Annotated in this window: 36 protein-coding genes, 2 tRNA genes and 1 pseudogene (1 of these 39 only partly in view); 17 read left to right on the top strand and 22 right to left on the bottom strand. The window is 70.9% G+C overall.

Annotated features, from left to right (window positions below; all coding sequences use genetic code 11):
• Window positions 1-348: 348 nt before the first annotated feature.
• Complete coding sequence (locus tag ACFW6B_RS27860; RefSeq protein ID WP_386600000.1) at window positions 349-1,017, bottom strand: HAD family hydrolase; 669 nt, start codon at window positions 1,015-1,017, stop codon at window positions 349-351.
• A gap of 636 nt (window positions 1,018-1,653) precedes the next feature.
• The gene (locus tag ACFW6B_RS27855; protein WP_386599998.1) at window positions 1,654-2,235 is read right to left on the bottom strand and encodes a TMEM165/GDT1 family protein; all 582 of its coding nucleotides are present in this window, start codon (window positions 2,233-2,235) and stop codon (window positions 1,654-1,656) included.
• A gap of 476 nt (window positions 2,236-2,711) precedes the next feature.
• Between ACFW6B_RS27855 and ACFW6B_RS27850 the strand changes: the two genes are divergently transcribed.
• From ACFW6B_RS27850 to ACFW6B_RS27840, 3 genes are all read left to right on the top strand, one after another.
• Complete coding sequence (locus tag ACFW6B_RS27850; protein ID WP_386599996.1) at window positions 2,712-3,356, top strand: HNH endonuclease family protein; 645 nt, start codon at window positions 2,712-2,714, stop codon at window positions 3,354-3,356.
• Window positions 3,357-3,501: 145 nt separating this feature from the next.
• On the top strand, window positions 3,502-5,163 hold the full coding sequence (locus ACFW6B_RS27845; protein ID WP_386599994.1) for an alkaline phosphatase D family protein: 1,662 nt from the start codon (window positions 3,502-3,504) through the stop codon (window positions 5,161-5,163).
• A gap of 201 nt (window positions 5,164-5,364) precedes the next feature.
• On the top strand, window positions 5,365-6,006 hold the full coding sequence (locus ACFW6B_RS27840) for a DedA family protein (protein WP_386599992.1): 642 nt from the start codon (window positions 5,365-5,367) through the stop codon (window positions 6,004-6,006).
• A gap of 143 nt (window positions 6,007-6,149) precedes the next feature.
• Here the strand turns inward: ACFW6B_RS27840 and ACFW6B_RS27835 are convergent, their stop codons facing one another.
• A complete protein-coding gene (locus ACFW6B_RS27835; protein WP_386599990.1) occupies window positions 6,150-6,380 on the bottom strand; it encodes a DUF2277 domain-containing protein in 231 nt (76 codons plus the stop codon).
• Between the two features lie 102 nt (window positions 6,381-6,482).
• On the opposite strand from ACFW6B_RS27835, the gene ACFW6B_RS27830 reads away from it, so the two are divergent.
• Both ACFW6B_RS27830 and ACFW6B_RS27825 read left to right on the top strand, forming a co-directional pair.
• Window positions 6,483-7,256 carry an MBL fold metallo-hydrolase gene (locus ACFW6B_RS27830; RefSeq protein WP_386599986.1) on the top strand — a complete coding sequence of 258 codons (774 nt, stop codon included), beginning with the start codon at window positions 6,483-6,485 and terminating at the stop codon, window positions 7,254-7,256.
• 173 nt (window positions 7,257-7,429) lie between these two features.
• Window positions 7,430-8,344 (top strand): ketopantoate reductase family protein, encoded by a 915-nt coding sequence (locus tag ACFW6B_RS27825; protein ID WP_386599985.1) that lies wholly within the window; start codon window positions 7,430-7,432, stop codon window positions 8,342-8,344.
• A gap of 117 nt (window positions 8,345-8,461) precedes the next feature.
• Here the strand turns inward: ACFW6B_RS27825 and ACFW6B_RS27820 are convergent, their stop codons facing one another.
• Window positions 8,462-9,400 (bottom strand): LysR family transcriptional regulator, encoded by a 939-nt coding sequence (locus ACFW6B_RS27820; protein WP_386599983.1) that lies wholly within the window; start codon window positions 9,398-9,400, stop codon window positions 8,462-8,464.
• Between the two features lie 148 nt (window positions 9,401-9,548).
• Here ACFW6B_RS27820 and ACFW6B_RS27815 point away from each other — a divergent pair, with 148 nt between their 5' ends.
• The gene (locus ACFW6B_RS27815; protein WP_386599981.1) at window positions 9,549-9,881 is read left to right on the top strand and encodes a hypothetical protein; all 333 of its coding nucleotides are present in this window, start codon (window positions 9,549-9,551) and stop codon (window positions 9,879-9,881) included.
• 172 nt (window positions 9,882-10,053) lie between these two features.
• Here the strand turns inward: ACFW6B_RS27815 and ACFW6B_RS27810 are convergent, their stop codons facing one another.
• Both ACFW6B_RS27810 and ACFW6B_RS27805 read right to left on the bottom strand, forming a co-directional pair.
• Complete coding sequence (locus ACFW6B_RS27810) at window positions 10,054-10,944, bottom strand: prohibitin family protein (protein WP_386599979.1); 891 nt, start codon at window positions 10,942-10,944, stop codon at window positions 10,054-10,056.
• A gap of 334 nt (window positions 10,945-11,278) precedes the next feature.
• On the bottom strand, window positions 11,279-11,932 hold the full coding sequence (locus tag ACFW6B_RS27805) for a DUF1326 domain-containing protein (RefSeq protein ID WP_386599977.1): 654 nt from the start codon (window positions 11,930-11,932) through the stop codon (window positions 11,279-11,281).
• 197 nt (window positions 11,933-12,129) lie between these two features.
• Here ACFW6B_RS27805 and ACFW6B_RS27800 point away from each other — a divergent pair, with 197 nt between their 5' ends.
• The 3 genes from ACFW6B_RS27800 to ACFW6B_RS27790 all read left to right on the top strand — a co-directional run bounded on the left by ACFW6B_RS27800 (window position 12,130) and on the right by ACFW6B_RS27790 (window position 13,993).
• Window positions 12,130-12,972, top strand: a complete 843-nt coding sequence (locus ACFW6B_RS27800) for a DUF2182 domain-containing protein (protein WP_386599975.1) — start codon at window positions 12,130-12,132, stop codon at window positions 12,970-12,972.
• Window positions 12,973-13,241: 269 nt separating this feature from the next.
• A complete protein-coding gene (locus tag ACFW6B_RS27795) occupies window positions 13,242-13,790 on the top strand; it encodes a DUF6985 domain-containing protein (protein ID WP_386599973.1) in 549 nt (182 codons plus the stop codon).
• 120 nt (window positions 13,791-13,910) lie between these two features.
• Window positions 13,911-13,993: transfer RNA gene (locus ACFW6B_RS27790), tRNA-OTHER, on the top strand.
• 141 nt (window positions 13,994-14,134) lie between these two features.
• Here ACFW6B_RS27790 and ACFW6B_RS27785 read toward each other — a convergent pair.
• From ACFW6B_RS27785 to ACFW6B_RS27775, 3 genes and pseudogenes are all read right to left on the bottom strand, one after another.
• Entirely contained in the window at window positions 14,135-15,436 is a 1,302-nt protein-coding gene (locus ACFW6B_RS27785) for an RNA-guided endonuclease InsQ/TnpB family protein (RefSeq protein ID WP_386599971.1), read from the bottom strand.
• 269 nt (window positions 15,437-15,705) lie between these two features.
• A pseudogene (locus tag ACFW6B_RS27780) lies at window positions 15,706-15,816 on the bottom strand (NUDIX hydrolase); the annotation flags it as partial.
• 374 nt (window positions 15,817-16,190) lie between these two features.
• A tRNA-Val gene (locus ACFW6B_RS27775) sits at window positions 16,191-16,265 on the bottom strand.
• A 353-nt stretch (window positions 16,266-16,618) separates the two neighbouring features.
• Here ACFW6B_RS27775 and ACFW6B_RS27770 point away from each other — a divergent pair.
• Window positions 16,619-17,431 carry a DUF4097 family beta strand repeat-containing protein gene (locus ACFW6B_RS27770; RefSeq protein WP_386599969.1) on the top strand — a complete coding sequence of 271 codons (813 nt, stop codon included), beginning with the start codon at window positions 16,619-16,621 and terminating at the stop codon, window positions 17,429-17,431.
• Window positions 17,432-17,506: 75 nt separating this feature from the next.
• A complete protein-coding gene (locus ACFW6B_RS27765) occupies window positions 17,507-18,889 on the top strand; it encodes a hypothetical protein (protein WP_386599967.1) in 1,383 nt (460 codons plus the stop codon).
• Window positions 18,890-19,011: 122 nt separating this feature from the next.
• Here the strand turns inward: ACFW6B_RS27765 and ACFW6B_RS27760 are convergent, their stop codons facing one another.
• From ACFW6B_RS27760 to ACFW6B_RS27750, 3 genes are all read right to left on the bottom strand, one after another.
• On the bottom strand, window positions 19,012-20,112 hold the full coding sequence (locus ACFW6B_RS27760) for an amidase domain-containing protein (protein WP_386599965.1): 1,101 nt from the start codon (window positions 20,110-20,112) through the stop codon (window positions 19,012-19,014).
• 205 nt (window positions 20,113-20,317) lie between these two features.
• The gene (locus ACFW6B_RS27755) at window positions 20,318-21,613 is read right to left on the bottom strand and encodes a hypothetical protein (RefSeq protein ID WP_386599963.1); all 1,296 of its coding nucleotides are present in this window, start codon (window positions 21,611-21,613) and stop codon (window positions 20,318-20,320) included.
• Between the two features lie 94 nt (window positions 21,614-21,707).
• Window positions 21,708-23,789 carry a transglycosylase domain-containing protein gene (locus ACFW6B_RS27750; RefSeq protein ID WP_386599961.1) on the bottom strand — a complete coding sequence of 694 codons (2,082 nt, stop codon included), beginning with the start codon at window positions 23,787-23,789 and terminating at the stop codon, window positions 21,708-21,710.
• Window positions 23,790-24,109: 320 nt separating this feature from the next.
• Here ACFW6B_RS27750 and ACFW6B_RS27745 point away from each other — a divergent pair, with 320 nt between their 5' ends.
• Window positions 24,110-24,337 carry a zinc ribbon domain-containing protein gene (locus tag ACFW6B_RS27745; protein WP_386599960.1) on the top strand — a complete coding sequence of 76 codons (228 nt, stop codon included), beginning with the start codon at window positions 24,110-24,112 and terminating at the stop codon, window positions 24,335-24,337.
• 223 nt (window positions 24,338-24,560) lie between these two features.
• On the opposite strand, the gene ACFW6B_RS27740 is transcribed toward ACFW6B_RS27745, so the two are convergent.
• The 3 genes from ACFW6B_RS27740 to ACFW6B_RS27730 are packed head-to-tail and all read right to left on the bottom strand — an operon-like array spanning window position 24,561 to window position 29,145.
• A complete protein-coding gene (locus ACFW6B_RS27740) occupies window positions 24,561-25,388 on the bottom strand; it encodes an HAD family hydrolase (protein WP_386599958.1) in 828 nt (275 codons plus the stop codon).
• Window positions 25,388-27,931 (bottom strand): phosphoribosyltransferase, encoded by a 2,544-nt coding sequence (locus tag ACFW6B_RS27735; RefSeq protein WP_386599956.1) that lies wholly within the window; start codon window positions 27,929-27,931, stop codon window positions 25,388-25,390. The genes ACFW6B_RS27740 and ACFW6B_RS27735 overlap by 1 nt, the downstream gene beginning before the upstream one ends.
• Window positions 27,932-27,975: 44 nt before the next feature.
• The gene (locus ACFW6B_RS27730; protein ID WP_386599954.1) at window positions 27,976-29,145 is read right to left on the bottom strand and encodes an HpcH/HpaI aldolase/citrate lyase family protein; all 1,170 of its coding nucleotides are present in this window, start codon (window positions 29,143-29,145) and stop codon (window positions 27,976-27,978) included.
• A gap of 180 nt (window positions 29,146-29,325) precedes the next feature.
• Between ACFW6B_RS27730 and ACFW6B_RS27725 the strand changes: the two genes are divergently transcribed.
• Window positions 29,326-30,231, top strand: coding sequence for a TerD family protein (locus ACFW6B_RS27725; RefSeq protein WP_386599952.1), 906 nt, complete (start codon window positions 29,326-29,328; stop codon window positions 30,229-30,231).
• Between the two features lie 64 nt (window positions 30,232-30,295).
• Here the strand turns inward: ACFW6B_RS27725 and ACFW6B_RS27720 are convergent, their stop codons facing one another.
• The 6 genes from ACFW6B_RS27720 to ACFW6B_RS27695 form a co-directional block, all read right to left on the bottom strand.
• Window positions 30,296-31,033: a Tellurium resistance gene (locus tag ACFW6B_RS27720; protein ID WP_386599950.1), complete on the bottom strand. Its 738-nt coding sequence runs from the start codon at window positions 31,031-31,033 to the stop codon at window positions 30,296-30,298.
• Window positions 31,034-31,129: 96 nt separating this feature from the next.
• Window positions 31,130-32,278: a DUF475 domain-containing protein gene (locus tag ACFW6B_RS27715; protein ID WP_386599948.1), complete on the bottom strand. Its 1,149-nt coding sequence runs from the start codon at window positions 32,276-32,278 to the stop codon at window positions 31,130-31,132.
• Between the two features lie 136 nt (window positions 32,279-32,414).
• Window positions 32,415-32,990 (bottom strand): TerD family protein, encoded by a 576-nt coding sequence (locus ACFW6B_RS27710; protein ID WP_386599946.1) that lies wholly within the window; start codon window positions 32,988-32,990, stop codon window positions 32,415-32,417.
• A 101-nt stretch (window positions 32,991-33,091) separates the two neighbouring features.
• The gene (locus ACFW6B_RS27705; protein WP_386599944.1) at window positions 33,092-33,667 is read right to left on the bottom strand and encodes a TerD family protein; all 576 of its coding nucleotides are present in this window, start codon (window positions 33,665-33,667) and stop codon (window positions 33,092-33,094) included.
• Window positions 33,668-33,781: 114 nt separating this feature from the next.
• Window positions 33,782-34,240, bottom strand: a complete 459-nt coding sequence (locus ACFW6B_RS27700) for a peroxiredoxin (protein ID WP_386599942.1) — start codon at window positions 34,238-34,240, stop codon at window positions 33,782-33,784.
• Window positions 34,241-34,424: 184 nt separating this feature from the next.
• Window positions 34,425-34,853, bottom strand: coding sequence for a DUF3052 domain-containing protein (locus tag ACFW6B_RS27695; RefSeq protein ID WP_386599940.1), 429 nt, complete (start codon window positions 34,851-34,853; stop codon window positions 34,425-34,427).
• A gap of 464 nt (window positions 34,854-35,317) precedes the next feature.
• On the opposite strand from ACFW6B_RS27695, the gene aceE reads away from it, so the two are divergent.
• Both aceE and ACFW6B_RS27685 read left to right on the top strand, forming a co-directional pair.
• On the top strand, window positions 35,318-38,065 hold the full coding sequence (aceE, locus tag ACFW6B_RS27690) for a pyruvate dehydrogenase (acetyl-transferring), homodimeric type (protein ID WP_386599938.1): 2,748 nt from the start codon (window positions 35,318-35,320) through the stop codon (window positions 38,063-38,065).
• A gap of 89 nt (window positions 38,066-38,154) precedes the next feature.
• The gene (locus ACFW6B_RS27685; RefSeq protein ID WP_386600032.1) at window positions 38,155-38,934 is read left to right on the top strand and encodes a potassium channel family protein; all 780 of its coding nucleotides are present in this window, start codon (window positions 38,155-38,157) and stop codon (window positions 38,932-38,934) included.
• A 232-nt stretch (window positions 38,935-39,166) separates the two neighbouring features.
• On the opposite strand, the gene ACFW6B_RS27680 is transcribed toward ACFW6B_RS27685, so the two are convergent.
• Window positions 39,167-40,786, bottom strand: coding sequence for an MFS transporter (locus tag ACFW6B_RS27680; RefSeq protein ID WP_386599936.1), 1,620 nt, complete (start codon window positions 40,784-40,786; stop codon window positions 39,167-39,169).
• Window positions 40,787-40,907: 121 nt separating this feature from the next.
• On the opposite strand from ACFW6B_RS27680, the gene ACFW6B_RS27675 reads away from it, so the two are divergent.
• Window positions 40,908-41,621: a TetR family transcriptional regulator gene (locus ACFW6B_RS27675; protein WP_386599934.1), complete on the top strand. Its 714-nt coding sequence runs from the start codon at window positions 40,908-40,910 to the stop codon at window positions 41,619-41,621.
• 338 nt (window positions 41,622-41,959) lie between these two features.
• On the top strand, window positions 41,960-42,715 hold the 5' portion of the coding sequence (locus tag ACFW6B_RS27670; RefSeq protein ID WP_386599932.1) for an alpha/beta hydrolase. The gene runs 453 nt beyond the window's last position; 756 of the gene's 1,209 nt are visible here — the first part of the coding sequence; the start codon lies at window positions 41,960-41,962; its stop codon lies beyond the right edge, outside the window.

Below are 42,715 nucleotides of genomic sequence, written 5' to 3'. Positions count from 1 at the left end.
GCCGCGGGGCGCGCCCGCCCCCGCCGCCGGGGGGGGCGCGCGGCCGCCGCCCCCCCCCCCCCCGGCCCCTCCCGCCGGATCCCGGCCGCGGGTGTGCGGTGGCTCGGGCCCAGTCCCTCACCGGCGTGATCTTCAGCCCCGGCCGGGGAACGGTTCAGCCCCTCCGGCGTTTGAGGAGCGGGGTCCGGGGCGGAGCCCCGGGGACGGGAAGGGCAGGGGCGGAGGGGGCGAAAACCCTGCCCCAGCCCCCACTCGCCTCTCCCCTCCAGCCCGGAGGGGTCAGTCCTCCAGCCCGGAGGGGTCAGTCCTCCCGCCCGGGGGGGGGCAGTCCTCCCGCCCGAAGGGGGGTCAGCCGATGTGAAGGCGAACGGTCCCGTCTCCGACGATCTCGACCCGCACCTCGGTCAGATCACGCACGAGCACATCCGGCCCGTACGAGCCGGCCCGAGGCCCGACCCCCACGACCCGCATCCCAGCGGAGCGCCCAGCGGCGATCCCCGCCTGGGAGTCCTCGAAGACGACACAGTCCTCGGGCGCGATCCCCAGCTCGGCCGCACCCTTCAGGAAGCCCTCGGGATCGGGCTTGCTGGCACCGACGGACTCGGCGGTGACCCTGACCTCGGGGAGTCCGAGCCCCGCGGCGGCCATCCGCCCGCTGGAGAGGGCCACATCCGCCGAGGTGACGAGCGCGTGCGGCACCCCGGCGAGGGAGGCGAGGAACTCCGGCGCACCCGGGACCGCGACGACGCCCTCCATGTCGGCGGTCTCCTCGGCCAGCATCCGCGCGTTGTCCGCGTAGTTCTGCTCCATGGGGCGGTCCGGCAGGAGCACCGCCATCGAGGCGTACCCCTGCCGACCGTGGACGACCTTCATGACCTCGTCGCCGTCCAGCCCGTGCCGGTCGGCCCAGCCGCGCCAGCAGCGCTCGACGACGACGTCCGAGTTGACGAGGGTGCCGTCCATGTCGAGCAGGAGGGCACGGGCGGTCAGAACAGTGGTGGCCGTCGTCATCGGCATGCTCCCAAACGCAGACAGGGGGCCAACAGGCCCCCGGGAAACAAGGCGGCCCCGCCCGCCGGTCAGGGAGGTGCGGACGGGAACCACTTTGTTCCCACAGCATACAAAACAATCGCACTCCGCGCCACCACCCCCTCCGACCCCGCCCCCCAGGCACAACCCCCAGAAACACATCGAGACAGAAAAGAGACACCCAAGGGATCCCAGGGGACCCCGGGGGACGCCGGGGGACGCCGGGGGGGACCAGAGGGCCCCAGGGGAACCGGAGGGACCAGAGGGCCCCAGGGGAACCGGAGGGACCAGAGGAACCACTTCACACCCACAGAAGACCGCCACACACCCGCAGCCGAGATCCGGGCCGACCCGAAAGGCCGCCCCTCCCCCACCGACACCACGACGCACCCGCACCCGGCGACGCACGGGAGGGGCCGTGCCGGTACATCACATGCCCGTCGCCACCGACGCTCACATCTCCGTCCAACGGCGACGGGCGGATGTACCGGCACGGCCCCGACCCACCCACCGGGGCGACACCGCGACGGTCAGCGCACCAGCGCAGCCCCACCCACCGACCAAGACCCGCGACAGCCAGCGCAGCGCCCCGCACGGCCCCACAAACGCCAGAGGCGAGCAACCTCAGCCCGCCACAGCCTCGTAAAGGCTCCAGACCCCCAGCCCCAGCATCAGCACGGCCGCCACCTTGGTGATCAACGACAACGGCACCCGCTTCATCAGCGCCTTGCCGCCCACGATCCCCAGCCCCGCCACGGCCCACAGCCCCAGCACCGCGCCGAGCCCCACCGACAGCGGGTCGTCGTACCGAGCGGCGAGGTTCGCCGTCATGATCTGTGTGAGGTCGCCGAACTCGGCGACGAGGATGAGCATGAAGCCCGCCCCGGACACCTTCCAGAAGCCCTGGTTCGCCGGCTTGCGGACCTCGTCCTCGTCCTCGTCCTTCTTCATCAGCAGCATCGCGGCACCGCCGAGGAACAGCACCCCGGTGACGGCGTGCACGATCTGCTGCGGCAGCAGCGTCAGCACGCTGCCCGCCGCGACGGCGAGCGCCACGTGGACGGCGAACGCGGCGGCGACACCGGCGAAGACGTACGAGGCGCGGTAGCGCGTGCCGAGGACGAGGCCGGCGAGCGCGGTCTTGTCGGGGAGCTCGGCAAGGAAGACGACACCGAAGACGAGCGCCATCACGCTGAAGCTGATCAAAATTCCTCAATCGGTCGGGCCGCCCCGCCGAGAGTTGCGACTACGCGTGCTGTGACTGCGCGAACCTCGGCACGGCAGCACACGGCATCACCCGCACCGGTGGGTACGGGCACGAGCACCCGTACCGGAAAGGCCCGGCAGGGCGAGTGCACTGCTTGCCGAAGGTCTCGCTGGCCGGTCCCGTGATCGAGACCCGCCTCCGGGCGCCGGCTCAGACGAGCTGAGCAGTATGTCGACGGTCCGGCGAAGAGCTACTCCCCTTCTGCGCCGTCCATGGTACGCGACCGACGGGAACCTCCCGGTGGACCGGGGTTCCCCGACCCGGCCACACGCACGCCGGGAAAGTTCTGTCATAAACCTTGTCATGTCATGTACGCGTCATTATTTTCTAACCGCGCACTTACCTCACGGCAACACCACGCCGCGAGCATTCGTTCGCCCGCACCTCAACACCCCCACACCACAAGGGAGTTCGCATGCCCAAGGTCTACGCGCGTCGACGGCTGAGCATACTCGCAGGCATCACGGGTCTGATAGCCATGGCCGGCGTTTTCACCGGCCCGACCGCCTCCGCCGCCCTCCCCACCCCGGTCAGCGCGGCCACCGCCCGCACCTACCTGGCCTCGCTCACCGTCGCCACCGAGAACCGCACCGGCTACGACCGCGACCTCTTCCCCCACTGGATCACCATCTCCGGCGCCTGCAACACCCGCGAGACGGTGCTGAAGCGCGACGGCAGCGGCGTCGTCACCGACTCCGCCTGCGCCTCCACCAGCGGCAGCTGGTACTCCGTCTACGACGGCGCCACCTGGACCGCCGCCTCCGACCTCGACATCGACCACCTGGTGCCGCTCGCCGAGGCGTGGGACTCCGGCGCCTCCGCCTGGACCACCGCCCAGCGCCAGGCGTTCGCCAACGACCTCACCCGCCCCCAGCTCATCGCGGTCACCGACAACGTGAACCAGTCCAAGGGCGACCAGGACCCGGCCGAGTGGATGCCCTCGCGCACCGCGTACGCCTGCACCTACGTCCGCGCCTGGGTGCAGGTGAAGTACTACTACAACCTCAAGGTCGACTCCGCCGAGAAGACCAAGCTGAGCTCGGTCCTCGCCGGCTGCTGACCAGGACCCCGGCACCGACCGGCGGCCTCGCGGGCCGTCAGGGTTCCGGACACCGTCCCCCCACGGTGTTCCCACGGTCTCCGGAACCTCCCCCCGGGCCTCCGTCGTTCCGTACCGTACGGGGCGACGGAGGAGGGGGATCACCATGGCCGAGCTGCGCCTGGGACCGCTGCTGAGGTATGTGGACGGCCCGTCGGCGACCTTCTGGGTCGAGGCGAGCCGCCCGTGCACCGCCGAGGTGCGCTGCGCGGACGGCGCCCGCGGGCGGGCCCGCACCTTCCAGGTGGCGGGCCATCACTACGCGCTGGTGCCGGTGGAGGGCCTGACACCGGGCACCGTCACCCCGTACGAGATCCTGCTGGACGGCACGGCCGTGTGGCCGCTGCCCGACTCGCCCTTTCCCCCCTCGGCCGTCCGCACCCCCACGGGCGAGGACGGCGCCGTCCTGCGCGTGACCTTCGGCTCCTGCCGCTGGGCGTCACCGCCCGCCGACGAGAAGGACCCGGTGGGACCCGACGCGCTGGACACCCTCGCCGCCCGGATCGCCTCGGATCCGGACGCCGAACGCCCGGACGTGCTCCTGCTGCTGGGCGACCAGGTGTACGCGGACGAGGTCTCCAGGGCGACCCGCGCGTGGATCGCGGCGCGCAGGGGCCTCACGGACCCCCCTGGCCACCAGGTCGCGGACTACGAGGAGTACACCCGCCTCTACTACGAGTCCTGGCTCGACCCCGAGATCCGCTGGCTGCTGTCGACCGTACCGAGCTGCATGATCTTCGACGACCACGACATCGTGGATGACTGGAACACCAGCGCGGCCTGGCTCGCGGAGATCCGGGCGACCCCGTGGTGGCGCGAGCGGGTGCTCAGCGGTCTGATGTCGTACTGGGTCCACCAGCACCTCGGCAACCTCTCCCCCGCCGAGCTCTCCGCGGACCCGCTGTACGCGGCCGTGCGCGAGACCCCCGACGGCACGGACGTGCTGCGCGCCTTCGCCGCCCGGGCCGACGCCGACCCGGCCTCGGTCCGCTGGAGCTACCGCCGCGACTTCGGCCGGACCCGTGTCCTGATGCTCGACACCCGCGCGGCCCGCGTCCTGGAGGAGGAGAACCGCGCGATGCTCGATCCCGGGGAGGCGGCCTGGCTGCGCGAGCAGGCGATGGAGTCGCCGGGCTCCCGGGACCACCTGCTCATAGGCACGTCACTGCCCTGGCTGCTGCCCCCGCTGATCCACCAGGTGGAGACGTGGGACGCCGCCCTGTGCCGGGGCGAGCGGGGCGGGCGCTGGGCGCGGTTCGGCGAGCGGCTGCGCCGCGCGGCCGACCTGGAGCACTGGGCGGCGTTCCCGGAGTCGTTCGGGGAGCTGACGGATCTCGTCGCCGAGGCCGGCTCGGGCGAGCGGGCCCCGGCGACCGTGTGCGTGCTCTCGGGAGACGTGCATCACGCCTACGTCGCCGATCCGGTCTGGGCCGACCCGGCCCGGCAGCCCTCCGCCCGGGTCCTCCAGCTGACCTGCTCGCCCGTCCACAACTCCATCCCGCTCTCGGTGCGGCTCGGCTTCCGCTTCGGCTGGAGCCGCCCGGCCCGGCTGCTGGGCACCCTCCTTGCCCGGCACGGCCGTTGCGGACGAGCGCCGGTCGACTGGCGGAAAACCGGCGGACCTTGGTTCGGCAACCAGCTCATGTCCCTTACACTGCACGGCCGTTCGGCCTCCCTTCGCCTCGAACAGGCGCGGCCGGTGCGCGGCAGCGGTGCCGGACGCGCCCGGCTGACGACGGTGACGGACTCCCGGATCACCCCGGATTAGACCCATTCCTCGCGGCCGCCGGCGCCGTCCCGCGTACCGGAGCGTACGGACGTGTGAACGTGATGTGACCGACACATGCGTCCCCGGAGGATCTTTCGCCCCGTCCTCGGCGTACGCTGTATGGCTGTCACAGGCCTCCATGCCACCCTCCCGCGAGGGGCGGCGCGGCCGGGCCCACGGGGTGGTCGGGGGAGAGTTTCGATGCTGGAGAGTCTGGGGTCGCTGACGGGCAGCCCATGGATCTACGCGGTGATCGCCGTGTCCATCGTTCTCGACGTCTTCCTGCCCGTGCTGCCGAGCGGTGTCCTGCTCATCACGGCGGCGACGGCCGCCGCGGGCTCCGCCACGGCGGCCGGGAACGTCCCCCACGCCGTGCCCGACATCCTGGTGCTCACCCTCTGCGCGGCCACGGCCTCGGTCCTCGGCGACATGGTGGCATACCGCCTCGCCTGGCGCGGCGGCGACTGGCTGGATCGCGCCATCGCCCGGTCCCGCCGTCTGACCCGGGCGCAGGAACGTCTCGGCGAGGCCCTGGCGCGCGCCGGCGGTGCCCACGGCGTGCTCGTGATCGTCGCCCGGTTCGCGCCGGCCGGCCGCTCGGTCGTCTCGCTCGGCGCGGGCGCCGCGCGCCGCCGGATCGGCGAGTTCCTGCCCTGGTCGGTCCTCGCCGGCCTGGCGTGGGCAGGCTACAGCGTGGCCCTCGGCTACTTCGGCGGCCAGTGGCTGGGCGCCACCTGGCTCACGACGGGCATCTCGGTCGGGGCGCTGTTCATCGCGGGCGCGGGCGCGGCCTACGTCGTACGCCGTCCCGTGGCGGCACGGGAGCGGGAAGCGGGCACCTGAGCCCCGGCCCGGGCACACCAGGGCGTACGGGCACACGGGCCGTACGGGCGCACTCGCGTACGGACGCACCGGCACGCCCGCCCACCCGCGTACGGGCACCCGGACCGTGCGCCGGTCATGCCCTCCGGCGTCCGTCCGACGGGTCATCCGGCGCTCCGGGCCGCCGCCCCGCGCACCTCCAGGTGGTCCAGCAACTCGGCCGTGGCCGCCGCGACCGCCTCGACGGCGCGGTCGAAGACCTCACGGTTGTGGGCGGCCGGGGCGCGGAACCCGGAGACCTTGCGGACGTACTGCAGGGCGGCGGCGCGGATCTCCTCCTCGGTCGCCTCCTCGGGGATCACGGGCGGGCGAAGTGTCTTGATGCTGCGGCACATGGGTCCAGTCTCGCGCGTCCGGCGCCGTCGCGGTCCCCGCTCGCGAAAGGCGGCCCGCCCCCGCGGGGAATACCGCCGCCGGTACCAGGGATTGAGCGGAGCATGACCTTAACGGAGATCACTTACGTCGGCGGCCCCACCGCCCTCGTCGCGATCGGCGGCCTGCGGCTCCTGACCGATCCGACCTTCGACGCTCCCGGTGAGTACCCCGTCGGCGCCCGGAAGCTGGTGAAGACCACCGGTCCCGCGCTCCCGGCCGAGGAACTCGGCCCGGTCGACGCCGTCCTGCTCTCGCACGACCAGCACCCCGACAACCTGGACGCGTCCGGGCGCGGGTACCTCCAGGGCGCTCCGGTGACCCTGTCGACGGCGTCGGCGTACGAGCGGATCGGCGCGCCCGTACGCGCCCTCGCCCCCTGGGAGTCCGTCGACCTGGCGCGTCCGGACGGCGGGGCCCTACGGGTGACGGCCGTTCCGGCGCAGCACGGGCCCGACGGCTCGCTGCCCCTCGTGGGAGAGGTGACGGGTTTCGTGCTGTCCGGGGAGGGGCTGCCCAAGGTGTACGTGAGCGGCGACAACGCCTCCCTGGACGTCGTACGGGAGATCGCGGACCAGGAGGGCCCCTTCGACGTGGCGGTGCTGTTCGCGGGCGCGGCGCGCACCCCGCTGGTGCCCGACGCGCCGCTCACCCTGACCAGCGAGGACGCGGCACGGGCGGCGGAGATCCTCGGCGCCGTCCGGGTGGTCCCGCTGCACTTCGAGCACTGGGGCCACTTCACCCAGGACGGTTCGACCCTGACGAAGGCGTTCGCGCGGGCGGGTCTCACGGACCGGCTGCGGCTGCTGGAGCCCGGTGCTTCGGTGCGGGTGCCGTAGCGGCGCCTGGGGCTTCGGTGCGGGTGCCGTAGCGGCGCCTGCGACCCTGCTCCGAGCAACACCCCAGCGTCTGCTTGGAGTTCGGCAAGGTTATCCGAGGATTGACTCGGATCGCCGGGACTTGTGACGATCTCCGGGGCCCGTCCGGGGGCCGCGGAGAGGAGCGAGGAGCTATGGCGAACGACGCGCTGACGGTGGCTGTGCTGGGTCCGGGAGGGGTCGGCGGGCTGCTCGCGGCACTCCTGTCCCGCGCCGGTCACCGGGTCATCTGCCTCGCCGGGGACGAGACCGCGCGGAAGCTGTCCGCCGACGGCATCGAGGTGCGCAGCGGTCACTTCGGCGACTTCACGGCGCGGGTGGAGGCGGACACCGAACTGCGCGGGCCGGCCGACGTGTGCCTGGTCGCGGTCAAGGCGACGGCCCTGGACGCCGCGCTGGAGCGCGTCCCGGCGAAGGCCCTGGGCGACGAGGGTCTGGTCGTCCCGCTCCTGAACGGTGTCGAGCACCCGGCGCTGCTGCGCGAGCGCTACCGCTCCGAGCAGGTGGCTCCCGCGGTGATCCGCGTGGAGTCGACGCGGATCGCCCCGGGCGTGATCGAGCACGGCAGTCCGTTCGCCGAGCTCGACCTGACCGCCGACACGGCACCCCGGGCACGGGTCGAGGCTTTCGCCGGGGCCCTGGAGTGGGCGGGACTGGGCGCCCGGGTCCAGGACGGCGAGTCGGCGACGCTCTGGGCGAAGATGGCGTTCCTCGCCCCGTTCGCGCTGCTGACGACGCGGTACGGGGTGCCGGTGGGCGACGTACGCACGCTGCACCGCGAGGAGTTGACCGCGCTCGTGGAGGAGACGGCCGCGGTGGGCCGGGCGTGCGGAGCCCCCACCGATCCGGCGACCGCCCTCACCCGCTACGACGCCTTCCCGGCGGCCACCAAGTCCTCCATGCAGCGGGACGCCGAGGCGGGCCGGACGCTCGAACTCGACGCGATCGGCGGCGCGTTGCTGCGCGCGGCGGAGCGGACCGGGGTACCGGTGCCGGTGGCGGGCGAACTGGTCCGCCGTCTGACGCGGCTCGCTACCCCGGGCAACTGACGGCCGACGGGCCCGGCCCCCTCACCTCTAGAGCCCTCGGCCCTTCGCTCCTTCTCCCCTTCGCGACAGGACCGAACCGCCTCACGGCGTAAGGGCGTTACGGCACCGGTTCCGCCGTCAGCCCCCCGCCCCCTCCGAGTCGCCCGCGTTCCCCGCCGCCCTCCCGGCGCCCGGACAGTGGCGGGCCACCGTGTCGGCGAAGGCGTGCGCCGCGGGCGACAGGTCGTCCCAGCGGCGGACGGCCCAGCCGACCGACAGGGGCGGCAGGGCCGGTACGGGCAGGAAGCGGAGGCCGGGGTGGCCCGGTCCGGGCAGGCCGGGCAGGGCGGGGACGACGGCGTGACCGAGGCCGAGTTCGGCCAGCAGGATCGCGGTGTCCCAGTCGGCGACGCTGGTGTCGGAGGTGCTCGCCGGTATCCCCAACTTCCGGTACACGGAGTCGAGATGGGCCCGGGAGGTGGAGTGTTCGGGAAGTCCCACGATCCGCAGTCCGGCCAGTTCCTCCGCCTCGATCCTTTCGCGCGCGGCGAGTTCGTCGTCGGCGTGCACGGCGAGCACCCAGGGGAGTTCGGCGACGGCCCGCTGCTCGACCCCGCGCACGGGAGGTCCGAGGGTGACCCAGGCGAGGTCGAGTCCGTGGTCGGCGAGCGCGTCGAAGCAGCCCCGGCTGGAGTTCTCGGTCTGGAACTCCAGGCTCACCCCGGGGTGCCGCGCCCGGAACTCGACCACGGCCTCGGCCATGAAGTGCCGCACGGTGGTGCCGCCGGTGGCGATCCGCACCGTACCGCCGTCCCCGCGCGCCAGCTCGTCGAGCCGGCGCAGCGCGAGGTCGAGCCCGGCGATGCCGTCGGCGGCGGCCCGTTCGAGGAGCCGCCCGGCACGGGTGGGCACCACACCCCGGGCCTGCCGCTCGACGAGCCCGAGCCCGACCTCGCGTTCCAGCCGGCGCACGTGCTGGCTCACCGCCGACTGCGTGCAGCCGAGCTCCCGGGCCACGGCACTCAGGCTCCCGGCCCGGCAGACGGCGACGAACACACGAAGATCATCCAGGGTCACCGCCCCAAGATACCTGCGAACCAAGGGAGTTGACCGCCCAGCCGATCGACCCGCCCCACCACCTCCGAACGCCCATTCGGAACGCTCGTTCGAGTGAAGTCCCGGAAGGAACTCGCACCACAAAATCGAACAGGCGTAGCATTGCCGTGTGGCTGCGACCTATGACTTCCCAAGCGACCTCCTCGCCGGTCAGGAGGAGCTGCGCCAGGTCCGGGCCGAGCTGCTGGCCCTGCTGAAACGACTCCCCTGGTCCGTGGAGCCGCTGGACGGCTTCAGCGACACCGGCGGCTGGCGCAAGGTGGAGCGCCCCGCGTCCCCCGGCTGGACCGAGGACGAACAGGCCGAGGTCGAAAAGCTCCGCCAACGCGAGCGCGAACTCACCGTGTTCGTCTCCGGCCACCGCTTCTGGTCGGAGATCCCCCCTCCGGACAAGGTCGACGCCCGAATGCACCTGAAGCACACGCACGACACGATGCCCTGAGGCGGTCCGGGCCGGACCGCCTCAGGGCATCGCGAGCAGGGCCCGTGCCGACGCGCTTCGCACCGCACGCCTCCGGGCGGGCGACCTCCCCGGCCCGGTCGTCCGGCACGAAGCCGAGATGCCGTCCGCTCCGACTCGACGGCGACGGGAGCGGGCGCCGCCCGCGGCGGCGTCAGTTCTTGCCGTTGTCCACGATGACCGGCGTGCCGTTCGAGTCCGTGCCGCACGGCACCGCGTACACCGGGTGGGCCTTCGCGGCTTCCTTGTAGGCCTCGAGGCACTGGTTGTACAGCACCTTGTCGCTCAGCGACCGCTCGATGATCTTGTTGGCGCGGGCGATGCCCTCCGCCTCGATCCGCTTGCGCTCCGCCTCCGCCTTGGCCGTGCGCGCCGCCTCGGTGGCCCGCTCGGTGGCCTGCTCCTGCTGGATCTTCTTGTCGATCTGGTCCTGCAGCTTCTCCGACGGCCTCACGTTGCGCAGGTTGACGGAGGTGACGTCGATGCCGCGCGGGGCCAGCCGCTCCTTGACGAGGCCGGCGATCTCCGAGCCGATCTGCTCGCGGGCGGACGCGTAGCCCTCCTCGCTGGTGTGCTTCGCGAAGACGTTGCGGATGATCTCGCGGCTGTCCGGCAGCACCAGCCGCTCCTCGACGGCGTCCTCGCTGCCCGCCAGCCGGTACAGCGCGACCGTCTTGGCCGGCACCACGGCCCACTTGACGGTGACGTCCGCGTAGAGCACACCGCCCTGCGAGGAACGGACCTCGACCACGTCCTTGCCGTTGAGGTCGAGGTCCACCGGCCGGGTGGAGAAGGAAGTGACATCGGTGAACGGCGACTTGAAGTGGACGCCCGAGGTCAGCGGCGTGCCGATCCTGCCGAAGGTCACCGGCACACCGACCTCGGAGGCACTCACGACATGGACGCAGGCGAAGGTGCCCGCCAGCAGGCCCGCCACGGCGCTGAGCACCGCCCCAAGCTTCCAGCCGCCCTCGGTGGTGCGGCTGCGGCCGACGAGAAAGAGCACCACCGCGGCTATGAGCAGCAGTACGGACAGCACGAACACAGGAATCCCCCTCCGGAAACGTTCCCGCGCCACCAGGGGCGCGACCCCGGGCGCATCGTAGCGACCTCCGGTTTCACCGCCGCGAGCCGTCCCCTTCCGCCGTCCCCTTCCGCCGCCCCCTTCCGCCGTCGCCGTACCGCTGTCGACTCCGGCGGCCCGAAGCCGTCCACCTCGTGGCCGCCGGGGCGCCGCGCCCCGGCGCCGCCTGGTCCGAACGGCAGGACCGGACGACAGGACCTGGCCCTGTGGATCGACCAGTCGGCGAAACGGCGGGCCGGCCCGCCGTTCCAGCGGGCCGGCGCGTTCGCGACCGAGGCCGAGGCCGAGGGTCTGGTCAGTCGGGCCCGGTCCAGTCGAAGGTGATGTGCTTGCTGGACCGGCCTTCGCGGCTCCAGAGGAAGCCGTGGGCGTCGGCGCGGTCCACCGTAGAGCGGCCCCAGGTCGCGACCTGGCCCGGTCCGGTCTCCGCACCCGGCAGGTTGGTGGACTGCACGCGCGCACCCTCCGGGGTCGTGGGCCCCGTGAGCGCCTCCGCGCCCGCCTCCACCCGGCCCGGCACCACGGCCCGCCAGCTCGCGAGGTCGTCGGCGACCTCGATCTCGACGGGGGCGAACTCCATGCCGCGCATCTCGGCGCCCATCATGCTCACCATCTCGGCGGGCCAGCTGCCGGCCTGCCCACCGAAGATCATCTGAATCGCCTCGCGCTGGGGGCCGTCGGCACGCTCGTCGACGAAGACGGCGGCGTACGTGTCCGTGTGCTCGGCCCAGATGTTGCCGACGAACGAGGCCACCATCACCACGTTCAGGCCGTCCAGCCGTACGTCACCGTAACGGCCCTCGCGGATGTGCCAGGCCAGGATGCCGTCGCAGTCACCGTGGGTGGGCAGCTGCGCGAACGAGCAGGGGCAGGGCACGTTGCACTTGCAGGTGTCGAACCAGTCGCCCGCCGCGTGCCACCGGGGAACGGTCGCCGTCGTCTCGGACATCTCCCTGCCTCCTCCTGGTCGTACCGGGACGTCGGTCTCAGGAGGACGGCAGAACCCCCGGGAGCCATCGTCGACCCACGCCCGGGTTGCAGGCATACACCCCGATTGTCCCACCACGGGGGTCGCCCGGAGGAGGTGCTTTCCGCATACACGCGTTCCCGCGCGCACGCGCGGGCCCGCCGTGATGTGCTGGAGGTGTGCGCCTCGACCGGAAGGCCCTGTCACCCCCTCTGCGTCCGGCGAACCTGCTGTCGGCCCGGCAGCTGGCGTTCGCCTGGTCCTTGATGGCCTCGATCGCCCTCCTCGCCTGGGTGCTGGTGGTCGACCAGGCCCGTGACATGGGGGTCGAACCGGGGACCATGGGGATGGGCGTCCCGCTGTTCCTGCTGCTGTGGCTGGTCATGATGATCGCCATGATGTTCCCGTCGGTGGCCCCGGTGGCCCTCACCTGGTCGCGGGCCATCGGACGCCAGTCGCCCACCGGAGTCGTACGGATGGCTCGTACCGCCCAGTTCGCCGGCGGGTACCTGCTGACCTGGACGGCCTTCGGCCTGATCGCCTACGGGCTCCTCGCCGGGACCGGGGCCCTGGTGGACGAGCACCCGGGTACCGGGCGCTGGATCGGCGCCGGGGCCTTCCTGGTCGCCGGGCTGTACCAGTTCGGCCCATGGAAGGAGCTCTGCCTGCGGCACTGCCGGAGCCCGATGGGCCAGCTCGTGCGCTACGCGGGTTTCCGGCCCCGGGCCCGTGATCTGCGGGTCGGGGCGCACCACGGGGCGTACTGCGTGGGCTGCTGCTGGGGGCTGATGGTCGTGCTCGTCCCGCTGGGCGTCATGAACGTCCTGGCGATGGCCGCGGTGGCCGTGGTGATCTTCGTGGAGAAGCTCTGGCGGCTGGGCCCCGTCTTCTCGCAGGTCGTCGGGGCCGTCTTCCTCGTGCTCGCGGTGCTGAGCCTCTTCCAGCCCTGGCTGCTGCCGGGTCTGATCCCGCCGGAGTCACCCATGACGGAGATGCTCCGCCCCGGGGGCGCGTTCTCGTGAACCCCGGCGAGCCGATCCACCTCGACGTGGACGGCCAGGTCAGGAAGGTGAAGCGACCTCCGCGCGGCCCGTCCGGCACGTGAGCGGCCCGTGCCGGCCGAGTGGAACGGGATCCCGCTTCGGACGCTCCTGGAGCTCTGCCGCGCACCCGTGTCCGGGCATTCGGCTCGGCTGTCGCGGACCGATGACGGTCTGGCCGATCCGCTGGGCCGGCCAGCACGCGTGGGGTCCCTCGTATCCGTCGCCGCTCGGTCGTGTAGAACTGCGCCATGGACGGGTCTGCCTTTGTCTGGGACAAGTACTTCTGGCGAACGACGGTCCGCCTGCCCACTGGGGGGTGGACATCGGCCGAGGCACGTACCGATGGATCACCCGCGCCTGAGCCGGTCTCCCTTTACTACGCTCCGGAGGGCAGAGGCGACCACCCGCTGGACGAGTCGGAGATCGCCTCGGTGGCGTGGACGGTGGCCAACCTCCCGCGCCTGATGGACTCCCTCCTGCCCGGACTGTTCGCCTATTACCAGAAGATCCGTGCCGCCCCCGACGGACTGGATCCGGACTACCTGCCCGCTCTCGATCAGGCCGAAGAGCTGAAGTCGTTGATCGGAATCGAGGCCGTCCACGTCCACCAGATCTCCAAGGACGGCAAGCCGTACGTCGGCTTCGAGGCCACCTGCCTGTGGGATGAGGAGCACGGCCTGGGCGCCCTCATGCACGACACGCGCATCGTCAAGGTCGGAGGCGGCGACACGGCCGTCCTCCTCTGGATAGCCAAGGAAGACAGCGAACGGATCGATGGAGTCGACCTGGTTCCATGACGAAACGTCTGTGGCCTTCCTCTGTGGAGGAAGGCCACACCGTTCCGAGCGTGGTCGACGTCTTACCACCCCTCGAAAAGAACTGGGCTCGCCAGTACCCGAGCCGGTATGGTCCGCCTGGCCATGAGTCGTCCAGCGGCCCAGGACGTCGCGCTCGGGTTCGCCCCGACGTGGAAGCCCCGGTTCGGATCCGGGCCGTGGCACCCTCTGCCTTCCAGGGCCCTGACAGGACGCTGTCGAGCGGACGCGTGCCCGCACGGCCGGTCAGCCGACGTGGGGCTCCGCGCGATCCGACAGGCCGTGCTCGATCCGCATGCGCATGGACGGTTGACATCCTCCCCCTCTTAAAAGAGGGGGATTCCAGCCCGTACGGGTTGGGGTTCACGGGTGTTCGAGCGGCCGGTGGCCGTTGTCACCCCTCCGGCACCGGCTGTTCGCCGGGGGCGGGGGATCCCGCCCTGTCCTGCCGCGACGTTGACTGCTGCGTTGGTGTCGGCGTTGCAGGTGAAGCCGCAGGAGGAGCAGACGAACCCGGCTTGGCTCTTGCGCGAGTTCTTGTCGATCCAGCCACAGGCACTGCAGCGCAGACTGGTGTAGGGGGCGGGGACGTCCTCGACCCGTCCGGGGGCCTTGTGTCCGGTGCGTCGCCGGAGCAGGCCCCAGCCCTGGGCGAGGACCGCCCGGTTCAGCCCGGCCTTCTGCGCGACCTTCCGGCCGGGTTCCGCCACGGTGCCCCTGGCCGAGCGGGTCATGTTCTTGATGTTCAGTTTCTCGAACCGCACCAGGTCACAGGTGCGGGCGAGCATCGTGCTGGTCTTCTCGCACCAGTCCCTGCGCCGGTCCGCCTCACGCGCCTTGATACGGGCCGCCTTCGCGTACTCGGCGCTCTTGCGCTCACTTCCCTTCGGGGCGCGGGCGGCCCGGCGCTGGTGCTTGCGGATCCGGGCGCGTTCCCTGGCGGTGAGCTGTGGACAGTTCAGTTTCCGCCCGTCGGAGAGGGCGGCGGTGATTTTCACGCCCCGGTCGACGCCGATGACCTCACCCGTACCGGGCCCATCGATCGACGCAGGGATGACCGCGAAGGCGATGTGCCACCGGCCGCCACGGAAGGTGACACGGAACGTCTTCGCCTCCGGCAGCTCAGAGCCCTTGCCGTTGCGGCTGAGCCGGAAGCGGACCCAGCCGCAGCCGGGCACCTTCACCCGCGCCCACCTGCGGTTGAGCTTCTGCACCACCACGGACCGGCCCATGACCTGCTTTCCGGTCTTCGCGTTCAGCTTCGGCGAGCCGTCCGCCTCGAACTCCGGGACGCGGTCGGTGCCGATGACACGAAAGCCCTCGTGCACGTGCTTCCGGCGCCAGGTCGGCTCACCGAACCCGGAGGCGAAACGGGCGTTCTTCGCCGTGGCGAAATCCCTCAGCGCCTGCTGCTGCACATCCGCGTTGCCCGCGGCCAGCCACTCGTTGTCACGCCGGGCCTCGGTGAGCTGACGGCACTGCTCGGCAAAACCGGGCGCCGCCCTGCGGCCCCTGTACCAGTGCGCGTGCTGCTCGACGGCCAGGTTCCAGACGTACCGGGCGTGCGCGCAATGCTCGAGCATGACGCCCGCCTGCTCACCCGTCGGATACATCCGAAACCGTGCCATGACCGTGAACCTAGCCAACACGTTCCCCGACCGTGCACACCATCGACCGACATCACCCGCGCGAGTGACCGATCCCGGCCACCGACCCACCCGACCGCCAGTCAGCCCCGTCGACTCCGAACTTCCGCACCCGCTCGAGGCCGACCTCGCCACCGTCTCTCCCGAGACGCCGAACCGCCCCGGCGGCGATTCGGCTTCCCCTGCCCCGCTCCGCGGTAGCGGGCATTCACCCCGGCCCTGAAGGACCGGGCACCCCACCCGAAAACAAGGTGGATCAGCAAGACCTCTCCGGCCTCGTTGCGGGTCACCGCGGTCACGGAGGGGACGAGGCTGTTCGCCTTCGGGGCGTTCGGATCGTTGAAGTGGTCGATGCGCGCCATGCGTTCCAGCCTCGCACGTCCGCCGAAGCGGTCAGGTCCGGGTCGCCGTCGCCGAGCAAGCGCAGGATGTCGGCAGCCGGCTCGGGGAAGACTTCCGCGAACAGCGGCGGTCCGTCGGCGGTCACAGCGCGACGGGAGTCCCGCGCTCCCAGGCGTGACCGAAACGATCGCCCGGGAGGACCCGCACCCGAGTGCCGGCCCTTGCCCTCTCGACGAGTTGGCCCTCGTTCAGGGGATGTCCAGGGGACGCTCTCCCACGGCAGGGATGCTCCGAGGACGTGGTCAGCACGTGACCAGACCGCGCGACGCGGGCACGAAAAAGACCCCGGATGCTCCCTGACCTGGGAGTTCCGGGGTCTTTCCGCTGGTGATCCTGGTGGGCGCGGACGGTTTCGAACCGCCGACATCCGCCTTGTAAGGGCGGCGCTCTACCGCTGAGCTACGCGCCCAGGACGAGTCGACAGCCTACATCGCCCGGGGGTGTGCCCCGCAAACCCGTATCGGGCGAGTGGGTGGCAGGGGGGCTATCCCCCCTCCCGTTCGGGGAGTGGCCCGGATCGTCCGGGGCTCCGTGCGCGCCTACCGTCGAAGAGGCTTCGGCGGCCGGCTCCGGGCCAGGTGCCCGGGCACGTGCCGGACGGCACCTGTCGGACGGCCCATGCCCGCACGGCGCATGCCCGGACGACACGCGTCGGGCAGCACGCACGTACCCGGCCCGCCAGGCCGAAGCACAGGAGCACCGAAGCACCGAAGCACCGGAGCACCGGCGTATCCGCAGACCGTCACCAGGGGGAGATCCGTCATGACCCGCACGCGCACCCGCGGCACCGGCAGGAACCGGAACCGCACCGGCAACGCCACCCGCACCGTCGCCCTCACCGCCCTCGTGCTCGGGCTCGTCGCCGGCGTCTCCGCGTGCGGGACGTCCGCCGCGGACGACGACGAGCCCGAGCAGCGGTCCTTCGGGCTGCACGGGCGGACCCTGACCGTCGACTCGGACGACTCCGCGCTCGATCTGGTGGTGTCGGACTCCGCGAAGGGCGAGGTCCGGGTCACCCGGTGGTTCCAGGGGCACGTCGCCCTCGGCGGGCACCCCGAGGTCACCTGGGCCATGAAGGACGGCGACCGGCTGGTGCTGCGGATGAAGTGCTCGGGTGTCGTCGCCGACTGCTCGGCCCGGCACCGGATCGTGGTGCCGCGCGGGGTGGCCGTCAGGGTCGAGGACGGGGACGGAGGGGTGAGCGCCAAGGGCTTCGCGGAGGCGCTGAGCATCCGTACGGCGGACGGCTCGGTACGGGTCAGCGACTCCTCGGGGGCACTGGACCTGCGCAGCGGCGACGGCTCCGTCCGGGCCGTCGGCGTGACCGCGCGCAGTGTGCGGGCCCGTACCGACGACGGCTCGGTGCGGCTCGAACTCGGCGCCGTGCCGGACCTGGTGGACTCCCGCAGCGGCGACGGCTCCGTCTCGATCGTGCTGCCCCGGGCCGCCTACCGGGTGACGGCCGGGAGCGGTGACGGCGCGGTCAGCGTGGACGTGCCCCGCGACGGTTCCAGCCCCCACCGGGTCTCCGCGCACACCGACGACGGAAAGATCACGGTCCGAACCGCGAACTGACCGCCCCGTGTGTTCGTCTTCAACCGGTGGGAGAATGACAGCCGGGCAAGGCGGATGACAGCACGGGAGAGGGATGTGACGGCGACACCTTCGCGGCCGTACTCGCCGTTCGCGGGACCCGCGCGGCCTGCGCGCACCCTCGCTGTCCGTGATGTGCTCACACTCGTCGCGCTGCCCCTGCTGGCCGCCCTCGCGCTGCCCGCGGCCTTCGCGGGCGGCGGCACCCGGCGCTGGTTCGGCGGGCGGTCCGAGAGCCAGCGGGCCGAGGCGCAGGCCGCCAAGGACGCCGCCGCGGCCGCGTTCTACGAACTCGACACCGCCCAGCGCGATCTGCGGATCTCGATCGAGACCATCACGGCCGTGGACGACTCCCCGGCCGCCCGGCGCGTGGTCTCGGACTTCGCGGCGCTGGGGCGGCGGATCGACGAGGCCAGCCAGAAGTACATCACCGCCGTCGACGCCCACGATCTCGACCGGGACGAGCTGGAGGCGTCCGTCGCGGCGCGGGCCCGCGCCGAGCTCGTCGCCGCGACGGACGAACTGGTCCGTGCGAAGGCGGATCTGGACCGGTTCGAGCAGAGTCTCGGGCCGCTGCTCGGCAAGGCCGAGACCCAGCTCGCCCGGCTGGCGCCGGCGGTCGAGCGCGCCCGGCAGGCGCTGCTCGCCGCCTCCGACGCCCTCGACTCCGTACGGGGGTCCGGACTGAGGGCCGACGACCTCGCCGCCCGGCTCGCCGCCCTGGCCCCCGAGCTGACCAGGCTCAACCAGGGCGCGGGGCAGCACGGCGTGCCGGAGACGCTGGAGCGGGCCGAACGGGTCTCGCGCGAGGCCGCGGCGGTGCGCTCGGAGGCGGAGCGGCTGCCGGAGCGGGCCGCGGAGATCGACCACCGGCTCGTCTCGCTGCGGACCCGGGCGCAGGCGCTGACGACCCGCTCGGGGCAGGTGGAGCCGGTGCTGAGCGAGCTGCGGCGGCGGTTCTCGGCGGCGTGCTGGCAGGACCTCCAGCACGTGCCCGAGCAGGCCGCGAAGAGCGTGCGGCAGGCCGAGGCGAAGCTGGAGGAGGCGCGGGCCGCGCGCGAGGCGCAGCGCTGGCCGGACGCGACCTCGCTGCTGGCGACGGTGCGCGCGCTGCTGAACGGCACCGACGAGGCGGTGTCCGCGGCCGGTGACCGGCTGCGGCGGCTGAACGCCGTGCAGAAGGATCCCCAGCAGGAGATCGACCGCACCCGGTTCGCGATCCGGGACGCGCAGCGGCTGGCCATGGCGGGCCGTACGAGGCCCGACCCCCGGCAGGCCCGTCCGCTCGACGAGTCCGTCGGCCGGCTCGACCGGGCCGTGGCCACGCTGGAGGGCCGGCACCCCGACTACTGGCACTTCCTCACCGAGACGGAGGCGGTGCGGCGGACGGTGGCCCGTGTGGTCGCGCAGATCCGCGAGGAGCGCGGCGGCGGCGTCTGAGAACGCCGACGAGGGTTCCGGGGACGCCCGGTGCGCCCCCGGAACCCTCGCGCGAAGCCCTCGCCCCCGGCTCACCCCCTACGGGCCGCCGAAGGACCGGCCGGGCGCCGGTAGGGCTGTGATCAGGTGCGGTACCCGTAGTACGCCGCGTTCGGGTACGCCGCGAGGAGGCTCGACAGCGAGCGGCGGTAGGTGTCGGCGTCGTGGTACGTCAGGTACGGCACCCCGCTGCTGCTGCGGTACGACGTGATCATGGAGTGGTCCTTGGACCCGTCCTTGTCGAAGTCCATCTGCATCACGTCGCCGACGTCCATCTGGTAGACGTTCGCCAGGGGCTTGGAGCGCTTGGCGGTCTGGGTGAACCAGGACCACTCGTTGACGCCGACCCAGGTGTCGGTCTGGGAGGACGAGGTGTAGTTCCAGGTGCCGTATTCCTCGCCGGAACTCGCGACCGTCGTCCAGCCGCCCGCCTTCAGGGACTGGCTGAGGTAGTTGGTGCAGTCGCCGCCGACGGAGTTGAAGCTGCGGTAGGCGGGGTTGTAGTTCTTCCAGTACGTCTCGGCGTACGTCGCCATGGCCGCGTAGTCGTACGGGCCACCGGTGAGCGTCTTGGGGTTGGCGGGGGCGGGGTAGGTGGTCGCCGCCCGGGGGGCGTCGATGACGGCCATCGGGGTCATGCGGGACGCCGCCGTGACGGGCTGGTTGACCTGCCGGGGGCCCTTGTCCGTGGAGCGCTCGCCGGTCAGCTTCCAGGTGCCGTCCGCCCGGGCGGCGAAGGTCAGGACGTGGTGCGCGCGGAAGCCCGTGGTGGCGGGCTCGTCCCCGCGGATCTTCCGGTACGTGAGGGTGGTGCTCTCGGTGACCCAGGCGGTGGCCAGCCGGCCCGTCACCCGGGTCCGGTTCACGGTGACCTCGGTGTCGGCGGCGCTGTAGGACTCACCGAGGGCGGCGAGGCGGGACCGGGTGGCGCCCAGCGCGGAGACCGCGCTGGTCTCGGTGCGCGCGAGGGCGCCGGGGACCTCGATGCCGGCCGTGGTCGCCTTCAGGGCCGTACGGGCCTTGGGGGCCGTGTCCAGCAGGGCGGCCGTGCGGTCGGTGAACACGGCGTCGGCCACGCGGCCGAAGGCGTCGGCCGTCGACGCGGTCACCCGGGGGGCGGTGGGGGCCGCCGCGTGGGCGGTGGACAGGGGCAGCAGGAGGGCGGAGAGGGTGATCGCTCCCACGACGGAACAGCTGCGGCTTAAGTTCTTCGATGTCACTGGATTCTCCTTGATCCCCGGTCGGACTCCAGGGAAGAGAATCTTTACATGTCCCCCTCAACTGTGGTGAATCCGGGGGGAGTTCGCGCCCCCTGCAACCAAGTCCCATATGTCGGAGGTAAATTGATCTCAATGCGTCACCGAAGGGTCACCGGCCCGACGGCGGGCCCTACTTGACCACGGTCGACCAGTCCGGGGACTGGGCGGGGTCCAGGCCGCGCAGGCGTTCCAGGGTCTCGGGCTTCTGCACGTCGAGCCAGTCGGCCAGCTCCCGGAAGGACACACATTTCACGCCCTTCTTCGTGCACATGGTCTTGATGGCCTGGTCGACGGCCCTCATGTAGATACCGCCGTTCCAGTCCTCGAAGTGGTTGCCGATGAACAGCGGTGCCCGGCTGCCGTAGTAGACGCGGTTGAAACCGGCCATGTAGGAGTTGACCGTCTCCTGCTCCCACTGCGGGTACTGGGCCGGGTTCCCCTCGGTCGCGCCCTCGGACTGGTTGTAGAGGAAGTTGAAGTCCATGGACAGGCCTTGGTACTTCCCGTTCTCGTAGGGGAGCATCTGGAGCGGGAAGTCCCAGATGCCCTCCTTCTTCGTGGGCCATATCTGGAAGTCGCCCGAGGAACTGGCGTCGTAGCGCCAGTTGTACTCCTTGGACGTGGCCTTCATGGCCTTGAGCAGGTTCTTCTGTCCTTCGAGGCAGGGCGCGCGGCCGCCGCTGACGGCCTTCGCCGGGTCGAAGGGGAGCGACGGGAGGTCGGTGTGGCCGGTGTTGGTCCGCCACCTCTCCACGAAGGAGAAGAACTGGTCGATCTCGCTCTTCCACTCCTCGACGCTCCAGTCCTTGCCGCCCTTGTCGCCGCAGAAGTGGCCGTTGAAGTGGGTGCCGATCTCGTTGCCGGCCTTCCACGCCTTGCCGAGTTCCTCCAGCGTGCCGCGTATGTGCTCGTCGGTGGCGTAGCTGATGGCCGCCGAGCCGGGCGAGTGCATCGGCGGTTCGTAGAGCGCCTTCTTGTCCTTGGGCAGCAGGTAGATGCCGGTCAGGAAGAAGGTCATGTGGGCGTTGTACTGGGCGGACATCTCGCGGTAGTGCGTGAAGAGCCCGTCGTCGCCCTGGAGGGCGCCGTCCCAGGAGAAGACGACGAACTGCGGAGGCTTCTCACCGGGCTTGAGCGGAACGGGCTTCAACTCGCCCTTCTGCGGGCCCGTGTAGGACGTGGAGCCGTCGCCCAGCACACGGACCTTGCCGTCCCACACCGGTTCCTTCTTCACCTTGGTGGCCGGACCGTGCGCGCGGGCGGACGCGGCCGGGGCGGTGTGGTCGGCGTTCAGGGCCAGGTAGACGGCGGCGGTGGACGTGACGACGAGGAAGGCCGTCATGGCCGCGAAGCCCTGGCGTGCGGAGGCCGCGGCGGTGACGGGATCGGACTCGCGGCGTCGGCGCCGGCTGTGCTTCGAGTTCATACGGGGCACATTCTGCGAGGGGGGGCGGAAGGAGCGTGGCGCGGCCACCGGGTGGCCGTCGGCGGGGGCCGAGCCGGGCGGTCGGCCGACGGGATCAGCGAAGCGGGCTCATGGCACCGGACCAGATGCCGTACGGCACGTCGGCGACGGGTGCGCCGGCGATCCCCTCCAGCGGCAGGGGTTCGAGGCTCTTGGTCAGGTCGATGCGGTAGAGGACCACCGCCGTCGAGACGGAGGCGTTCGAGCCCACGTACCAGGCGGACTTGTCCTCCAGCGAGGCGCCCCGCTTGCCGGCCACCCTCACCGAGAGGGGGGCCGCGCCGGGGTGGCCGATGCGGAAGGAGTCCGAGAGCGCGTCGGTGACCTGGCGGGCCACCTCGGCACGCATCGCGCGGTGGGGCGCGGGCATGTCCAGCCGGACGCGGGAGCCGTTGCGGGTGATGCGCTTGACCGAGTAGGGCTCGTAGTGCTTCCCCTCGGCGTCGAAGGTGGCGTAGGCGCTGGCCATGCGGATCGCGCTGGGGGTGGCGGCGCCGAGGGACATGCCCGGAACCTGCGGTCCGATGCTGGAGGGGAGCAGGCCCGAGTCCTCGGCGGTCTCGCGCACCTTGTCCAGGCCGGCGTCCATGCCGAGCTGCATGAACGGGGTGTTCACGTTCTGGGCGAGCGCCGAACGCAGCGAGATCTGGCCGTAGTTCCGGTTGCCCTCGTTGTGGGCGGCGACCTTCTTGCCGCCGCGGTCCCAGTAGGGGCCCTCGGGGGTGGTGACCGGGACGCCGTCGTTGCCGTCGTAGACGGTCTCGGGGGTGACCGGGGTGGCCTCTCCCTCACGGGTCTTGCGGACGCCGTTCTCCAGGGCGGCCGCGTAGACGAAGGGCAGGAACGCCGAACCGGCCGGGACGGTGGTCGCGTTGGACTCGTTGTAGCCCTGCACACGGTGGTCGGGGCCGCCGTAGACGGCGAGGATCCGGCCGTCGTCGGCGATCGAGGCGGCACCGTAGTGGGCGGCCTTCGCGTTGTCCGGGTCGTCCTTCTTCGCCTGCTTGCGGGCCTTGGTCACGGCGTCGGTGAGCGCGGTCTCGCGCTTGCGGTCGAAGGTCGTGTAGATCTGGTAGCCGCCGAGGTCGAACTGCCGGTCGGAGATGTGCCCGGCCTTCTTGGCGTACTGGGTCGCCAGCTCGACCAGGTAGTCGCTCTGCTTTCCGGTGTCGTAGCTCCCGGTCTGCTTGATCGGCTCGGGGAACTTCGTGTACTTGGCCCGCTGGGCGGCCGAGATCTTGCCGTAGTCGACCATGCGGTCGAGGATCCAGGACCAGCGCTCCTCGGCGCGCTCGTGGTTGGCCTTGCTCAGGGTGGGGTCGTAGAGGCCCGCGCCCTTGAGGAGCGAGGCGAGGAGCGCGCCCTCGCTGGCGTTGAGCTTGCTGACGTCCTTGCCGTAGTAGGCCTGCGAGGCGCGCTGGAGGCCGTAGGTACCGCGCCCGAACCAGCTCGTGTTGAGGTAGCCCTCGAGGATCTTGTCCTTGCTCATCTTGTTGTCGAGCTTGAGGGCGATCATCGCCTCGGTGAACTTGCGGGTCAGCGAACGGTCCTGGTTCAGATAGACGTTCTTGACGTACTGCTGGGTGATGGTGGAGCCGCCCTGGGTGTCCCCCTGGCCGACCGTCTTCACCAGGGCGCGGACCAGGCCCTTGCCGGAGATTCCCGGGTCGCTGTAGAAGCTCTCGTTCTCCGCCGCGAGGACCGCCTCGCGCACGTCCTCGGGTATGTCCTTCAGCGGCATGTCCTGGCGCCGCACCCAGCCGGTACGCGCCATCGGGGTGCCGTCCGACCAGAAGTAGACATTGTCCTGCTGAGTGGCATATGTGTTCAGGTTCCGGGGTATGTCGGTCGCCGCGTACGCTATGACGAGCAGCGAGCCGCTCAGGCCCATGGACAGCGCGAAGGCACCGAGCCACTGCCGCCAGGAGGGCAGCCAGCGCCCCAGGCCGGTCCGCCCGGGGCGCGGATAGGCGGGTTTGAGGCGCCGGGTGTAGGGCGCGAGGCGGCCGGCCAGCCGGGCGGGCGCGGAGGGCTTCGAGGGTTTGCGGCGGCTGCCGCGACCGCGCTGCGGTCCGGATGTGTCAGTCACGGCGCACTCCCGCGTCTGGACGGCCCACAGACAGGGGGTTCGAGGCATCGTTGTGATGCGATGTCCTGGTCACGACTGCGTCTCCCTCCGCACTCCGGATCTGCGCGCGCGGGTAGTTGCAGCGGCCGCTTTCGCGGCTGCGAGCCCCCCTCCCCGACCTTGCGGCTCGTCGCGGCCCTATTAAATTATCAGCGACCAATGCAATCCCTTCGATCAGTGACGCGACAAAAAAGCTCAGAGGTCAACGGGCTCCCCTCGGCAGCTCCTTCCGACCACCCGTCACCCGTGTCCCAGGACCCCGTCCCGCCACACCCGGCGAAGGCCCCGGAGCCCTCCGGACGGCGGCCGGTTCCGGCTAACCTGTCGGCATGCCCCGCTACGAGTACCGCTGCCGGACCTGCGACGACACCTTCGAACTGAGCCGTCCCATGGCCGATTCGGCCGCCCCCGCGGCCTGCCCCGCCGGACACGACGACACCGTCAAACTGCTGTCGGCGGTCGCCGTCGCCCGAGGAGGAGCGGCGTCCGCGCCGGCGCCCGCGCCGCGTTCGAACGGCGGCGGAGGCGGATGCTGCGGTGGCGGTTGCTGCGGCTGACTGCGGGATTTCTCACCGACTCTTCAGCGTTGCCCGGACCGGCTCCGGCGTGTCGTGACGTAACGGTCCCCTTCACCCTCGACGAGGCCACAACGGGACCAAGTTCCACACTTCCCCCGCCACGCCCCGAACCGGTCCCGGTCCGGCCCCGACGCCGGTCACGCCCCGGCCCCGGTCCGCTTCACGACCGGGACCGGGACCGCAACGGGGCCGCGCGGACCGCTCAGGCCGGGAGCCGTCCGGCGCCCGCGCCCAGGAACTCGCGCAGGATCCGCTCCCCCGCCGCGACTCCCCGCTCCGGCAGCGCCGTGATCGCCGCCGCCGTCCAGTCGGCCTCGGCGAGTTCACCGTGGCCCGGACGCCAGCCGCGGTCCGCGGCCAGCAGCAGGTCGGCGTCGAGCAGCGAGTCCCCGGCGGCGAGGGTGAGCGGGGCGCCGGTGCGGCGGGCGACCTCGCGCACGGCCGCGCTCTTGGTGAGCGGCCCGGGCACGGCGTAGATCTTGCGGCCCTGCAGCGAGACCGTCCAGCCGCGGCTCTCCGCCCAGCCGGCCAGGTCCTTGACCCACCGCTCGGGCAGCAGTTCCCGCTCGACCACCAGATAGACGAACAGGTCCTCGGCGACCCGGTGCTTGCGCAGCCAGTGCGGGTCGGCGGCCTTCTCCAGGTGCTCCTGCACCTCGTCGAGCGGCGCGCACTCGGAGGCGAGCCGCTCCTGCACGCTCCTGTGCCAGTCGAGGTCGGAGACGCCGTCGACGAGCAGGTGGCCGCCGTTGGCGCAGATCGCGTACTCGGGCGCCGGACCGGGCAGGTTGATGCGCTGGTACTGCTTGCGGGTGCGGGTCGTGGTGGGCACGAAGTGCGCGACGCCGCCGAGTTCGGTGAGCAGCGCGGCGGCCGTCTCCGTCATGTAGGAGAGGGGTTTGTTCTCGTGCACCTCGACGCAGAGCAGCCGGGGAGCGTGGGCGTCCGGCATGGTGAGCGCGAGCGCGGCGGAGGAGTAGATGAGCGTGCGGTCGAGGTCGCTGGCGACGAGCACCTTGGGCGTGGGCATCAGAGCGTCACCGCCTTGCCGTCGGCACCGGTCGCGCCACGCGTGTACTTCGGGTGGATCAACCCGACACAGGTGTACGGGAGGTCCTCGACCTCCTCGACGGGCACCCCGCGCTGCCCGGCGAGCAGTCTGACGTGGTCGAGGTCGGCGCCCGCTCCGGCGCGCGCGAGGATCTTCCAGGGGACCCGGCGCAGCAGCACCCGGGTGGTCTCGCCGACGCCCGGCTTGACGAGGTTCACGTCGTGGATGCCGTACTCCTCGCTGATGCGCTCGACCGCCGCCCAGCCCTCCCAGGTGGGTTCGCGGTCGGCGGCGAGGAGTTCCTTCGCCCGGTCGCGGGCCGCTTCGGCGACGTCGGTGAAGTGCGCGGCGACGGCGTCCAGGAACTCGACGGAGACGTCGGAGCCGGCGAGTTCGCGGTAGAACTTCGCGCCGTGGAAGTCGTGTTCGCCGACCAGGTCGGAGCGCAGGACGGTGCGCGAGATCAGGCCGGAGACGGTCGAGTTGAGGCAGGCGGAGGGGATGAGGTAGTCCTCGCGGGTGCCGTACGTGCGCACGCACGAGCCGGGATCGGCGAGCACCGCTATCTCCGGGTCGAAGCCGGTGATGCCTTCGGCGGCCTCGAACTCCTTTATCGCGTCGGCGAGTTCGCGGGTGATGGCGCCCTTGCCGGTCCAGCCGTCGACGAAGACGACGTCGGCCGGGTCGTGGTGGGCGGCGAGCCAGCGCAGCGCGTTGGCGTCGATGCCGCGGCCGCGGACGATGGAGACGGCGTAGTGCGGCAGGTCGAGGCCGTGCTGGTGCCGGGCCCAGCGGCGCATCAGGATGCCGACGGGGGTGCCGGCGCGGGCCAGGGACACCAGGACGGGGCGCGGGGACCGGTCGGCGAGCACGAGTTCGGTCACGGCGCCGACGGCCTCGGCTATCCGGGCGGCGGAGGCGGTGAGGGCGGAGTGGAAGAGCTCCTGGTACTCGGCGCTCGGCTGGTACTCGACCGGCAGCGACTCGGCGTAGTGGGCTCCGCCGCTCTGGATGGCCTCCTCGCGTTCCTCGGTCGGCGCCTCCAGCGTGACGTCCGACAGGTCCTGCAGCAGCCAGCCGACCTCGTCGGGGGCGTACGAGGAGAAGGCGGGGCCACGGAGGGGCTCGGGCAGCATGGAGGGCCTTTCGGTGGACGGCCGTACGGGCACGTACGAGGGCACGACGGCGAGCAGGACGTGCGGGGTGTGCGCCGCCAACTGTGCCAACAGACCGTCGGGTGCGTGCAGTCCGGGGGTGTCGGCGGTGGAGTCGACGACCGCCACGACGGCGTCGAAGCCGGCGCCCGCGACGTTGTAGGCGTAGCGCTCGCCGGGGCCGTCGTCCGGGTCGTCGTGGGCCGGGAAGGCGACGCGGCTGCGGATGGCGTAGCCGGGGTCGTCGAGGGCGAGCACCGGGGAGCGGGTGGTGGTGGAGAAGCGCACCTCGGCGGGGAGGGACCGCTCCAGTTCGTGGGCCAGTCGCAGCGGCGCGTACATCAGTTCCTCGAAGCCGAGGACCAGGACGCGGCCCGCGCCGTCCGGCAGGGCGTCGGCGAGCCGGGCCGCCATGGCGGGCAGGGCGGCCTCCAGGCGTATTCGGTGTCCGGGGGTGAATCCGTGCCGTCCGCCGTCGGGGAGGCCGTGCGGCCAGCCGAGGTCGACGCGGACGGCCTCTCCCGCGTTCGGGACGGCCGGGGTGCCGGGCGCCGCCACCGGTTCGTGCCGGGCGACCAGGGCGGTCCCCTTCTCCAGGACGTTCTCGGGCAGGCGCACGGTGCCGGACGCGGCCGCGACCAGGTCGACGCGGGCGCCGATGTCCCCGGCGAACTTCTCGAAGCGGGCGTGGTCGGCCGGTGAGCGCATGTCGACCAGGGCCACGACGACGTACCGCTCGCGCGGGTAGCGGCGGTGCAGGTCGCGGATGGTGTTGAGGACGGTGTTGCCGGTGGAGAACTCGTCGTCGACGAGGACCAGCGGGCCGGAGCCGGCGAGCAGGCCGGGGTCCTCGGGCAGGAGGAGGTGCGAGGTGGCGTGCGAGTGGGACTCCTCGAAGCCGCCCGCCTGCCGGACCCCGGTGACCGGGCGGCGGGTGGAGTGGAGGTAGGGGGCGACGCCGATCCCGTCCGCGACCGAGTGGCCGAGGCCGGTGGCCGTCTCGGCGTACCCGAGGACGACGGCGGTACGGGCGTCCTCGGTGCCCAGCAGTTCACGCACCCGTCGGCCGAGCTCGACGCCGTACCCGTGGACCACGGCGGGCGACTGGGGCACGTGCTTGCCTAGGACGTTCGAGACGAGCAGGTGGGCTCGTTTGGGGTTGCGCCGCAGCGCGAGCCCCAGCAGGCCGTCCAGCCCCTCGTCGCCGACGAGCTCGACGCCGAGCCGCTCGGCGACCCAGGTCCCGGTCCACACCGTGTCGTCCGTGACGTCCGCGGGGTCAGTGACGTCCGCGGGGCCCGGGGCGTGCACGCCGTCCGGGCCGCTGTCGCCGTCGGGGTGGTTCGGGTCGTGCGCTGGGGTGTTCATCTGTTCCTTGCTGTCGGGGTGGCGCGTCGCTCGGACGGGCCGGCTCACTCCGGGAGTCCGGCGGTGAGCAGCTCGACGAAGCCGATGTCCTCGCGGGCGACCCCGAAGACCTCGGCGCGCAGCAGGGTGCGCTCGGCCCAGGCGCGATGCGGCTTCACCTCGTTCATTTTGTTCGTGTACGCCGACCTCAGTACACCCCCACCGCCGCGTTCCGGCCTGAGGATGTCCTGGGCGTCGCTGAACTCCTCGTGGCTGACCACGGACAGCGCGTGGACGGGCGGCACGTGCGAGGGGTGGATGCACGTCTTGCCCATCAGGCCGTTGGCCTGGTCGAGGGCGATCTCGCGCAGCAGTCCGTCCATGGCGTGTTCGAGCAGCCTCTCGCGCAGTTCCTCCGCCTCCCCCTCCAGGAAGGGGCTGCGGCGCAGCTGCGGCTTGAACATGCGTTCCGGGACGCGGAAGTACTCCCAGACGGGCCCGGTGACGGTGAAGCCGCTGCCGTCGGCCCGCCCGAGCATGTTCACCACGTCGGCGATCACGGAGGCGACCACCTGGACGTCGTACGCGGTCATGTCGGGGGCGCGGCGCAGCCCGTACGAGGAGCAGAAGTCCGTCACGCCGAGGCGCAGCGCGAGCACCCGGTCGCGGTACTTGTCGACGGCGCGGGAGATGCCCTCCAGGGTCTCCACGCGCGATTCGCGGTAGAGCAGCTCGGGTGACTCCAGGACGGGCATGGCGAAGAGCCGTCTGCCGCTCTCCGCCTCGGCGGCGGCGAGGGCCTCCAGGAAGGGCGTGCCGCGCTCCTCGGTGAACTTCGGCATCACGAAGCCGGACAGCATCCGGACGGCGGGGCCGAGGCGCCGTACGAGGTCGGGGATCTGTCCGGGGAAGCGGACCCGTACGAACAGCAGGGGCGGCTCGCCGGATCCCGGGCGGTCCGCGAGGTCGGTGAGCTGGCGGACCAGGTTCTCCTCGGCGCCCACGACCTCGGAGTCGTCGATCGAGTCCTCCAGGCACAGCACCATCGAGACGACCCCGCGGGCCGCCTGCTTGACGATGTCGTCGGCCAGCGCGGGCCGGGTCGCCGGACTGTACAGCGTCGCGCCGAGGGCTGCGGCGAGCACTCTGGCCGGGGAGTCGGGCGTGAAGACGCCGGGCTCCTGGTGGAAGAGGCGCTGCCGCTCCTCCGGGGTTACATGACCGAAATGACGCATGGGACTCCCCCGTGGCGGCTAGGTGGCCGGATGTGACGTGGCCGGTAATAGTACGTACGGTTCCATGACAGAGATTCCCACCGGTTGTGAAGTTCAGGTAACTCCGCCGTGTCCAGCTCCGACCTGTTCCGGAACGACCCCGCATTGTCGTGACCAGGACCGACAGGGCAGGATGACCGTATGACGCACGCGATGCTGAAAGGGTCGAACGTCCCGCTGGACGCCACGGCGGTGCGCGCCGTCCTGCGCTGGACGCCGGGTCAGGGTGTCCCCGATGTCGACGCCTCCGCGCTGCTCCTCGGGCCCGACGGTCGTGTGCGATCCGACGAGGACTTCGTCTTCTACAACCAGCCCCGCCATCCGTCGGGCAAGGTGTGGCGGCTCGGCAAGAAGCGTGGCCCGGAGGGCCTCACCGACACGATCCAGACTGATCTGACGGGTGTCGAGCCCGGCGTCGGACAGGTTCTTCTGGTCGCATCGGCCGACGACGTCACCTTCGACCGCGTACGTGATCTGCGCATTCTGCTGTACGACGCGGCCTTCGCGGACGGTGAACCTCTGGCGTACTTCGACATCAAGCCGGAGACGGGCGCGGAGACCGCGCTGATCTGCGGCGAGCTGTACCGGCGCGGTGACGGGTGGAAGTTCCGGGCGCTCGGGGAGGGCTACTCCAACGGTCTGGTGGGGCTCGCCACCGACTTCGGGATCTCGGTGGACGAGTCGGCGCCCGCCGCTGCGGTCGCGGCCGGGTCCGCTCCGGAGCCGGGCACCTGGGCCTCGCCCGCGACGGCTCCCGAGACCTCGATGCCGCTGCCGCCCGAGCACTCCGCCCCGGTCACGCAGCAGGCTCCCGTCCCCCAGCAGCCCGCCTACGGCTATCCGGGGCCCGCGGCGGCCTCGACCGGCCCCGCGTACGGCTACCCGCAGCCCGCCGGACGGCAGGAGGATCCTTCCGCCTACGGCTATCCGCAGCCGCAGAGCGCCCCGGCCACGCAGCCCGCGTACGGCTTCCCCCAGGCGGTGGGAACGGGTCCCGACCCTGACTTCCGGCTGCCGCCGCAGGGTCCGCAGTTCCTCTCCCGCTGAGTCCGGCGGTCCCGGACGCCGTGGGCCGTCCCGGCGGTGCTCCCGCCGGGCGGCCTGACGCGCCCTAACGGCCGGCCTTGGACTTGTAGCCGCGGCCCCACTGGAGGCCCCAGCCGTAGAGGCGGTCCAGTTCGGCCTGGAAGCCGTACACGAACCGGACCTCGCGGCGCACGGTCACCTCGCCCTTGTTGCACTCGATCATGACGACGGCGCAGGAGCGGGCCTGCGGATGGCGTTCCTCCAGGCCGATCTCGATGCGCGGGCCGTTGCTCGGGTAGAGCGTGATGACGGCGTGCGTACGGTCGAAGGCCGGGGTCTGGTCGTAGATGTAGACGAAGACCAGCAGGCGTTTGATGTCGTCGCGGTGGTCGAGGTTGACGTAGGCCGTCTCGCCCGAGCCGGAGCCGAAGCGGTCGTCGCCGCTGAGCTTCACGAACGGCGGGGCGTTGAGCTCGCCGAAGAAGCCGCCGAGGGGCTGGACGACGCCCTTGGTGCCGTCCGTCAGCTCGTACATGACGCCGAGGTCGAGGTCGACGTTGACCATGCTCTGGGTGTGCGCCTGGACCATTTCCGGCTTGAAGGTCCGTAAGGGGTTGCGCAGCAGGCTGCCGCGCTGGGGACCGCCGATGTCGGAGGTGCGCATCCGCCAGGACAGGTTGATGCGGAGGTTGCCGCCGGCCGCTCCCTGCTTGGTGAGGGAGACGGTCTGGTTGCGCTTGGTCATTTCGATGGCGTTGGAGGCCGCGCTGCCGGAGTCGAAGTCCGCCGAGCGGCCGCGCCACAGGTCCTGCCAGATGCCCATTCGGCCCCCCACGTCCGTCGGTGTGCGGCGGGGCGGCCGCCGAGGACTCGTCCTCGACGGCCGCCCCGCTCAGAGCGTTCCTCAGCCAAAGGGGTGTCACACCCCGGACGAGACCTCAGCCTTCTCGTCCGAGGTCAGTGCTTTTCCCTCGGCCTCGGCGAGCGCCTTGTTGCGCCGCACGGAGGACCAGAAGGACCAGGCGATCAGGACGACGCCCACGAGTCCGGTGATGACCTCGTTGATCTCGTACTGGATGGTCACGAGGAGGATCGCGGCGAGGGCGCCGATCGCGTAGTGCGCGCCGTGCTCCAGGTAGACGTAGTCGTCGAGGGTGCCCTGGCGGACCAGGTAGACGGTGAGCGACCGGACGTACATGGCGCCGATGCCCAGGCCGAGCGCCATGAGCACGATGTCGTTGGTGATGGCGAAGGCGCCGATGACGCCGTCGAAGGAGAAGGAGGCGTCCAGGACCTCCAGGTAGAGGAACATGAAGAACGCGGCCTGGCCGGCGAGGACGATGGCCGGCTTCTTCTTGCCGGTCCGCTCGGCCTCCTCCTCTTCCTCGTGCTCGCGCTCCTCCTCCTCTTCGAGCTTGTCCTCGAAGTAGCCGGAGAGTCCGCCGACGATCATGTACGTGATCAGGCCCGCGACGCCGGAGATCAGTACGGTCTGCGCCTTGTCGACGTGTCCGCCGCCGTGCTGGTGGGCGTTGACCGCGAAGGTCATGGAGGTGATGAGCAGGACGATCAGGGCGATGCAGACCGACAGCATGTCGACCTTGCCGAGCTTGGCGAGCGGCCGCTCGATCCAGCGCAGCCACTGGATGTCCCTGTCCTCGAAGATGAAGTCGAGGAAGATCATGAGCAGGAACATGCCGCCGAAGGCGGCGATCGACGGGTGGGCGTCGGTGACGAGCTGCTGGTACTGGTCCTTGTCGTTCAGCGCGAGATCGACCGCGTCGATCGGGCCGATCTTGGCGCTGACGGCGACGATCACGACGGGGAAGACCAGACGCATGCCGAAGACGGCGATCAGCACACCGATCGTGAGGAAGATCTTCTGCCAGAAGGCATTCATCTTCTTCAGGATTCCGGCGTTGACCACCGCGTTGTCGAAGGACAGCGAGATCTCCAGGACGGCCAGGATCGCCACGATGCCGAAGGCGGTCCACCCCCCGTAGAAGGCCGCTGCGACCAGGCCGAGCGCGGTGACCGCGAACGACCAGCCGAAGGTTTTCAGAAGCACTGGCTACCCAATCATCGTGTGGTGGGGGCACCCCCCAGCGGTGGATCAGGGGGTGTGTGACCCCCGTGCCGTACTCGGCTTTACCTACTGTTGACCACGAAGTCTAAGGGGCCGCCTTCGGCTGATACAGGTGGGTCTAGGAAACATTGACCCCGAAGTCGAGTGCGATGCCCCGCAGCCCTGACGCGTACCCCTGACCGACGGCGCGGAACTTCCACTCGTTGTTGTAGCGGTAGACCTCGCCGAAGATCATCGCCGTCTCGGTGGAGGCGTCCTCGGAAAGGTCGTAACGGGCGAGCTCCTGGCCGTCCGCCTGGTTGACGACACGGATGTACGCGTTGCCGACCTGGCCGAACGTCTGGCCGCGGTTGTCCGCGTCGTGGATGGAGACCGGGAAGACGATCTTGTCGACCACGGCGGGGACCTTGGCGAGGTCGATCAGGATCGACTCGTCGTCGCCGTCGCCCTCACCCGTGAGGTTGTCGCCGGTGTGCTCCACGGAGCCGTCCGGGCTCTTGAGCTGGTTGTAGAAGATGAACCACTCGTCCCCGAGCACCCGGCCGCCGCTGCACAGCAGGGCGCTGGCGTCGAGGTCGAAGTCGGCTCCGGTGGTGGAGCGCGCGTCCCAGCCGAGCCCGATCATCACGTGTGTGAGGTTCGGTGCGGCCTTCGAGAGGGAGACATTGCCCCCCTTGGCGAGCGTGACGCCCATGATGCTGGTCCTCCCGAGGTGCGGTTTTCTTTTGTACGGCCGGTCCGGTGCCGCACCGGGGCGGTGCGGCACCGGACCGGGATGCCCGAGGGCCCGCGGACTCAGACGTTGACGCCGAAGTCCTGCGCGATGCCGCGCAGGCCCGAGGCGTAGCCCTGGCCGATGGCCCGGAACTTCCACTCGGCGCCGTTGCGGTAGAGCTCGCCGAAGACCATCGCGGTCTCCGTCGAGGCGTCCTCGGAGAGGTCGTAGCGCGCGATCTCCGCCTCGCCGGCCTGGTTCACCACGCGGATGTACGCGTTGCGGACCTGGCCGAAGGACTGCTGGCGGCTCTCGGCGTCGTAGATGGAGACCGGGAACACGATCTTCGCGACGTCGGCGGGGACGGCGGCGAGGTTGACCTTGATCTGCTCGTCGTCGCCCTCGCCCTCACCGGTGATGTTGTCGCCGGTGTGCTCGACCGAACCGTCCGGGCTCTTCAGGTTGTTGAAGAACACGAAGTTCTGGTCGGTGCTGACCTTGCCGTCCGTGTTCGTGAGGATGGCACTGGCATCGAGGTCGAAGTCCACGCCGGTCGTGGTCCGGGCGTCCCAGCCCAGACCGACGATGACCGCGGTCAGTCCCGGGGCCTCCTTCGACAGCGATACGTTGCCGCCCTTGCTGAGGCTGACTCCCACGAGTCCTCCCAATGGTGTTCAGGGGCGGGGAGCCCCGTAGGTGCGTTGGTATCGGATCAACGGTTCGATCCTAGTGACGGGTTCCCGTGCGTTGCAGGCCTTGGAACCGAAGAATCACAGGGTGTCGAGCGCCTTGACGTACTCGTTCAGGTCACGCGCGTCCGGCAGGGCGTTGACGACGGTCCAGCGGACGACGCCCTCCTTGTCGATGATGAACGTGCCGCGCACGGCGCAGCCCTTGTCCTCCGCGAAGACGCCGTACGCGCGCGAGACCTCGCCGTGCGGCCAGAAGTCGGAGAGCAGCGGGTACTCCAGGCCCTCCTGCTCGGCGAAGACGCGCAGGGTGTGGATGGAGTCGTTGGAGACCGCGAGGAGCTGGGTGTCGCGGTCCGTGAACTGCGGCAGGTTGTCGCGCAGGGAGCACAGCTCACCGGTGCACACACCGGTGAAGGCGAAGGGGTAGAAGAGCAGCACGACGTTCTTCTCGCCACGGAAGTCGGACAGCCTCACGGTGGCGCCGTGGTTGTCCTTCAGCTCGAAGTCCGGGGCCTTGGTGCCGACCTCGACGGCCATAGTCACTCGCTTCCCTTCCAAGGGTCCGTTCGGGTGACGACCAGCGTACGCAGTGATCGGCTCCCTGCGACGGCGCGGTCCCCGCCAGGTCCCCCGGATGCCGTCTCCGGGCATGCGTGAGGCCCCCGCCGAGGTGGCTCGGCGGGGGCCTCACGGATGCTCTGCTTGCAGACGGGGCTGCAGCTCAGCGCTTCGACTTGGGAGTGGCCAGGCGGGTGCCCGACCATTCCTTGCCGACGGAGATGCTCTTCGTCTGGGAGAGGCCGGCTGTCTGTGCGGCATCGCTGATGTCGCTGGGCTCGACGTAACCGTCCCTGCCGGTCTTCGGGGTCAGCAGCCAGATGTTGCCGCCGTCCTCAAGGAAACCGATGGCGTCCACCAGTGCGTCCGTGAGATCGCCGTCCTCGTCCCGGAACCACAACAGCACCACGTCGGCGACGTCGTCGTAGTCCTCGTCGACCAGATCCTGGCCGATCAGCGATTCGATGCCTTCACGGAGCTCGTGGTCAACGTCGTCGTCGAAGCCGATCTCCTGGACCACCTGTCCGGGCTCGAACCCCAGCCTGGCGGCCGGGTTGGTCCGCTCCTCCGCGTGGTCCGCGGTCGCGCTCACGGCTTGCCTCCTGATCATGTTTCGGAATGGGGGTCTCCCTCTGCTCGTCCGGAGCCGGGGGATATCAGCCACGCGCGTACGCGAAGCGTTGGCCGTAGTCCACACGGGCGGAGCGGATCGCGCAAGTACCCGGCCGCCGAGACCGCCGAAACGGTGACGATCCTGGCAGTGCCGACGCAACTCCCGACGGGCCGCCATGACACCGCGTGACGGGCACCACACACTTCTGCCCCATTTATTCCCTTCGGAACCCTCGGGGCGTGCGAAAGCCGAACGGCTTTGCGGAACGCGTCACCCCCTGAGCGTATCGTTACGTTTTGGTCGAGACCGCCCCAACGGTCCGTACGGGCGTCCCGGTTACCCCCTGGTAGAGATGACGTGGGCGTTCGCGGGGTACACGATGGGGATCGGTGCAGATGCAGGGAAAACCCACGAAGACAGCCCTCCGACAGCGAAGGAACAGCGTGGCTTCCGGATCCGATCGCAACCCGATCATCATTGGCGGCCTTCCCAGCCAGGTCCCGGACTTCGATCCCGAGGAGACCCGGGAGTGGCTCGACTCCCTCGACGCCGCCGTCGACGAGCGCGGCCGCGAGCGGGCCCGCTATCTGATGCTGCGGCTGATCGAGCGAGCCCGTGAGAAGCGCGTGGCCGTGCCCGAGATGCGCAGCACGGACTACGTCAACACGATCGCGACCAAGGACGAGCCGTTCTTCCCGGGCAACGAGGAGATCGAGCGCAGGATCCTCAACGCGACCCGCTGGAACGCCGCCGTCATGGTCTCCAGGGCGCAGCGCCCCGGCATCGGCGTGGGCGGCCACATCGCGACCTTCGCCTCCTCCGCCTCGCTCTACGACGTCGGCTTCAACCACTTCTTCCGCGGCAAGGACGAGGGCGACGGCGGCGACCAGATCTTCTTCCAGGGGCACGCCTCGCCGGGCATCTACGCCCGCGCCTTCCTCCTCGACCGGCTCTCCGAGCAGCAGCTCGACGCGTTCCGCCAGGAGAAGTCGAAGGCTCCCCACGGACTGTCCTCGTACCCCCACCCGCGACTGATGCCCGACTTCTGGGAGTTCCCGACCGTGTCGATGGGCCTCGGCCCGCTCGGCGCGATCTTCCAGGCGCGGATGAACCGCTACATGGAGGCGCGCGGCATCGCGGACACCTCCAGGTCCCACGTATGGGCGTTCCTCGGCGACGGCGAGATGGACGAACCGGAGTCGCTGGGCCAGCTGTCGATCGCCGCGCGCGAGGGCCTGGACAACCTGACCTTCGTCGTGAACTGCAACCTCCAGCGCCTCGACGGCCCGGTGCGCGGCAACGGCAAGATCATCCAGGAGCTGGAGTCGCAGTTCCGGGGCGCCGGCTGGAACGTCGTCAAGCTGGTCTGGGACCGCACCTGGGACCCGCTGCTCGCCCAGGACCGCGACGGCGTGCTCGTCAACCGGCTGAACACCACGCCGGACGGCCAGTTCCAGACGTACGCCACGGAGACGGGCGCGTACATCCGCGACCACTTCTTCGGTGACGACCACCGGCTGCGCGCGATGGTCGAGAACATGACCGACGACCAGATCCTGCACCTGGGGCGCGGCGGCCACGACCACAAGAAGATCTTCGCGGCGTTCTCGGCGGCCAAGGCGCACGCGGGCCAGCCGACGGTGATCCTGGCGCAGACGGTCAAGGGCTGGACGCTCGGCCCGAACTTCGAGGGCCGCAACGCCACGCACCAGATGAAGAAGCTGACGGTCGCCGACCTGAAGGGGTTCCGCGACCGGCTGCACCTGCCGATCTCCGACAAGGAGCTGGAGGACGGCGCGCCGCCGTACTACCACCCGGGCCGGGACTCGGAGGAGATCCAGTACATGCACGACCGCCGCAAGGGCCTCGGCGGGTACGTGCCGACGCGTGTGGTGCGGTCGAAGCCGCTGGTCCTGCCCGAGGACAAGACGTACGCGAGTGTGAAGAAGGGGACCGGTCAGCAGTCCATCGCCACGACCATGGCGTTCGTGCGGCTGCTCAAGGACCTCATGCGGGACAAGGAGATCGGCAAGCGGTTCGTGCTGATCGCGCCCGACGAGTACCGCACGTTCGGCATGGACTCCTTCTTCCCGAGCGCGAAGATCTACAACCCGCTCGGCCAGCAGTACGAGTCGGTGGACCGTGAACTGCTGCTCGCCTACAAGGAGTCGCCGACCGGCCAGATGCTGCACGACGGCATCTCCGAGGCGGGCTGCACGGCCTCGCTGATCGCGGCGGGTTCGGCGTACGCCACCCACGGCGAGCCGCTCATCCCGGTCTACGTCTTCTACTCGATGTTCGGTTTCCAGCGCACGGGCGACCAGTTCTGGCAGATGGCCGATCAGCTGGCGCGCGGTTTCGTCCTGGGCGCGACCGCCGGACGCACGACACTGACCGGCGAGGGGCTCCAGCACGCGGACGGCCACTCGCAGCTCCTCGCCTCGACGAACCCGGGCTGCGTCGCGTACGACCCCGCGTTCGGCTTCGAGATCGCGCACATCGTCCAGGACGGTCTGCGCCGCATGTACGGCTCCTCCGAGGAGCACCCGCACGGCGAGGACGTCTTCTACTACCTCACCGTCTACAACGAGCCGCTCCGGCACCCGGCCGAACCGGAGAACGTGGACGCCGAAGGCATCCTGAAGGGCCTCTACCGCTTCAGCGAAGGCACCTCCGGGACCATCCCCGCGCAGATCATGGCCTCCGGCATCGGCGTCACCTGGGCCCTGGAGGCGCAGCGGATCCTCGCCGAGGAGTGGAACGTCAGGGCCGACGTCTGGTCGGCGACCTCCTGGAACGAGCTGCGGCGCGAGGCCGTCGAGGTGGAGCGGCACAACCTGCTGCACCCCGAGGAGGAGCAGCGCGTCCCGTACGTGACGCGGAAGCTGTCCTCCGCCCAGGGTCCGTTCGTGGCCGTCTCCGACTGGATGCGATCGGTTCCCGACCAGATCTCCCGGTGGGTGCCGGGCACCTACCAGTCCCTCGGCGCGGACGGCTTCGGCTTCGCGGACACGCGTGGCGCGGCCCGGCGCTTCTTCCACATCGACGCGCAGTCGATCGTGGTCGCCGTGCTGACCGAGCTGGCCCGTGAGGGCAAGGTGGACCGGTCGGTGCTGAAGCAGGCGGTCGACCGCTACCAGCTGCTCGACGTACGGGCGGCCGACCCGGGCGCGGCGGGCGGCGACGCGTAGGACCCCGCGGGGCCGGTGAGGGGCGGCGGGCCGGGGGCCCGCCGCCCCTCTGCCGTCCCCATCTCTACGATGCGGGCATGAACGCGGGCATGAACGAAGAATCGGCGCAGGTCCGCTGGGAGCTGCGGACCCAGCGACCGCTGCTCGTCCTCGCGGTGGCGTTCGCCCTCGCGTACGCCGTACCGATCGTGGACAGCGCCGCCGGCCGCACCCTCACGTTCACCTGCACGGTGGTGGAGTGGACGGTGTGGGGGGCCTTCGCGGTCGACTACCTCGTCCGGCTCGCCCTCGCGCCGCGGCGGCTGTCCTTCGTCCGGCGTCACTGGATGGACCTGTGCGCCGTGGTCCTGCCGCTGCTCCAGCCGCTGCGGCTGCTGCGGCTGGTCTCCACGCTGCTGCTGGTGGGGCGGCGGGCCCGGATGGCCTCGCAGATACGGCTGACGACGTACGTCGGGGGCGCGGTCGTCGGGCTCCTGATGTTCGGCTCGCTCGCCGTGCTGTCGGTGGAGCGGGACTCGCCGAACGGGAACATCAGGACGCTGGGTGACGCGGTGTGGTGGTCGTTCACGACGATGACGACCGTGGGGTACGGCGATCACTCCCCGACGACGGGGATGGGCCGCGTCATCGCGGTCGGCCTGATGCTCTCCGGCATCGCCCTCCTCGGTGTGGTCACCGCCAACATCGCCACCTGGTTCATCTCCCGGTTCGAGAAGGACGACGTGGAGGAGCGGCGGCAGACCGCGGCGATCGAGGCGCTCACGGCCGAGGTGCGGGCGCTGCGGGCCGAGCTCGCCGCCCTGACCGGCGGCCCGGGAATCCTGCCGCACCCGCTGGCGGCGGGCTCGGAGGAACACTCCTCCACGTAGTCGCGCGGCCGGGGGGCAGGGCGGCCGGGGCTCGGGGCCGTGGTGCGGCCGGGGGTTGGAAACCGCCGTACGGCCGGGAGCCGGGAACCGCCGTACGGCCGGGAGCTGGGCCCTGTACGGCCGGAGCCGCGGGGCGTCGCCGTGCAGCCAGGAGCGCGGGACCCCGTACATGCCGACGGCCCCGCCCGGGTTCGGGCGGGGCCGTCGGCGAGTCCGTCGGAGGACGGGTCCGTCAGATGTGGCCGACGCCCGCGCCGGCCTCCGCGTTCTCGCCCCGCTTGGTGAGCAGCGCGACGAACACGGCCACGACGGCGACACCGGCGGCGACGAGGCAGGCGAGGCTCATGCCGGAGATGAAGGTCTCGTGGGTGACCTTGGTGATCTGCGCGGCGATGACGGCCGGGGTCTCCTTGGTGACCGGCGCGATGCCCATCTGGACCGCCTCGGAGGCCTGGTCGAACTGGGCCGGGGTGAGCGGCGGCAGCTTGGCGTCGGTCCAGTTGCCCGGGAGGTCGCTGTCGACCTTGGAGGCCATCACGGCGCCGAGCACGGCGGTGCCGAGGCTGCCGCCGATCTGCATGGCGGCCTGCTGGAGACCGCCGGCGACACCGGAGAGCTCCATCGGGGCGTTGCCGACGATGACCTCGGTGGCGCCGACCATGACCGGCGCCAGGCCGAGGCCGAGCAGGGCGAACCAGACGGACATCAGACCGCTGGAGGTGTCGGCCTCCAGGGTCGACATGCCGTACATGGCGATCGCGGTGGCCGCCATGCCTCCGGCGAGCGGGACGCGCGGGCCGAGCTTGCTGATGGCCAGGCCCGCGAGCGGGGAGCCGACGATCATCATGCCGGTGAGCGGCAGCAGGTGCAGGCCCGCCTCGACCGGCTTCATGCCGTGCACGCTCTGGAGGTAGAACGTCACGAAGAACAGGCCGCCCATGAAGGCGATGGCCATGAGCACCATCAGCACCACACCCGCCGAGAGCGGGACGGAGCGGAAGAGGCCGAGCGGGATCAGCGGCTCCGCGACGCGCTTCTCCCAGAGGGCGAAGAGCACGAAGCCGAGGAGCGAGGCGCCGAGGAAGGACCAGGTCTGGACGTCGCCCCAGCCCCAGGCCGGGGCCTTGATGAGTGCCCAGACCAGGCAGAACATGGCGCCGGAGAGCAGCGCGATGCCGAGCAGGTCGAAGGAGCGCGGGGCGTTCTCGGCGCGGTGGTCCTTGAGGATCACCATGCCGAGGGCGAGGGCGATGGCGCCGACGGGCACGTTGATGAAGAACACCGACTGCCAGCTCACGTGCTCGACGAGCAGACCGCCGAGGATCGGGCCGCCCGCGGTGGAGGCGCCGATGACCATGCCCCAGATGCCGATCGCCATGTTCAGCTTCTCGGCCGGGAAGGTGGCGCGGAGCAGGCCGAGCGCGGCGGGCATGAGCAGCGCGCCGAAGAGGCCCTGGAAGACGCGGAAGACGACCACGAAGGCGATGCTGTGCGACAGGCCGATGGCGCCGGAGGCGGCGGCGAAGCCGGTCACACCGATCAGGAAGGTCTGCCGGTGGCCGAAGCGGTCGCCGAGCTTGCCGGCGGTGATGAGGGAGACCGCGAGGGCGAGGAAGTAGGCGTTGGTGATCCACTGGACCTCGGCGAAGGTCGCGCCGAGGTCCTTGGCGATGGCCGGGTTGGCGATGGCCACGATGGTGCCGTCCAGGGCCACCATCATGACCCCGACTGCCACGGTGATGAGGGTGAGCCACGGATGGCCGCGCAGGCCCGTGGACGGAGCCTGGTCCGACGGGGAGACCGGAGTCTTGTCCTCCGGGCCCGTCTTGTCGATGGTGGTCTGACTAGTCATTTTTCGAGGCTAGTGACAGCCGCTGACAATTGACAAACCGATTCACAAGTCGGTCACTGTCACGTCACTCACAGATAGTCTGAACTGGGCGAACGGTTCGGTTGGGAGAGAACGCGACACCATGACGGAGACGGTGGACACAACGGACACGGCGGGCACGGGCCACGCTCCGGACACGGCCGGGACGGCGGAGCGGGCGGCACGCCCCGGGCTGCGGGAGCGCAAGAAGCAGCGCACCCGGGACGCGCTGCTGCGGGCCGCCCTCGAACTGTTCACCACCCAGGGCTACGAGCGGACCACGGTCGACGAGATCACCGAGGCCGTCGACGTCTCCCAGCGCACCTTCTTCCGCTACTTCGCGGGCAAGGAGGACGCCGCCCTGTTCCTCCAGCGGCTCGCGGAGTCGCACTTCATCGCCGCGGTGCGCGAACGGCCGCCCCACGAGGCCCCCTTGGAGGCGCTGCGCCGCGCGGTCCTGGAGAGCTGGGACACCATCGGCGAGGCGATCGAGGAGGTGGTGCCCATCGAACTGCACATGCGCACCTACCGGTTGATCGAGTCGACCCCGGCGCTGCTCGCAGCGCACCTGCGCCGCTCGGAGGAGACCGAGGAGGAGATCGCGCGGCTCATCGCCGGGCGCGAGGGCCTCGACGTGGACACGGACCCGCGCCCGCGCATCGCGGTCGCGCTGTTCGGCGGTGTGATGCGGGTGACGGGCCGGCTGTGGGGGGCCGGCGAGGACACCAGCGTCGAGGCGATCCGCGAGCTGACCGCGACCTACCTCGACCACGTGGGGCCCGCGCTGGCGCAGAAGTGGAGCACCGCGCCACGGTGACGGGCGGTGACGCCCCGTACCGCCGTCGCCTTCGGCGTGTACGTCACCCGGCGCACGCCGGTGTACGGAATCTCACTCACGCCCGCGTACGGAACCACGCGCACACCCGTGCCCGTTGTACGGACGACGCCCCCGCGGGACGTTCCCGGAAGCCCCCGGCGATCGCAACACCCCTGCACGGAGCGTCACATGGCGGCCACGCACAGCGGAACCGCGTGCACGTCACGTCACCATTTACCCCAAACTGAACCCTGTTTGCCCCAATTACCCCATCGGAAACGTGATCCCAGTCACTCGTTTAACGGGAGGCTCTTCACTTCTCCTAGGGTGTCCTCTCAGTGACTTCCTTCGACACCACCCCCCAACTCAACGTCTGGCGCGCACTGCTCACGCTGGCCGTGGTGTTCGTGATGCTGGCCACCAGTGGCTGGACCGCGCTCCACAACCACCGGGCACCCTCACCGCTCCAGGCGTCCCGCTCCGCGTGGGAGCGCGGCAGCATCGCCGGACACGAGCTGCCCGACACGGACTCCGCTCCGGAACTGCTGGCCCGGTTCTTCGGCACGCTCGACGCGCGGCAGCGTTCGGACCTCGCCCACCGCTACCCGCTCGCGGTCGGCAACATGAACGGGGCCCCGGTGACCCTGCGCTACGCGGCGAACCGTCTCGCGCTGAAGCACGAGCGCACGGTCGAGCGCAAGCGCATGCACGACAACCGGCTGTCCTCGCTCGGCCAGTACGAGGCGGGCCGGCGCATGCACCGCTACGAGGCCCTGCTGGACGAGGACCGCAGGATCCTCGCCTTCGACCCCAACGGCTCGGGCCGGGCGGCCGAGGTCTTCGGCGACCTCGACAGCGCCAGCCGCGTATCGGTGGTGGTCCCCGGCGTCGACACCGACCTGCTCACCTTCCAGCGCACGTACAAGCAGTACTCGGCGCCGGTCGGCATGGCGGACTCGCTGTACCGGGCGGAGCGCTCGGCCGGTCCCGGCATACGCACGGCCGTGATCGCGTGGGCCGACTACACGACGCCCAACGGACTCGGCATCGACTCCGCCACCGCCATGCGGGCCGAGGACGGCGCGGTGCGGCTG

The sequence above is a fragment of the Streptomyces sp. NPDC058751 genome (assembly GCF_042746485.1).
In the GTDB taxonomy this organism is placed as follows: domain Bacteria; phylum Actinomycetota; class Actinomycetes; order Streptomycetales; family Streptomycetaceae; genus Streptomyces.
The sequence above is the reverse complement of the archived record's forward strand: the minus strand, read 5'-3'. Positions and strand labels throughout refer to the sequence as shown.

Excerpts from the sequence above, each read along its gene's own strand:
- ACFW6B_RS27735 (WP_386599956.1), bottom strand. The coding sequence starts at position 27,931 with ATGAACACCCCAGCGCACGACCCGAACCACCCCGACGGCGACAGCGGC.
- ACFW6B_RS27675 (WP_386599934.1), top strand. The coding sequence starts at position 40,908 with ATGACGGAGACGGTGGACACAACGGACACGGCGGGCACGGGCCACGCT.
- ACFW6B_RS27845 (WP_386599994.1), top strand. The coding sequence starts at position 3,502 with ATGGCCGAGCTGCGCCTGGGACCGCTGCTGAGGTATGTGGACGGCCCG.
- ACFW6B_RS27750 (WP_386599961.1), bottom strand. The coding sequence starts at position 23,789 with ATGCCTCGAACCCCCTGTCTGTGGGCCGTCCAGACGCGGGAGTGCGCC.
- ACFW6B_RS27755 (WP_386599963.1), bottom strand. The coding sequence starts at position 21,613 with ATGAACTCGAAGCACAGCCGGCGCCGACGCCGCGAGTCCGATCCCGTC.
- ACFW6B_RS27830 (WP_386599986.1), top strand. The coding sequence starts at position 6,483 with ATGACCTTAACGGAGATCACTTACGTCGGCGGCCCCACCGCCCTCGTC.
- ACFW6B_RS27710 (WP_386599946.1), bottom strand. The coding sequence starts at position 32,990 with ATGGGCGTCACGCTCGCCAAGGGGGGCAATGTCTCCCTCTCGAAGGCC.
- ACFW6B_RS27745 (WP_386599960.1), top strand. The coding sequence starts at position 24,110 with ATGCCCCGCTACGAGTACCGCTGCCGGACCTGCGACGACACCTTCGAA.
- ACFW6B_RS27835 (WP_386599990.1), bottom strand. The coding sequence starts at position 6,380 with ATGTGCCGCAGCATCAAGACACTTCGCCCGCCCGTGATCCCCGAGGAG.
- ACFW6B_RS27785 (WP_386599971.1), bottom strand. The coding sequence starts at position 15,436 with ATGGCACGGTTTCGGATGTATCCGACGGGTGAGCAGGCGGGCGTCATG.
- ACFW6B_RS27860 (WP_386600000.1), bottom strand. The coding sequence starts at position 1,017 with ATGCCGATGACGACGGCCACCACTGTTCTGACCGCCCGTGCCCTCCTG.
- ACFW6B_RS27850 (WP_386599996.1), top strand. The coding sequence starts at position 2,712 with ATGCCCAAGGTCTACGCGCGTCGACGGCTGAGCATACTCGCAGGCATC.
- ACFW6B_RS27680 (WP_386599936.1), bottom strand. The coding sequence starts at position 40,786 with ATGACTAGTCAGACCACCATCGACAAGACGGGCCCGGAGGACAAGACT.
- ACFW6B_RS27720 (WP_386599950.1), bottom strand. The coding sequence starts at position 31,033 with ATGGGCATCTGGCAGGACCTGTGGCGCGGCCGCTCGGCGGACTTCGAC.
- ACFW6B_RS27685 (WP_386600032.1), top strand. The coding sequence starts at position 38,155 with ATGAACGAAGAATCGGCGCAGGTCCGCTGGGAGCTGCGGACCCAGCGA.
- ACFW6B_RS27730 (WP_386599954.1), bottom strand. The coding sequence starts at position 29,145 with ATGCGTCATTTCGGTCATGTAACCCCGGAGGAGCGGCAGCGCCTCTTC.
- ACFW6B_RS27770 (WP_386599969.1), top strand. The coding sequence starts at position 16,619 with ATGACCCGCACGCGCACCCGCGGCACCGGCAGGAACCGGAACCGCACC.
- ACFW6B_RS27840 (WP_386599992.1), top strand. The coding sequence starts at position 5,365 with ATGCTGGAGAGTCTGGGGTCGCTGACGGGCAGCCCATGGATCTACGCG.
- ACFW6B_RS27805 (WP_386599977.1), bottom strand. The coding sequence starts at position 11,932 with ATGTCCGAGACGACGGCGACCGTTCCCCGGTGGCACGCGGCGGGCGAC.
- ACFW6B_RS27795 (WP_386599973.1), top strand. The coding sequence starts at position 13,242 with ATGGACGGGTCTGCCTTTGTCTGGGACAAGTACTTCTGGCGAACGACG.
- ACFW6B_RS27825 (WP_386599985.1), top strand. The coding sequence starts at position 7,430 with ATGGCGAACGACGCGCTGACGGTGGCTGTGCTGGGTCCGGGAGGGGTC.
- ACFW6B_RS27725 (WP_386599952.1), top strand. The coding sequence starts at position 29,326 with ATGACGCACGCGATGCTGAAAGGGTCGAACGTCCCGCTGGACGCCACG.
- ACFW6B_RS27700 (WP_386599942.1), bottom strand. The coding sequence starts at position 34,240 with ATGGCCGTCGAGGTCGGCACCAAGGCCCCGGACTTCGAGCTGAAGGAC.
- ACFW6B_RS27740 (WP_386599958.1), bottom strand. The coding sequence starts at position 25,388 with ATGCCCACGCCCAAGGTGCTCGTCGCCAGCGACCTCGACCGCACGCTC.